General features: G+C 68.1%; 48 protein-coding genes (2 of these 48 cut by a window edge). 23 read left to right on the forward strand and 25 right to left on the reverse strand.

Features of this window, described 5'->3' with window-relative positions:
- On the forward strand, positions 1–645 hold the 3' portion of the coding sequence (locus AASM09_RS21925; protein WP_049429224.1) for a benzoate/H(+) symporter BenE family transporter. Its footprint begins 543 nt before the window's first position; the window shows 645 of its 1,188 coding nt (coding positions 544–1,188); its start codon lies off the left edge, out of view; the stop codon is at positions 643–645.
- 6 nt (positions 646–651) lie between these two features.
- Here the strand turns inward: AASM09_RS21925 and AASM09_RS21930 are convergent, their stop codons facing one another.
- The 5 genes from AASM09_RS21930 to egtB form a co-directional block, all read right to left on the reverse strand.
- Entirely contained in the window at positions 652–1,425 is a 774-nt protein-coding gene (locus tag AASM09_RS21930) for a DUF2628 domain-containing protein (protein WP_049429223.1), read from the reverse strand.
- Between the two features lie 50 nt (positions 1,426–1,475).
- Positions 1,476–2,342: a D-hexose-6-phosphate mutarotase gene (locus AASM09_RS21935; RefSeq protein WP_049429222.1), complete on the reverse strand. Its 867-nt coding sequence runs from the start codon at positions 2,340–2,342 to the stop codon at positions 1,476–1,478.
- Positions 2,343–2,382: 40 nt separating this feature from the next.
- Complete coding sequence (locus tag AASM09_RS21940; RefSeq protein ID WP_049429221.1) at positions 2,383–3,651, reverse strand: lytic murein transglycosylase; 1,269 nt, start codon at positions 3,649–3,651, stop codon at positions 2,383–2,385.
- 81 nt (positions 3,652–3,732) lie between these two features.
- Positions 3,733–4,707, reverse strand: coding sequence for an L-histidine N(alpha)-methyltransferase (gene egtD, locus AASM09_RS21945; protein WP_049429220.1), 975 nt, complete (start codon positions 4,705–4,707; stop codon positions 3,733–3,735).
- Entirely contained in the window at positions 4,704–5,975 is a 1,272-nt protein-coding gene (gene egtB, locus AASM09_RS21950; protein ID WP_049429228.1) for an ergothioneine biosynthesis protein EgtB, read from the reverse strand. The genes egtD and egtB overlap by 4 nt, the downstream gene beginning before the upstream one ends.
- Positions 5,976–6,125: 150 nt before the next feature.
- On the opposite strand from egtB, the gene AASM09_RS21955 reads away from it, so the two are divergent.
- Positions 6,126–7,406 (forward strand): GGDEF domain-containing protein, encoded by a 1,281-nt coding sequence (locus AASM09_RS21955; RefSeq protein ID WP_049429219.1) that lies wholly within the window; start codon positions 6,126–6,128, stop codon positions 7,404–7,406.
- A gap of 3 nt (positions 7,407–7,409) precedes the next feature.
- On the opposite strand, the gene AASM09_RS21960 is transcribed toward AASM09_RS21955, so the two are convergent.
- Entirely contained in the window at positions 7,410–7,802 is a 393-nt protein-coding gene (locus AASM09_RS21960) for a YchJ family protein (protein ID WP_049429218.1), read from the reverse strand.
- A gap of 102 nt (positions 7,803–7,904) precedes the next feature.
- Here AASM09_RS21960 and AASM09_RS21965 point away from each other — a divergent pair, with 102 nt between their 5' ends.
- A complete protein-coding gene (locus tag AASM09_RS21965; RefSeq protein WP_049429227.1) occupies positions 7,905–8,684 on the forward strand; it encodes a sulfite exporter TauE/SafE family protein in 780 nt (259 codons plus the stop codon).
- A 105-nt stretch (positions 8,685–8,789) separates the two neighbouring features.
- On the opposite strand, the gene AASM09_RS21970 is transcribed toward AASM09_RS21965, so the two are convergent.
- The 4 genes from AASM09_RS21970 to folE form a co-directional block, all read right to left on the reverse strand.
- A complete protein-coding gene (locus AASM09_RS21970) occupies positions 8,790–12,170 on the reverse strand; it encodes an ATP-binding protein (RefSeq protein ID WP_049429217.1) in 3,381 nt (1,126 codons plus the stop codon).
- A 16-nt stretch (positions 12,171–12,186) separates the two neighbouring features.
- Positions 12,187–12,888, reverse strand: coding sequence for a DUF4194 domain-containing protein (locus AASM09_RS21975; RefSeq protein WP_049429216.1), 702 nt, complete (start codon positions 12,886–12,888; stop codon positions 12,187–12,189).
- Positions 12,875–14,344 (reverse strand): DUF3375 domain-containing protein, encoded by a 1,470-nt coding sequence (locus AASM09_RS21980; RefSeq protein ID WP_049429215.1) that lies wholly within the window; start codon positions 14,342–14,344, stop codon positions 12,875–12,877. The genes AASM09_RS21975 and AASM09_RS21980 overlap by 14 nt, the downstream gene beginning before the upstream one ends.
- 112 nt (positions 14,345–14,456) lie before the next feature.
- Complete coding sequence (gene folE, locus AASM09_RS21985; protein ID WP_049429214.1) at positions 14,457–15,068, reverse strand: GTP cyclohydrolase I FolE; 612 nt, start codon at positions 15,066–15,068, stop codon at positions 14,457–14,459.
- Between the two features lie 690 nt (positions 15,069–15,758).
- Between folE and AASM09_RS21990 the strand changes: the two genes are divergently transcribed.
- The 6 genes from AASM09_RS21990 (at position 15,759) to AASM09_RS22015 (ending at position 21,431) form a co-directional block, all read left to right on the forward strand.
- The gene (locus AASM09_RS21990) at positions 15,759–16,214 is read left to right on the forward strand and encodes a MarR family winged helix-turn-helix transcriptional regulator (protein WP_008265191.1); all 456 of its coding nucleotides are present in this window, start codon (positions 15,759–15,761) and stop codon (positions 16,212–16,214) included.
- Between the two features lie 108 nt (positions 16,215–16,322).
- Positions 16,323–16,532 carry a DUF1656 domain-containing protein gene (locus tag AASM09_RS21995; protein WP_049429213.1) on the forward strand — a complete coding sequence of 70 codons (210 nt, stop codon included), beginning with the start codon at positions 16,323–16,325 and terminating at the stop codon, positions 16,530–16,532.
- Positions 16,529–17,446 (forward strand): efflux RND transporter periplasmic adaptor subunit, encoded by a 918-nt coding sequence (locus AASM09_RS22000; protein ID WP_049429212.1) that lies wholly within the window; start codon positions 16,529–16,531, stop codon positions 17,444–17,446. Before AASM09_RS21995 ends, AASM09_RS22000 begins: the two co-directional genes overlap by 4 nt.
- Entirely contained in the window at positions 17,443–18,903 is a 1,461-nt protein-coding gene (locus AASM09_RS22005; RefSeq protein ID WP_343368665.1) for an efflux transporter outer membrane subunit, read from the forward strand. Before AASM09_RS22000 ends, AASM09_RS22005 begins: the two co-directional genes overlap by 4 nt.
- Complete coding sequence (locus tag AASM09_RS22010; protein ID WP_049429210.1) at positions 18,900–20,939, forward strand: FUSC family protein; 2,040 nt, start codon at positions 18,900–18,902, stop codon at positions 20,937–20,939. Before AASM09_RS22005 ends, AASM09_RS22010 begins: the two co-directional genes overlap by 4 nt.
- A gap of 93 nt (positions 20,940–21,032) precedes the next feature.
- Positions 21,033–21,431, forward strand: coding sequence for a hypothetical protein (locus AASM09_RS22015; protein ID WP_049429209.1), 399 nt, complete (start codon positions 21,033–21,035; stop codon positions 21,429–21,431).
- A gap of 113 nt (positions 21,432–21,544) precedes the next feature.
- On the opposite strand, the gene recD is transcribed toward AASM09_RS22015, so the two are convergent.
- From recD to recC, 3 genes are read right to left on the reverse strand one after another with little or no spacing between them, the layout of a single operon-like run.
- Positions 21,545–23,425, reverse strand: a complete 1,881-nt coding sequence (gene recD / locus AASM09_RS22020) for an exodeoxyribonuclease V subunit alpha (RefSeq protein WP_049429208.1) — start codon at positions 23,423–23,425, stop codon at positions 21,545–21,547.
- Positions 23,422–27,102: an exodeoxyribonuclease V subunit beta gene (gene recB / locus AASM09_RS22025; protein WP_049429207.1), complete on the reverse strand. Its 3,681-nt coding sequence runs from the start codon at positions 27,100–27,102 to the stop codon at positions 23,422–23,424. The genes recD and recB overlap by 4 nt, the downstream gene beginning before the upstream one ends.
- Positions 27,099–30,446, reverse strand: a complete 3,348-nt coding sequence (gene recC, locus AASM09_RS22030) for an exodeoxyribonuclease V subunit gamma (protein ID WP_049429206.1) — start codon at positions 30,444–30,446, stop codon at positions 27,099–27,101. The genes recB and recC overlap by 4 nt, the downstream gene beginning before the upstream one ends.
- Before the next feature lie 189 nt (positions 30,447–30,635).
- On the opposite strand from recC, the gene AASM09_RS22035 reads away from it, so the two are divergent.
- Genes AASM09_RS22035 through AASM09_RS22060 form a run of 6 tightly spaced genes read left to right on the forward strand, consistent with a single transcriptional unit; the run spans position 30,636 to position 34,735 of the window.
- Positions 30,636–31,424: an ABC transporter ATP-binding protein gene (locus AASM09_RS22035; protein WP_049429226.1), complete on the forward strand. Its 789-nt coding sequence runs from the start codon at positions 30,636–30,638 to the stop codon at positions 31,422–31,424.
- The gene (locus AASM09_RS22040) at positions 31,424–32,173 is read left to right on the forward strand and encodes an MlaE family lipid ABC transporter permease subunit (protein WP_005414955.1); all 750 of its coding nucleotides are present in this window, start codon (positions 31,424–31,426) and stop codon (positions 32,171–32,173) included. Before AASM09_RS22035 ends, AASM09_RS22040 begins: the two co-directional genes overlap by 1 nt.
- A gap of 59 nt (positions 32,174–32,232) precedes the next feature.
- Positions 32,233–32,757, forward strand: a complete 525-nt coding sequence (gene mlaD / locus AASM09_RS22045; RefSeq protein ID WP_005411706.1) for an outer membrane lipid asymmetry maintenance protein MlaD — start codon at positions 32,233–32,235, stop codon at positions 32,755–32,757.
- Entirely contained in the window at positions 32,754–33,416 is a 663-nt protein-coding gene (locus AASM09_RS22050; RefSeq protein WP_049429205.1) for an MlaC/ttg2D family ABC transporter substrate-binding protein, read from the forward strand. Before mlaD ends, AASM09_RS22050 begins: the two co-directional genes overlap by 4 nt.
- Entirely contained in the window at positions 33,406–33,717 is a 312-nt protein-coding gene (locus AASM09_RS22055) for an STAS domain-containing protein (protein WP_049429204.1), read from the forward strand. Before AASM09_RS22050 ends, AASM09_RS22055 begins: the two co-directional genes overlap by 11 nt.
- Before the next feature lies 1 nt (position 33,718).
- On the forward strand, positions 33,719–34,735 hold the full coding sequence (locus AASM09_RS22060) for an MlaA family lipoprotein (RefSeq protein WP_049429203.1): 1,017 nt from the start codon (positions 33,719–33,721) through the stop codon (positions 34,733–34,735).
- Positions 34,736–34,841: 106 nt separating this feature from the next.
- Here AASM09_RS22060 and AASM09_RS22065 read toward each other — a convergent pair whose 3' ends face one another.
- The 3 genes from AASM09_RS22065 to rmuC all read right to left on the reverse strand — a co-directional run bounded on the left by AASM09_RS22065 (position 34,842) and on the right by rmuC (position 37,534).
- Positions 34,842–35,387: a glutathione peroxidase gene (locus tag AASM09_RS22065; protein WP_049429202.1), complete on the reverse strand. Its 546-nt coding sequence runs from the start codon at positions 35,385–35,387 to the stop codon at positions 34,842–34,844.
- Between the two features lie 126 nt (positions 35,388–35,513).
- Positions 35,514–35,912 carry a hypothetical protein gene (locus AASM09_RS22070; RefSeq protein WP_049429201.1) on the reverse strand — a complete coding sequence of 133 codons (399 nt, stop codon included), beginning with the start codon at positions 35,910–35,912 and terminating at the stop codon, positions 35,514–35,516.
- A gap of 71 nt (positions 35,913–35,983) precedes the next feature.
- Positions 35,984–37,534: a DNA recombination protein RmuC gene (gene rmuC, locus AASM09_RS22075; protein ID WP_049429200.1), complete on the reverse strand. Its 1,551-nt coding sequence runs from the start codon at positions 37,532–37,534 to the stop codon at positions 35,984–35,986.
- Between the two features lie 45 nt (positions 37,535–37,579).
- Between rmuC and AASM09_RS22080 the strand changes: the two genes are divergently transcribed.
- Positions 37,580–38,185 carry a glutathione S-transferase family protein gene (locus tag AASM09_RS22080; RefSeq protein ID WP_049429199.1) on the forward strand — a complete coding sequence of 202 codons (606 nt, stop codon included), beginning with the start codon at positions 37,580–37,582 and terminating at the stop codon, positions 38,183–38,185.
- A 161-nt stretch (positions 38,186–38,346) separates the two neighbouring features.
- Here the strand turns inward: AASM09_RS22080 and AASM09_RS22085 are convergent, their stop codons facing one another.
- Positions 38,347–39,354, reverse strand: coding sequence for a zinc-binding alcohol dehydrogenase family protein (locus AASM09_RS22085; protein ID WP_049429198.1), 1,008 nt, complete (start codon positions 39,352–39,354; stop codon positions 38,347–38,349).
- A 91-nt stretch (positions 39,355–39,445) separates the two neighbouring features.
- Here AASM09_RS22085 and AASM09_RS22090 point away from each other — a divergent pair, with 91 nt between their 5' ends.
- Positions 39,446–40,417, forward strand: a complete 972-nt coding sequence (locus AASM09_RS22090) for a LysR family transcriptional regulator (RefSeq protein ID WP_065428073.1) — start codon at positions 39,446–39,448, stop codon at positions 40,415–40,417.
- A gap of 14 nt (positions 40,418–40,431) precedes the next feature.
- Positions 40,432–41,061 carry a leucine efflux protein LeuE gene (gene leuE, locus AASM09_RS22095; protein WP_049429196.1) on the forward strand — a complete coding sequence of 210 codons (630 nt, stop codon included), beginning with the start codon at positions 40,432–40,434 and terminating at the stop codon, positions 41,059–41,061.
- A gap of 148 nt (positions 41,062–41,209) precedes the next feature.
- On the opposite strand, the gene AASM09_RS22100 is transcribed toward leuE, so the two are convergent.
- The gene (locus AASM09_RS22100; RefSeq protein ID WP_049429195.1) at positions 41,210–42,112 is read right to left on the reverse strand and encodes a LysR family transcriptional regulator; all 903 of its coding nucleotides are present in this window, start codon (positions 42,110–42,112) and stop codon (positions 41,210–41,212) included.
- Positions 42,113–42,209: 97 nt separating this feature from the next.
- Here AASM09_RS22100 and AASM09_RS22105 point away from each other — a divergent pair, with 97 nt between their 5' ends.
- From AASM09_RS22105 to AASM09_RS22115, 3 genes are all read left to right on the forward strand, one after another.
- Positions 42,210–43,295: an aldo/keto reductase gene (locus AASM09_RS22105; RefSeq protein WP_197619877.1), complete on the forward strand. Its 1,086-nt coding sequence runs from the start codon at positions 42,210–42,212 to the stop codon at positions 43,293–43,295.
- Between the two features lie 57 nt (positions 43,296–43,352).
- The gene (locus AASM09_RS22110) at positions 43,353–43,772 is read left to right on the forward strand and encodes a hypothetical protein (RefSeq protein WP_049429193.1); all 420 of its coding nucleotides are present in this window, start codon (positions 43,353–43,355) and stop codon (positions 43,770–43,772) included.
- A 158-nt stretch (positions 43,773–43,930) separates the two neighbouring features.
- Positions 43,931–45,358, forward strand: coding sequence for an amino acid permease (locus AASM09_RS22115; RefSeq protein ID WP_049429192.1), 1,428 nt, complete (start codon positions 43,931–43,933; stop codon positions 45,356–45,358).
- A gap of 126 nt (positions 45,359–45,484) precedes the next feature.
- Here AASM09_RS22115 and AASM09_RS22120 read toward each other — a convergent pair whose 3' ends face one another.
- Positions 45,485–46,720, reverse strand: coding sequence for a dipeptidase (locus AASM09_RS22120; RefSeq protein WP_049429191.1), 1,236 nt, complete (start codon positions 46,718–46,720; stop codon positions 45,485–45,487).
- Positions 46,721–46,858: 138 nt separating this feature from the next.
- The gene (locus tag AASM09_RS22125; protein ID WP_010487449.1) at positions 46,859–48,028 is read right to left on the reverse strand and encodes a class I SAM-dependent rRNA methyltransferase; all 1,170 of its coding nucleotides are present in this window, start codon (positions 48,026–48,028) and stop codon (positions 46,859–46,861) included.
- A gap of 320 nt (positions 48,029–48,348) precedes the next feature.
- Here AASM09_RS22125 and AASM09_RS22130 point away from each other — a divergent pair, with 320 nt between their 5' ends.
- Entirely contained in the window at positions 48,349–49,311 is a 963-nt protein-coding gene (locus AASM09_RS22130; protein WP_010487446.1) for a TerC family protein, read from the forward strand.
- 105 nt (positions 49,312–49,416) lie between these two features.
- A complete protein-coding gene (locus tag AASM09_RS22135) occupies positions 49,417–50,187 on the forward strand; it encodes a rhomboid family intramembrane serine protease (RefSeq protein WP_049429190.1) in 771 nt (256 codons plus the stop codon).
- 140 nt (positions 50,188–50,327) lie between these two features.
- Here AASM09_RS22135 and AASM09_RS22140 read toward each other — a convergent pair whose 3' ends face one another.
- From AASM09_RS22140 to rnpA, 5 genes are all read right to left on the reverse strand, one after another.
- Entirely contained in the window at positions 50,328–51,443 is a 1,116-nt protein-coding gene (locus AASM09_RS22140) for a glycerophosphodiester phosphodiesterase (RefSeq protein ID WP_100443733.1), read from the reverse strand.
- A gap of 137 nt (positions 51,444–51,580) precedes the next feature.
- Complete coding sequence (mnmE, locus tag AASM09_RS22145) at positions 51,581–52,930, reverse strand: tRNA uridine-5-carboxymethylaminomethyl(34) synthesis GTPase MnmE (protein ID WP_049429188.1); 1,350 nt, start codon at positions 52,928–52,930, stop codon at positions 51,581–51,583.
- A 3-nt stretch (positions 52,931–52,933) separates the two neighbouring features.
- The gene (locus tag AASM09_RS22150; RefSeq protein ID WP_049429187.1) at positions 52,934–55,606 is read right to left on the reverse strand and encodes a polysaccharide deacetylase family protein; all 2,673 of its coding nucleotides are present in this window, start codon (positions 55,604–55,606) and stop codon (positions 52,934–52,936) included.
- Between the two features lie 177 nt (positions 55,607–55,783).
- A complete protein-coding gene (gene yidC / locus AASM09_RS22155; RefSeq protein WP_049429186.1) occupies positions 55,784–57,499 on the reverse strand; it encodes a membrane protein insertase YidC in 1,716 nt (571 codons plus the stop codon).
- Positions 57,499–57,505 carry the end of a ribonuclease P protein component gene (gene rnpA / locus AASM09_RS22160; protein WP_080355007.1) on the reverse strand. Its footprint extends 488 nt past the window's final position, so only the last 7 of its 495 coding nucleotides appear in the window; its start codon lies beyond the right edge, outside the window; its stop codon occupies positions 57,499–57,501. Before rnpA ends, yidC begins: the two co-directional genes overlap by 1 nt.

The following is a 57,505-nucleotide window of genomic DNA, read 5'->3' on the forward strand; positions in this document are numbered from 1 at the left end:
CTGGTCGGTATCGCGGTCGCGGCCAGCCGCGGCCTGCTGCACGCACAGCAGGTGCAGCTGCAGCTGGCGGTACCGCAATGGGTGACCCCCTCCTTGTCCTGGACGGCGGTGGCCGGCATCGCCCTGCCCTTGTTCGTGGTCACCATGGCCTCGCAGAACATTCCGGGCGTGGCGGTGATGCGGGCGTCCGGCTACGACGCGCCGGTATCGCCGCTGATCGGCTGGATCGGTGTGGTCAATACGTTGCTGGCGCCCTTCGGTGCCTACGCGCTGAACCTGGCCGCGATCACGGCCGCGATCTGCATGGGCCGCGATGCGCATGAAGATCCGACACGGCGCTATACCGCCGCCATGGCCGCCGGGGCCTTCTATATCGTCATCGGGCTGTTCGGTGCAACGGTTGCCGCACTGTTTGCCGCCTTCCCGAAGGAGCTGGTGGCCTGCGTGGCCGGTATCGCGCTGTTCAGCACCATCGCCAACAGCCTGGCCAGTGCGCTGGCGGTAGAGCGGGACCGCGAGGCGGCACTGGTCACCTTCCTGGTCACCGCCTCCGGTGTCACGCTGGCCGGCATCGGCTCGGCGTTCTGGGGCCTGGTGGCCGGTGCGCTGTGCCTGCTGGTATTGCGGCCCCGCGGGGGTCGCTGATCCAGCCTATCCCGCCAGCACAGCACCAACCGTACCCACCGCCAGCATGATGACGATGGCCACCAGTGTGGCAACTACGCTGGTGCCACCACGCGCGGCCAGTTCGTTGCGCATGCGTGCTTCATCGCCCCCCGCCACGGCACGGGCGCGGGCGATCTGTCGCTGGCAATGGGCCAGGTACCAGCTGTTGCCGAACATGCCGGTGGTGATGCTGAGCGCAAAGGTGATGACCAGTGACAGGCCATCCGGCACATCCAGCAAGGTCTCCACCACGCTGATCAGCAGCAGCAGGCCAACCCAGAGCGCCGCGAGGCGGTACATCCTGCGGTACATCATCCACACCAGGCCGATCAGGAATGCCGGCCAGTGCCAGGTTCCGGCACCCGTGGCGATGCCTTGATCCAGGCGCCAGCGCTGTCGGTAGACCGGGAAGTTGCCGCCGACCACGCTGGCGTACAAGGCCATCTCGCCCTCCAGCCCGGCGGCCGCAGCCATCTCCGGTGCAGCGGCAGGCGCACGATACGGATCGGACGGGTCGCCGACACTTGGCGCAATGCCCTCAACCCCCGGTATCGCGTCGATATCCGGGGGCGGAGCCACCGCGATGGGTGTTGAGACCTGCTCCAGCTCCGCCAACGGCCGCCACGAGAGCATGCCTTCGCACCACACCAGCGTGCGTGCCGTAACCGTTCCTTCCTGCTGCAGCTGGCGAAGACCGGCCAGATCCACCGGTCCTTCGCTCTGCCTGCCGTTGGCGTACCACCATTGTGCTTCCTGCATGTTTTCCATCCTTGTTACCCACATCGACAAACTGAAACTGCTGCCAGCGCTTACAGCGTGGAACTGGCCAGGGTCTGCACCAGCTGATGGCGCGCGCCCGGCACAAGGGTCATCTGCCCAGGCCCGGCGTTGGCCACTTCCAGGCACACATAGTCGCGCCAGCCATCGCCGACATCCGCCATGTTTGCCGCCGCCTCGGCGCCCGGATTCCAGGCCACCAGGGTCTGGCTGCCTTCGCTGCGGATCTCGATCCGCCGTTGCAGCACCGGATCGCGCAGCACGTAATGGCCGCCGGCACCGTTGTAGATGCGATCACTGCGGCCCGGGTCACGCGGGTCGCGCAATGACCACGGCCCCTGCTGCAGGCGCAGCTGCGCGTAGTCCTCGTACTTGTCCAGGTACTGCAGGCCATCAAGGCCATCGACCTGGGCACGGAGCGCATCGCCCACGCGGAAGTAGCTGTGCAGGGCCTGGGTGAACGTCACCGGCGACGTTCCCGTGTTCTCGGTGATCAGCTGCTGGCGCAGCTGGCGGCCGATGCGCAGCTGCATCTGCAGGCGCAGGCCGGGATGGTCAGCCGTGGAGGGTGCCAGCCCCAGTTCCACGTCGCCGGCCTCATTCTGCCCGGCGTGCTGCAACTCCCAGCGCGCGGTTCGCACCAGGCCATGTGCGGGAGCATCAGCATCCTGCCCCTGGCGGCCGAACCACGGCCAGCACACCGGCACGCCACCGCGGATCGGCGTCGGCAGCTCCGCGCGTTGCGGCGACAGCCACAGCAGGTCCGGTTGCCCTTCGGGGATGAACGACAACAGCTGTCCACCGAACACGCTGATGACCGCCGTCGCGTTGGAGGTGCGCACGTGCCAGGCCTCCAGGCCGTGATACAGGCCGGTGCTGATGTCCGGATTCAACTGCATGCGATGACGCTCCTTGAAGACCGCGGCGATGATGTCGCGGTCAACGTGCCGCCGGCAAGGCCTTCTGCCCAGCGGGTGCGATGGCGGCGGCCTCTTCCTGCAGCGCGCGCAGGATGCGTTGTCCGGCGCGCCCATCCGCATTGGCCCATCCAAGGCGTTGCTGCTCGGCCTGGATCGCGCGACGCGTGGCGGTGCCGATCATGCCGTCGGCAGCGCCGATATCGTGGCCGCGGGACAGCAGCAGGGTCTGCAGCTGGCGGCGCTCATCACGGCCGATGCCGGGATCGTCGGTCGGCCAGGCCGTGGCCAGCCCGGTACCGCCGCGCAGCTGGTCGGCCAGCGTGGCGATCGCGAGCGCGTAGCTTTCGGCGGCGTTGTAGCTGTAAATCGCGTCGTAGTTGCGGAACACCAGCAGCGCTGGGCCCTTGCTGCCGGCCGGCAGCAGCAGGGCGGCACGCGCGTCGGCCGGGAGGTTGGCCGGGGCCAACGCACTGCCATCCAGCGCGGTCACGCCTTGCACGCGCCAGTCGGCCAAGGCCCGACGTTGGGTACGCCCCGCCTGGCTGGCATTGAAACCCGCGGGGATCCGCACTTCCATGCCCCACGGCTCGCCACTGCGCCAGCCGGCGCGCTTGAGGTAGTTGGCGGTGGAGGCCAGTGCATCGGGAATGCTGCCGACCAGATCGCGGCGACCATCGCCATCACCGTCCACGGCGATGCGTGCATAGGTGCTGGGCATGAACTGCGTGTGCCCGAAAGCACCGGCCCAGGAGCCGGTGAGCCCCTGCGCCTGCAGGTCGCCGCGGTCGATCAGCTTGAGCAGGGCCAGCAGCTCACCACGGAAGAAAGGCTGGCGGCGGCCGGCGCAGGACAGCGTAGCCAATGACTGCAGCAGCGGGCGCTTGCCGAACACGCGGCCGTAGTCGCTCTCCACGCCCCAGACCGCGACGATGGTGGCCGGATCGACGCCGTACTGGGCCGACACGCGATCGAGCAGGTCGCGGTGCTGCAGCAGCAGGGCGCGCCCATCGTCCACGCGCTGGCGATCGACCAGCGCGGCCAGGTAGTCCCAGATCGGCGTAGTGAATTCGGGCTGTGCATCGAGCAGGCCGAGCACGCTGGGGTCGGGTGTGAGGCCGGCGGTGATTTCATTGAAGCGGTCGGGACGGATTCCTTGTGTCGCAGCAGTGGCCTGCAGGCCCGACAGGCAGCGGCTGAACGCCGGATCGATGCCGGCGGCAGGGGCGGCAGGCGCTGTCGGCGCCGAGGCAAGCGCGGCCGCCAGGCCGAGCGTGGTCAGAATGGGCATGGCGTCCTCCGTGTTGCCGTTGCAGGGCCATCTTAGGCGCAGCGTCGCCATCGAACCTGAAGCGGCGCCGGCTGCCGGTGGCTATATGCCGCGCAACAGGCGCAGGCCATAGGCCGGGCTTTCAGCATCCCAGCGCCGCACGAGCTGCAGGCCCGCTGGCAGCAGAAGCGCTTCGAAGCTGTCGTCGGTGTACTTGTGGCTGTATTCGACGCGGATCGGTTCGTTGGCCTCGATATGGAAAGTGCGGCCATCCAGATGGACGTCCTGTGCGCGCTGGCTGACCAGATCGGTCTCAATGCGCAGCCGCGCTGTGCTGTAGCGGGCGCGGTGGCGGAAGCCGTCCAGGTCGAAGTCGCTGCCGATCTCGCGGTTGAGGCGGGCCAGCAGGTTGAGGGTGAACGCGGCGGTGACACCCTGTGCATCGTTGTAGGCCGCCTCGATCAGGGCCGGGTCCTTGTGCAGGTCGATGCCGACCAGGGCCAGGCCATCACGGCCCATGGTCTGGCGCATCGCGCGCAGCAACGCGATGGCATCCTCTTCGACGAAATTGCCCAACGTGGAACCGGGGAAGAACAGCAACCTCCGCGCGGGTTCGCGTTCGGGCATGGGAACGGCAACGGGACGGGTGAAGTCTGCACAGACCGGCAGCATCTCGACCTCGGGCAGCGCCGGGGCCAGATGGTCGATGCTGGACAGCAGGGCGGCACGCGAGATCTCGATGGGGGTATACGCCACCGGTTCACGCAGCGCGGCCAGCAGCAGTGCGGTCTTGCGGCCACTGCCACTGCCCAGCTCCACCACGTGCAGGTGCGGGCCGACGCTGCGGGCGATGTCCGGCAGTACCTGCGAAAGCAGGGCCAGCTCGGTGCGCGTGGGGTAATACTCGCGGGTCCGGGTGATCTGTTCGAACAGGCGCGAGCCACGTGCATCGTAGAAGTACTTGGACGGCAGCTGGCGCGGTGTGCGGGACAACCCGGCCACCACGTCAGAAAGGATCTGCTGGCGACCGGGCGTGAGATCGGTCAGCGCCTGCAGCGCGTCGTGCACCGTGCTCATGACAGATCCCGGGCCAGGCGCAGGCCGGAGAACTGCCAACGCGCCGGTGGCATGAAGAAGTTGCGGTAGCTGGCGCGCACATGGCCACGGGGCGTGGCACAGCTGCCGCCGCGCAGCACCCATTGGCCACACATGAATTTGCCGTTGTACTCGCCGAGGTTGCCGGCAAAGGGGCGGAAGCCCGGGTAGGCGCCGTAGGCGCTGTGGGTCCATTCCCAGACATCACCGAACAGCTGCCGCAGGCCGCTGCCCTGCCCCACCTGGGGATGCAGATGATCGTCATCAGCGAAGTGACCCCGCACCGGCTGAGACGCGGCCGCAGCCTCCCACTCGAACTCGCTGGGCAGGCGCGCTCCGGCCCAGCGGGCACAGGCGTCGGCCTCGAAGTAGCTGAGATGGCAGACCGGCGCGTGCGGATCCAGTTCGCGCCAGCCGCCCAAGGTGTATTCGCGCTGCAGGGTGTCATCCCAGTACAGCGGATGCTGCCAGTCTTCGGTTTCGCGCAGTGCCCAGCCTTCGCTGAGCCACCAGCGCGGTTCGCGGTAGCCGCCGGCGTCGATGAAGGCGCGGTACTCGGCGTTGCTGAGCGGGCGTTCGGCCAGGGCGTGGGCGGGCAGCAGCACGCGGTGCGGCGGCGATTCGTTGTCGTAGGCGAACACGGCGTGGTGCGGCCAAGAGGCGGCGCCGACGGTGACGATGCGTTCGGGCGATTCGATCCAGCCCTGGGCACTGGCAGCGCCGGGGGTGGTAGGCAGGTCCTCGCGGTAGGCCGGCTGCAGCGGATTGCACCAGAACGCGTGCTTGATGTCGGTGAGCAGCAGCTCCTGGTGCTGCTGTTCGTGCTGCAGGCCCAGCTGCAGGTGCTGCAGCGCCTGATCGTCGAGATCACCCGCGTCCAGCCGTGACTGTACCTGCGCATCGATCTGGCAGCGGTAGTCCTGCACCTGCTGCAGCGAGGGCCGTGACAGCAGCCCGCGCTGCGGCCGTGCATGCGCCGGGCCGATGCTCTTGTAGTAACTGTTGAACAGGTAATCCCAGCCAGGGTCATGCGCCGGTGCAGCCGGGAAGCCGGCCAGCACGAAACGTTCGAAGAACCAGGTGGTGTGGGCCAGGTGCCACTTGCTGGGGCTGGCATCGGCCATGCTCTGCAGCATGGCATCTTCGGCACTGAGGGGGGCCGCCAACTGCACGCTGCGGTCCCGCACACGTGCGTACTGGCGGGCGAGATCGCGCTGCGGGGCAGCGACGGCGGCGGCTACGCTGTCCATGCCGGCAGCATCGGCGCCGGCGGGTGAGTGCGACGTCATGGTTCGACGTCACTGCGTTCACAAGCGTGACCGCGCCGCACTCAAGAAGCCGGTGCGGGCGCCGCTAACGGCAATGCTGCGGCCGCGTCGTCACCGCGCTGGAATTCCTGCTTGCCCCTGCATCCGCTCCGCCAGCCTGCGCATTACCTGTTCGTGCTGCCCGCCGTGCTGGTTGCCGTGGTGCTGTGGGCAGCACTGGGCAACGAAGACGTGGCCAGTCCGGCCCAACGCATCCTGCCCTGGCTGCTGGCCTGCCTCGGCGCCGGCCTTGCCCTGCTCTACCACCAGGTGCGTACGCTCTGCCTGATGCTGGTGGTGGCCGTGATGTTCGCCCTGCTGCACCAGGACGTGGGTGGCTACCTGCGCAGCGGCCATGTCACGGCGCTGACACCGTTGCGCTTCCATGCCATTTCGGCCTGGTTGCCCTTGCTGTTCGCTGGCCTGGCGTTGTGGCCCGAGCGCGGCCGCCGCCGCCGCGACCTGCTGCTGCGGGGCGTTTCCAGTGGCACCGCGCTGATGATCTTCCTGCTGCTGGCCACGCAGCAACCGCGTGGCATGCACGATCTCCTGTCCAACCGCCACTGGAGCTGGATTCCGGCCGACTGGAACGCGCTGGCACAGCTGCCAGCCCTGCTGTTCCTGTTGGCAGCCGCCGCGCTGGGCTGGCAGGCCTGGCGGCATCCGCGCCCACTGCACACGGCGATGCTGCTGGCCCTGCTGTGCCTGTGGTGGATGCTGCCAAGGGTGTTCCTGCAGCCGGTGCTGCTACCGGCACTGGCCAGTGCGGCCCTGCTGCTGCTGCTGGGCGCGATGCTGCAGGAGTCGTTCCATATGGCCTTCCGCGATGAACTGACCGGCCTGCCGGGGCGCCGCGCATTCAATGAGACCCTGCAACGGGCGCGTGGCACCTACAGCATCGCGATGGTGGACGTGGACCACTTCAAATCGTTCAACGACACCCACGGCCACGACACCGGGGACGATGTGCTGCGCCTGGTGGCCTCGCGCCTGGGCCGGGTGGATGACGGTGGCCGGGCGTTCCGCTACGGCGGCGAGGAGTTCGCGGTGGTGTTCCTGGATCGTCCCGCAGCGGCCTGCGTGGATGCGGTCGAGGCACTGCGGCAGACCATCGAGGAAACCCGCATGCAGCTGCGCGACCGGAGCACCCGCAGCCGCGACGATGAGACGGGGCGCCAGCAGCGCGGGCGCGGCGGAAGCGGGCAGACGGTGCAGGTGACGGTGAGCATCGGGCTGGCGGACAGCCGCGTGGATGGGCGGCCGGCCGCAGTGATCAAGGCCGCCGACCTGGCGTTGTACGCAGCCAAGGACGGTGGCCGCAACCAGGTCCGCGCGCATGCCGGCCAGCGCGTGTTGGCGGTACGCGGCGGCTGAGGCTCACACAGCGTCGAGGTAGTACCAGCGGCCGTCGATGCGCAGGAAGCGGCTGTGCTCGGCCATCTTCACCGCGCTGCCGCCGCCCACGCGGTAGCGGGCGGTGAAGCGTACTTCGGCGCTGTCGGCACCGGTGACCGTGTGTTCGTGCACGGTCAGGCCCAGCCAGTGCGTACGCTGGCCCGGCGCATCGTCCAACGCCAGCTCGGCCGGGCGGGTATCCGGGTGCCAGCTCTGGCGCAGATAGTCCGCCAGCCCCCGCACATAGGCGCTGTAGCGCGATCGCATCAGGTGCTCGGCATCGGGTGCGGCCTCACCGGCATGGAAACGGCCACAGCAGGCGGCGTAATCGGCGGGAAGGCCGCAGGGACAGGGATCGGAGGGTTTTCGGCTCATGCGGGCATTGTCGCCGGGTTGTGCGGATTGATCCACGCGGGGCACGGGTCAGCCGGTGCGGGACAGGCGTATGCTGTCGCGCCCCCACATCGATTGATCGCCGTGCTGGAACTGGTTCCCCCTGAGTTGTGGTGGCTGGTGGTGATCGCCTTCATCGCCGGCCTGGTCGATGCCGCCGTCGGTGGCGGTGGGCTGGTGCAGCTACCCGGCCTGTTCACCGTGCTGCCGCAGCAGACGCCGGCGATGCTGTTCGGCACCAACAAGTTCAGTTCGATGTTCGGCACCGGTGCAGCCGCCTGGCGCTATGCGCGCAATGTGCGCTTCCCGTGGAAGCCGGTGTTGTTCGCGGCAGGCACAGCCTTCCTCTTTTCCTTCGCCGGCGCCACCGCGGTAAGCCTGCTGCCCAAGGACGCGGTGCGCCCACTGGTGCTGGTGCTGCTGATCGCGATGCTGGGCTACACGCTGTGGAAGAAGGATTTCGGCGCGCTGCACCGGCCGCAGGAGATCGGCCGCCGTGAACTGGCGATCGCGCTGGCCATCGGTGCAGCGATCGGCTTCTACGACGGCTTCTTCGGGCCGGGCACCGGCAGCTTCCTGATCTTCCTGTTCGTGCGCTTCTTCGGCCTGGATTTCCTGCGTGCTTCTGCGGCATCGAAGGTGGTGAACCTGGCGACGAATGTGGCGGCGATCTCGTTCTTCGTGCCGACCGGCAACATCCTGTGGTTGTTCGCGCTGCCGATGGCAGCGGTCAACATCATCGGTTCGGTGGTGGGCACGCGTCTGGCGCTGAAGGGCGGCACGCCGTTCATCCGCAAGCTGTTCGTGGGGCTGGTGGTGGTGCTGATCGCGCGGATGGCGTGGGATACGTTCCGCGGTTCTTGAGGGGCGTTATGACGTGGCAGGTGCCAACCTTGGTTGGCACGTTGTTTCAGGTCGCGAAGGGCAGCCGAGCATGGCTCGGCTCTACAGGTGGATTGCCCGAGGCGCTCAGGCCTCGGCTTCTTCCGGTTCGTTGGCCTGTTGGCGGCTGCGTTCGGGCAACCTCAGGCGCTTGCCCTCTTCGTCGTACTCGATCAGCAGCACGCCGGAGTCGTGGCGGCCGCTGATTTCGACGAAGCAGGCGCCGCCGATGAACGGTTCCAGCGTCATCACCGACTTCAGCGGGGTGGCGACCACCATCTGGAAGCCGAAGTTGTCGAAGATGTTCATCGCCAGCGCGGTGAACTCGTTGTCGGCCTTGTCGAAGGCCTCGTCGAGCACAACCGCGGCATAGCTGGGCAACTGGCTGTCGGCACCACCCAACTGGTAGCGCAGCGCGGCGGCCAGGCAGGTGGTGGCCAGCTTCTGGCGCTGGCCACCAGACTTGCCGGCGCCGCTTCGGTAGATCTCGACCTGCTGGCGCGTTTCCGCATCCAGCTCGACGCCGATGAACTCCACGTGCATGCGCACGTCCAGCACCAGCTCGCGCCAGCGCTTGTCCTCGCCTTCCTGCGAGCCGAGGCGGTTGACCAGCTGCCGCAGCACGGTGAACTGCGATTCGGCCAGCTCGCGCTGCTCGGTCTGCTGCTGCGACAGCACCTCGCGCAGCTGCAGGTGGAACTCACCCACCTCCGGCAGGCGGCGGTCGCTCAGTTCGATGGTCAGCAACGTGCCACGGTTGAACGGCACCTGTTCCAGGCTGGCGTTCACTTCGTCCAGGCGCTGGCCGATCGACTTGCGTGCCTCCGCGCTGTGGCGCTGCAGGGCCAGCAGGTTGTTCTTGCTCTGGTTCTGCAGCAGGTCGAAGAAGCGCTCTTCGTGCTGCGGCAGGCCATCGCGCTCCAGCCGTTCGAGGCGGGCGAGGAAGTCCTCGGCCGACGCCACCGACACGGTGAAGTCGCCCGATTCCTCCGGCCACTGCTGGATGAAGCGGCGGAAACAGCCGACCAGCTGGTTCTCGATGCGGTTGAGGTCCTGCTGCGAGGAGGACAGCTGCTCGTTCAGCGCGTTGCTGACCTGGCGCATGTGCGCTTCCAGCGTTTCCAGGCTGAGCGGGCCCTGCTCCTGCAGGCGCTCGGCCAGACCGGCTTCCTGCTCCTGGGCCAGGCTCGGCAGCACCAGCGCACGGCTCTGCTGGCGTGCGCGGTCGAGGCGATCGCGCTCCTTGACCAGCTGGCCACGCTCGACGCGGACGTCTTCATAGGTGCGGCGCGACTGTTCGATGTCCGCGCGCACCGCGTCGATCTGCTTGGCCAGCTTGGCCAGGTCGGCGTTGCCTTCGCGCAGGTCGCGCAGCGTCGCTTCGATATCGCTCAGGCGCTGCTGCGGGGCGGCGATATCGATCTCGTTCCAGCTGATGCTGACCAGCTCGTGACAGGCCAGGCGGCGTTCGTTGTCGCGGTCACGCTGGCCACGCAGGCGCGCGATGTCGGTCTCGCAGCCGGCGATGCGCTTGGCCAGTTCCTGCGCTTCACGCTCGAAGGCGCCGACCTTGTCGTGGTTGTTGAAGCCGAGGATCCAGCGACGGCGGTCGCCAACGGCGCTGCGGTCGTCCTTCTCGAAACGGTCGCCCGGATGCTTGACCTGGCCTTCGCGGGTGATGCCGCGGTCAACGTTGCGCAGCTGCCTGGCGTCCACGCACTCGTAGTCGAAGCGCTTGCCGAGTTCGCGGCGCAGCCAGCTTTCAAACACGTGCTCGCGCAGTTCCAGCTTGTGCAGCAGCGACTTCGCCGACGGCTCGCGGGCGAACGCATCGTCGTTGCGGCGCACGCGGTAATAGGTGAAGCGCATGCCCAGGTGGGTACGGTTCACCCACTCGGCGACGTCGTTGTAGTGCTTGTCATCGACCAGCAGCGACAATGCGAAGCCGCCCAGCACGCGCTCGATGGCCCCTTGCCAGCCCTGCTCTTCCGAGCGGACCTGGATCAGCTCGCCGACGAACGGCAGCGCCGCTTCGGCGATGCCGGTTTCCTCGGCCAGGCGCGCGCGCAGCTTCTGCATCGGCGCCGGGATGTTGGACGGCGTGCGCTGCATCGCTTCAAGTTCCGCGCGGACTTCACCGAAGCGGCGCTCGTCATCGCGCTTGCCGCCCAGGCGATCGCTGATCGCGTCGTCCAGTGCCGAAGAGGCACGCTGGCGGTCCTGCAGTTCGTTCTGCGCGCGCTCGACCAGCTCGGCGAAGCCGTGCGCGTCGTCCGGCAGTTCAGCCTGCAGCTGCTGCGCGGCCTGGCGTGCCTGCTCGCGCTTGGCCTGGCGGCGGTCGCGCTCGGCTTCGGCACGGCCCTGCTCGCGTTCCAGTTCCTCGATGCGCTCACCGCCCTGCTGGCGGCGCTGCAGTTCCAGCTCGGCCAGGCGCTCGGTGTGATTGTCGAGTGCGGCACGGCGCTGGGCTTCCTCGCCCAGCAGGCCACGGTCACGCACGTCCATCTCGCGCAGGCGCGCTTCGATCAGCGCCTGGCGGCGGCTTTCGCGGAAGCTGTCGACGCCGAGCTTCAGCGCTTCGTCGTCGCCACGCTGGCGGTGCATTTCCTTCAGGTCGTTGTAGTAGGCGCGTGCCGGCAGCAGGGTTTCCACCTGGCGGCGCGCGGTGACCACCGCCTGGTGCGCGCCATCAAGCTCGGCGAAGTCGCTGACCAGGCGCTCGGCGGCGTCGAAAGTCTTCGGCGTGTCGAGCATGAAGTCGCGCAGGAAGACGTTGAGGTCGCCCAGGTTCTTCGCCGACTGCGTCTTGTGCAGCAGGCGCAGCGCCATTTCGTTGTCGATGCCGAGCAGGTCGCGGAAGCGCTCGGCGTAGCCGGAGAAGGTGTCGAAGTGGTGCAGGTCGGACAGCTTCTGCTTGAGCTTGCGCAGGTCCAGGTCGAAGCCACCAAGATCCTTGGCGATGTCGAACGGGCGTTCGGCGATCATGTAGTGCTTGCGCACATCGCCGGCCGAGGTGCCGTTGCCGGAGATCCACAGCAGGCGCACCAGGCTGACCACACGGCCATCGCCGGCGCGGTATTCCAGCACCAGCGCGGTCCAGGTCGCGCCCTTGCGCAGGTACTGGGTGGCGATTTCGCCGGTGCCGCTGTCCTGCTGGTCGGCCCACGCGCCACGCACGTAGGACACCAGGTTGCGGTCGCGGCCACTGCGCTCGGCTTCACGCGCGGCGGCGTTGAAGTCGACGATGGCCGGCGGCGTCAGCAGCGCGGACATGGCATCGAGCAGGGTCGACTTGCCCGAGCCGGAACGGCCGACGAACAGGAAGCCACGCTCGGCGATCGGTACTTCGGTCAGGCCGTTGAACGTGCCCCAGTTGTGCACCTGCAGACGGCGCATGCGGAACTGCTGCAGGCGCGGGTCCGGCAGGCCTTCGTTGAACAGGGCGGGAGTGTGCTTGGAGATAGCCATGCGATGGTCGGGTCTCTCAGGCCTCGGCGGCCGGGGTTTCGCGCAGCTGGCGGTAGACCGCCGAGAGCTGGGACACGTCTTCGGCGGAGAACAGCAGCTTCAGCGCCGGCGAGACTTCGTGGCGGTCTTCCTGGCCGCTGAGGCGGGTCAGGATGTGGTTGTCCTTCATTTTCTGCACCGCCGAGGCGACGCGGCGGTTGAAGCCGGCGCGGTCGGTGGACAGGTTCTTTTCATAGATGGCCAGTGCTTCGGCCATCTCGGCATCGGCGACCACCGCGCGATTGCCGCGCGCATCGGCCTCGGCCAGCTGCTGGCGCAGGTACAGCAGCAGCACCGAGTCGATGAAGGTCAGCGGCGAGGTGCGCAGCAGCACAGGCGCGTCGACATCTTCGGTATCGGCCTGGCGGGTGAACGCCACGCCGCTGTCACGGTCGAGCACCAGTTCCAGGAACAGGTCCGCCAGCGACGAGCGGATGGCCGCTTCGCTGCGGATCAGCGCCGGCCACAGCTTGGCGTGGCGCAGCTGGTCGATGCTGGGACCGATCAGCAGCTGGCACAGCGCGCGGCGCGCATCCAGCGGCAGGCGCCCGGTATCGCCGAGGTAATACACGTCGTTGCCACGGCGGGGCTGCGCCACGGCCGTCACCGGCTCGGCCTCGTAGGCGTCTTCCGCCACGTCGGCCTGCGGTGCGTCGATGGGATCTTCATGCCAGCTCATGGCGTCTCTCCTGGGTGAACCAAACCAGCGGGATGCGGGCGCGACGGATCTGGCCGTCGCCGCCACGCCATTGCGCAAGCTCCTGCTCGCCGGCAACCACGTTGCCGAAGCGCGTGCCCAGCGACAGGTAGCCGATGACGCTGCCGAGGCCCTGCGGCGCTTCGCGCTGCGACAAAGCCTGGGCGATGCTGAGCCGCGGCTGTGCGTCGAGCAGGTCGTGCAGGTCCTGGCGCAGCGTACGGAAGTCGATTTCGGACGAAGCGACCAGGTCGCCGACGCTCTCCAGGCTGATTGCGGCCGCGTCGTTGTACTCGACATTGCCATCGACCTGGGCGCTGCGCGGATCGTGCAGCTTCCACTGCGACCACGAGCGCAGGCGGCTGGTGGTCAGCTGCAGGTCGCGGCCGATGCCGCGTTGTGCGGGGAATTCGTCACGCAGTGCCAGCGCTTCGGACTGCGCCTGCTTCAGCAGCTGGTTGAGGCGGCGCTGTTCCAGGTAGCCACGGCTCTGCACGAAGCCGCGCAGGCTGCGCGCGAAGTTCTGCAGCACATCGTGCACCTGGCCACCGCGCTCGAGCATGGTGCTGGTGAAGCTGCGCAGGAAGTTGCGTTCGTTGCGGTCCAGGCGGCGCGCGAATCCACGCGCCAGCACCGCTTCCAGCGCGGCATCGAGCTGGGCACTCTGTTCGGCGTCGTTGAGCAGGCGCCAGAAGGCCTGGAAACTCCGTCCGGCGTCACTTTCGCCGATGACATCCACACCTTCGAACAGCTGCGACAACACATCGCCGCGCTCGCCCTCGTCGTCGATGATGCGTTCGCGGAAATCGCGGTTGAGCTGCTCGAAGTCATCGCGCACACGGCGGAAGTCCTCGGTCAGCTCGTCGGCCAGGCCGATGATCTGGCGGGTGCGTTCCAGCGCGCGCTTGCCGTCCAGCGCAACCACGCGGCCAGTGCCGACCCGGGCGATTTCGGCATCGATGCGGTCGCGCTCGTCGTGCAGCGCGGACAGGCGCGCATCAGGATCGGCTTCGGTCTGCGCAGCCAGCGCCGAGAGCTGCTCAATGACCAGCGCCAGGCGGCTTTCGGTGGCGGCCACGCGCGCCTGCTCGAGGCCGTCCGCGAAGCGGATCGCCTGCAGTGCAGCAGTGGACAGCTCGTACTGCTCCTGGTCGGCGCCTTCGGGCAAACGGCGTTCCAGCCAGCCCTGGGCCAGCCAGTGCGCGATGTAGGCCTGGGCGGTACGCGGCAGCTCGCGCGAGAGTTCATCGCCGGCCAGCTGGTCCAGCGCGCGCTGCAGTCGCTCGTTCAGCACCGAGGACGGCAGCGTGCGCTCGCCGTCCATCAGCAGGCCCTGCAACAGGCCGATGATTTCCGGGGCGTGGTCGGCGGCAAGCAGCTTCCACTGGGGCTGTTCGCGCAGGTGGCGGTAACGGGCAATGCGTTCGCGATGCTTCATGCAGCGAAAGAAGTCTGTAGGGCTGACAGGGACGAGCCGCCATGCACGGCTGCCGCGTGGGCAGCCGTGGGCATGCCGGCCTGCAGGGGCCGGCGCGGTGCGGGCAAGCGGCTCAGCGCTTGCCGCCCACTTCGATGAAGCGCAGGAACTCGGCGCGGGTGCGCGCGTCGTCGCGGAAGCTGCCCAGCATCTTGGAGGTGACCATGCTGACGCCGCGCTTGTGGATGCCGCGGGTGGTCATGCATTCGTGGGCGCCTTCGACAACCACGCCGACGCCGATCGGCTGCAGCACATCCTGGATGCACTGGGCGATCTGCGCGGTCATCTTTTCCTGCACCTGGAAGCGGCGGGCGTAGGCTTCGACGACGCGGGCCAGCTTGCTGATGCCCACCACCTTGCCGGCCGGCAGGTAGCCGACGTGCACGCGGCCGATGATCGGCGCCATGTGGTGCTCGCAGTGGCTTTCGTACTCGATGTCACGCAGGACGATCAGTTCGTCGTAGCCGGCCACTTCCTCGAAGGTCCGCTCCATGTAGGCGCGCGGGTCGTCGCGGTAACCGCTGAACCAGTCGCCATAGGCTTCGGCGACGCGGCGGGGGGTATCCAGCAGGCCTTCACGGGACGGGTCCTCACCGGCCCAGCGCAGCAGGGTGCGCACGGCATCCTCGGCCTGCTCCTGGGTCACGTCGCCCTGCGGGGCGGCCTTTTCGTTGTTCTTGCTCATTGCGTACAGCGTCCCGAACGGGGGGCGAGCATCGTACCCGACCGGGGGGTGGGTCGTCCTGTTGGGACGGTTCATCGGGGGTCTCTTGCGGCGCCTCGTTGCTATCGGTTTGGAGGAGGAGAGGGGGCTGCGCAGGACACGCCGTAAACCCGTCCCTGGGGCTCGATGGCGCCATCCATGGCGCCAACGGTCCTGCGCAGCCCCCTCTCCCCCTCCCTGACGGTTTCCTGCGGGCGCGGCCGAACCGCCCGAAAGCGGGGTCGAAAGCTTGGGTTCATGGCTTCGGAAGCGCCGCGCGACTGCGCGACTGCTGTGGTGGGTGCGAACCCTTGGTCCGCACAGCGTTGGCTTCTGCCCCTGCCTTTAAAGAGCCAACCCACCGCGCTCGCGGGATGTGGGGTGGGTGGCGGAGGGCCGGGCGGGGCAGGGCCGTGAGGCGCATGGATGCGCCGATCGAGCTTACATGGGTGAGGGCGCTTTGCTTGCGAGGCATGCCTCGCAAGCGACCGAACGCCCGGCCGCCAGCGGCTGGGCCGGGCCCCGGAGGGGTACTTGCAGCGTGCCCTGCCCCGTCCGGCCCTCCGCCACCCCAGCCGATAGCCAGCAGGCGCAACGCTTTCCTCAACCCACCCACCCATTCAGCAAAAACCATTGATAGGAATGAAATTAGTAGTATCCTATCTATCTCTTATGGACCGACCCCTCGACGAGCGCACCGTGCTGCAGATGCAGCTCAGCTCCGGCCTGCTGTACGCAGGGCGGCAGTGGCAGCGCCTGGCCGACAGCCGGCTCGGCAGCTACGGCATCTCCACCGCCTGCACCATGCCGCTGCTGATGATCGGCCGCTCCGGCGGTGGCATCCGGCAGGTGGCGCTGGCCCAGCAGCTGGGCATGGAGGGTCCCTCCCTGGTGCGCCTGCTGGACAAGCTGTGCGCCAGCGACCTGGTCCGCCGCGAAAGCGATGCCAGCGACCGCCGCGCCAACCTGTTGTGGCTGACCGACGCCGGCCAGGCGCTGGTCAGCGAGCTGGAAGACCAGTTGATCGGCCTGCGCCAGGACGTGTTCGGCGAACTGTCCATGGATGAACTGCACGCCGTGCTGAAGGCATGGCGCCTGCTGGCCGAGGCCGCCGACCGCATCACGTAAGCGCGCTGCCCCCGAACACCGCCGCTGCCGTGCACACGCCAGCGGCTTTTGCCCGTTGCCGTTGTTCTGTTGTTCCTCCCCTCCCCCACTTGCCCCCGCCCCCTACCGATGCCCGGTGAATTCAGTCTCCACGGAGTGTTCGTCCCGACCCTGCTCGGGTTGATGGTGTTGGCCTACCTGGTCAACAGCGGTCTGCATGCGCTGCTGCAGCGTGCCGGTGCCTATCGCCATATATGGCACCCGCCACTGTTCAACCTGGCGCTGTACGGGATCGTGCTTGGCCTGCTGTTCCACCTCCTGCGTTGGATGCAATCGTGAACAAGATCGTGAAGAAAGCCCTTCCCGTACTGCTGACCAGCGCAGCGGTGATCGTCGCCCTGCTGGTGCTGCGCCAGCTGTGGGTCTATTACATGGATGAGCCGTGGACCCGCGACGCCCACGTCGGCGCCGATGTGGTGCAGGTCGCGCCGGACGTGTCCGGGCTGGTGGAAACAGTTGACGTGGCCGACAACCAGGCGGTGAAGAAGGGCGACCTGCTGTTCGTGGTCGACCGCGCGCGCTACCGCATCGCGCTGGAGCAGGCGCGGGCCAGCCTGGCCGAGCGCCAGGCCTCGGTAGCGCAGCTGCGCCGCGAGATCGGTCGCGACCGCAGCCTGCAGGACCTGGTCGCCGCCGAGGATGCCGAAGTGCGCCGCGCCAAGCTGCAGGCTGCACAGGCGGCGCTGGCCACCGCACAGGCCGCGGTCGACCTGGCCGAGCTCAACCTGGGCCGTACCGAGGTGCGCGCGCCGGCCGATGGCCGGGTCAACGACCGCACGATGCGCGTAGGCGACTATGTGGTGGCCGGCAAGCCGGTGCTGGCGTTGCTGGATACCGGCTCGTTCCGCATTGATGGCTATTTCGAGGAAACCCGACTGCGCGGCGTGGCGCCGGGGCAGACGGTGGACATCCGGCTGATGGGTGAATCGACGCCGCTGCGCGGCCATGTGGAAAGCATCGCCGCCGGTATCGAGGACCGCTACCGCAGCAACGGCAGCACCCTGTTGCCGAACGTGACGCCGGCCTTCGACTGGGTGCGGCTGGCGCAGCGCATCCCGGTGCGCATCGCCATCGACGAAGTGCCCAAGGGCGTTGAGCTGATTGCCGGGCGTACCGCCACGGTGACCGTGCAGACCAACAGCACGAAGCACGCAGACAAGGCCGGCGCCGCGCCGACACAGGCGGGCCTGTGAACGCCACCCTGCCCCGTCTCGGCCTGATTGTCGCGCTGGCCAGCCTGGCCGCGTGCAGGACCGTTGGCCCGGACTATGCATTGCCGGAAGGCTCGGCGTTCAAGCGCCCCGAAGCCAATGCTGCCTTCATCGATACACAGAACCCGCACGTGGCCGCCAACCAGGCGCTGCCCGACCGCTGGTGGTCGTTGTACAACGACCCGGTGCTGGACGGGCTGATCACCCAGGCGCTGCGTGACAACGTGGAACTGAAGGCCGCCGATGCGCACCTGCGCCGCGCCGCCGCCGTGTACGAACAGGCGCTGGACGCCGGTGGCTTCGAGTACGAGGCCGAGGCCGGCGTCAGCCGCGCGCAGCTGTCGGCCGAATCGTTCCTGCAGGAGCACGAGCTGCCGGTGATCAACCTGGCCGATGGCAAGTTCGCGGTCAGCTACCAGTTCGATCTGTTCGGCAAGCTCAAGCGCGGCGCCGAAGCGGCGCGTGCCGACGAGCAGTCGGTGGCGGCGGCACGCGATCTGGCCCAGGTCAGCGTGGTCGCGCAGGTGGCCGACAGTTACCTGGAAATCTGCCACGCCAACCACGAGCTGCACGTGGCCGAACATTCGCTGCAGCTGCAGCAACGCAGCCGCACGGTCACCGAGCGCCTGATCGCGGCTGGCCGTGGCACGCCGCCGGAGCTGGCCCGCGCCAATGCCCAGGTGGCACTGCTGGAAGCTGCACTGCCGCCACTGCGCGCGCAGCGCTCGGCGGCCGCCTATTCGCTGGCCGCGTTGCTGGGCCAGACCCCGGGCCAGCTGCCGGCCGGCGTGATCGACTGCGCGCACGCGCCCAGCCTGGCGCAGCCGCTTCCGGTCGGTGATGGCCGTGCGCTGCTGCAGCGTCGCCCCGACATCCGCCAGGCCGAACGCAAGCTGGCCTCGGCCACCGCGCGCATTGGCGTGGCCACCGCCGAGCTGTATCCGGACATCCGTCTGGGTGCCTCGGTGGGCGCCGCCGGCCTGCTGGAAGACTTCGGTACGCCGATGACCCAGCAGTGGTCGATCGGCCCGCTGATCTCGTGGACGCTGCCGTCGTCGGGCACGCACGCGCGCATCCACGCTGCCGAAGCCGGCGCCGACGCCGCGCTGGCCGAGTTCGACCACACCGTGCTGCAGGCGCTGCGGGAGACCCAGACCGCGCTGGACCGCTATGCGCAGGACCTGCGCCGCCTGCAGTCGCTGCGCACCGCACAGGAGCAGGCCGCGCTGGCCGCCGAGCAGAACCGCCGGCTGTACCAGGGCGGCCGCACGCCCTACCTGTCCAGCCTGGATGCCGACCGCAGTCTGGCCACCAGCGACGCCACCCTGGCCGCCGCCGAAGCGCAGGTCTCGCGCGACCAGATCCATCTGTTCCTGGTGCTGGGTGGCGGCTGGCAGGCAAGCCGGCCACCGCACAGGCCTCGGCGAAGTAAGCCATGAACGCGCTGACCGACCGCCAGGCGTGGCTGTTCTCGATCAAGACCTACCTGGCCGCGGTGGCCGCGCTGTACATCGCCATGGCCGGCAACCTGTCGCGCCCGTACTGGGCGATGGGCACGGTGTACATCGTCAGCCAGCCGCTGCTGGGCCCGACCCGCGCCAAGGGCGTATACCGCATCGTCGGCACGCTGGTAGCCGGCCTGGCCACCCTGCTGGTGCTGCCAGCACTGGTGGAAACGCCGCTGGTGCTGAGCGCAGCGATGTCGATCTGGCTGGCCGGTTGCCTGTTCATGGCCCTGCTCAACCGCGGCCCGCGCGGCTACGCATTCCTGCTGGCCGGCTACACCACCGCCTTCATCGGCTTCCCCGCAGTGACCTCGCCGGAAACCATCTTCGACACGGTGGTGGCGCGCAGCGAGGAGATCATCCTCGGCACGGTGGTGGCGGTGCTGTTTGCCTCGCTGCTGTTCCCGGCCTCGGTGCGCCCGATGCTGCGCGCGCGCATCGGCAACTGGATGGAGGACGCCGCACAGTGGTGCCGGCAGATTCTTGAACGCGGTCGCGCACATGCGCCGCGCAACCGGCTGGCCGCCGACCTGGTGCAGTTCGAGGCGCTGATCGAATTCCTGCGCCGCGATGATCCACGCCATGCCGGGTCGGCGGTGTCGATGGAGCGCCTGCGCGAGCGCATGCTGCTGCTGTTGCCGGTGCTGTCCTCGATCGCCGACCGCCTGAGCGCGCTGCGCAGCGACGGCCAGGCGTTGCCCGAAGGCCTGCCGGCGTTGATCGACGACATCCACGACTGGCTGGACGGGCCGACCAATGCCAGCGAGTACGCTCGCCTGCGTGCGCGCATCAGTGCGCTGAAGCCGCAGGTGGACCGCGACCTGCAGCACCTGCAGCTGGCCAGCCTGCTGCTGCGCCTGGAGGAACTGGTGGACCTGTGGCAGGACTGCCGCACCCTGCAGCACGCGATCGACCACGGCACCGCGCCGCTGGACCGCGCGCATTACCGCATCCGCACCGAGCGCGTGGCCGCCGACAAGCACGTCGACTACGGCATGGCGCTGTTCTCCGCGCTCAGCGCCGGCGTGGCACTGATGAGCTACTGCGTGCTGTGGATCGCACTGGGATGGGAAGGCGGAGGCAACGGCGCGATGATGGCCGCGGTGACCGCCGCGTTCTTCGCCGCGCAGGACGATCCGGCACCGAGCATGGTGTCGTTCCTGGTGTGGGCGATGGTGGCCTCGGTAGTGGCCGGCGTGTACCTGTTCGGCGTGTTCCCGGCGGTACACGACTTCGGCCTGCTGGCATTGGTACTGGCGGTGGTGTTCCTGCCACTGGGCCTGATGCTGCACCACCCGAAGAGCGCGCTGTTCGCGCTGCCGCTGACAGTGAACCTGGCTGCGCTGCTGAGCTTGCAGAACACCTACAGCGCCAACATCCAGACCTTCCTCAACTCGTCCATCGCGATGTTCATCGGCATTGGCTTTGCGGTGGTGATGACCCGTCTGTTCCGTTCGGTGGGTGCCGAGTGGACCGCGCGCCGGCTGGTGAGGCAGGGCTGGACCACGCTGGCCGAAGCCGCCGAGGGTCGTGGCCAGCAGGACCGCCAGCGCTTCGCCGCACGCATGCTCGACCTGCTGGGCCTGCTCGCACCACGCCTGGCGGCAACGCCGGAAGGCAGCGACATCGCCTCGGTGGACATGCTCAACGAGGCACGCATCGGCCTGAACATCCTGCAGCTGCGCCGCGCCCGGCTGGAGCTGCCCGAGCGCAGCCGCGAGGCGGTCGAGCACATCCTGGAGGACATCGCCGCGCACTACCGGCAGCAGATTGCCGCGCGCAAACCGATGGTGGCGGCCGAGGCGCTGCGCGAGCGGTTGGATACCTCGCTGGGCCGGGTCGGCAGCGTGGGCGCCTGCAAGGCCCGCGACGAAGCGCTGATGGGTCTGATCGGCCTGCGCTTCGCACTGTTTCCCGAGGCGAAGGCGTTGGCGCCGGGCTTGGCAATGGACACGGCGACGCAGCCGTAGCGCGCTACCCTCTGTGTCCACAGACTCCGCTCCGGGGTCGGATCCTTCGCCCCAGGCGAAGGCTCTGACCCCCGCTCTGCACAGGAAGCTCCAATGAGTTACGACATGATGGTGTTCGAGGCCAGCGCGGCCCCACGCGAGGCGGCGGCCTTCATCGCCTGGTTCGAGAAGCAGACGCAGTGGAACGAGCGCCACGAGTACGACGACCCGGTAGTCAGCAGCCCGGCGCTGCAGGCGTGGTTCGCGGAGATGGCGCAGGAATTTCCGCCGCTGGACGGACCACTCAGCAACGACGATGACGATCGTGACGAAGTGACCGAGTACAGCATCGGCCGGCAGGTGATCTACGGTGCGTTCGCCTACTCGGTGGCCGAGCGCGCGCACGGCCGTGTGCAGGACCTGGCCGAGAAGCACGGCGTGGGGTTCTTCGATGTGAGTGCCGATGAAGCGGCGATCGTGTTCCCCGATGGCCTGGTGCTGATCGCGGAATGACGCCGGGTCGGATCCCTCCCGAAGGGAGGGCTCTGACCCGGGCAAGCAAACAGGCGTGTCTCGGGCGCCGGGGTCAGAGCCCGTTCCCGTTGGGAACGGGATCCGACCCCGGTTCAGAACAACTGGCCCTGCACCGCTGGCTGTTCGATGGGCGCCGGTGCTTCGATCACGTCTTCCGCACCCAGCCGCCAGGCCAGGCCACCCAACCGGCTGGCGTGGCGCTTCAACGCCGCCTGCAGCACGTCGGCGCCGCCGGCCACATGCAGCACCTGGCGGGCACGGGTCAGGCCGGTGTAGACCAGTTCGCGCGACAGCACGCGGCTGTCCTGGCGTGGCATCTGCAACCACACTTCGTCGAACTCCGAACCCTGTGCCTTGTGTACGGTCATCGCGAACGCGCTTTCGTGCGCGGGCAACGCGGCCGGGTGGAAGGCGCGCGGCTGCTCGACGGTGTCGCCGGGGAACCAGGCCACCATCGCGCCGCTGCCGTCGCGCAGGCAGATGCCGATATCGCCGTTGAACAGGCGGTGCCGGTAGCTGTTCTCGGTCACCAGCAGCAGGCGGCCCTGGAAGTAGCCCGGGGTGTTGCCGGCCAGCAGCTGCTCGATGCGGCTGTTGAGCCCACGCGCGCCCTGCGGGCCTTCGCGCAATGCGGTCAGCACGCGCAAGCGGCCGGCCTGCTGCAGGGCAAGCGCTGGATCGGCCACGTCGGCCAACGCACGCCAATGGCCCAGCAGGTGCTCGCGTTGGCCACGCAATGGATCGGCTTCGCCTTCGTGGAAATGTACGCCTGCCAGCGACCCACCACGCAGCAGCTGCAATGCGGTGCTGCTGTCGCCTTCACGCACGGCATGCGCCAGCGATGCCAGGTCCAGCGCATCACTCTGCCGGTAACCGCGCAGCAGCTGCACGCGACGGCCGGCGAAGGCGCGTGGCGTGGCCTGTGGCTGCAGCGTCGCCGGCGCCAGCAGGCCATGCAGCGCCTGCGCATCGTCGGCGCGGGTGCCGATGCCATCGCCGCTGGCACGCAGGATCGCACTGAGTACGTCGCCGGCTTCCACCGACGGCAACTGGTCCGGGTCGCCGAGCAGGATCAACCGGGTGCCGCTGGCGATCGCATCGACCAGCTTGGCCATCATCGGCAGATCGATCATCGACGCTTCGTCGACCACCACCACGTCCACCGGCAACGGGTTGTCGGCGTGGTGGCGGAAGCGCGGCGAATCGGGAATCACGCCAAGCAGGCGATGCAGGGTGGTGCCGGTACTGGGCAGTGCCGCGCACAGTGCCGGGTCCACGCCGTCCTCCTGCAGGCGCTGCACGGCCAGCCGCAGGCTCTCGGCCATGCGTTCGGCGGCGCGCCCGGTGGGTGCGGCCAAGGCCACCTCGGGCAGCGGCTGCCCGGCCTGCCGGGCCTGCGCTGCCAACAGCAGCAGCAGGCGCGCGATGGTGGTGGTCTTGCCGGTACCGGGGCCGCCGGTCACCAGCGCCAGCGGATGGCGCAGGGTCACGCCGGCGGCGCGGGCCTGATGATCTTCGCTGTCCAACGCCCGCGGGAACAGGCGCGCGAACAGCGGTGCCAGTGCGGCCATGTCCGGCGCCGGCAGTGGATGCCGGCCGATGCGCTGCAACCCGGCCGCCAGCTGGCGTTCGTACTCGCGATATCGGCGCAGGTAGAGCAGGCCGTTTTCCAGCACCAGCGGCGCGTCCTCGGCGATGGCGTCGAACTGCTTGGGTGTCGCTACCCAAGGGGATGCGCGCAGCTGGGCCAGCCAGTCCTGCGCATCCGGCCATTCCGGTACGCCTTCCAGCAGGCGCTGCGGCTGCGCCGGATCGAAGCCGGCGTGGCCCTGCGACACTGCCAGCGAGGCCAGCGCCGCCGCCAGCGCCACGCTCTCGGGCGTGTCGTCGCGCAGCCGCATCAGGCTGGTCGCCAACGCATGGTCGAGGGTGCGCAGCTGGCCTTTCTTGTGCAGTTCCTTCAACAGGCTCATGCGCTGGCTCCACGCGCACGCGCCGCCAGTTCGGCCTGGGCCTGCTCGCCACCGGCGAACAGCGCGTCCAGTGCATCCACCAGCGCCAGCGGGAAGCGGTCCACATGCACGCCGTTGCCAGCGCCATCCAGCCCGCGGCAGAACAGGTAGCGGATGCCACCCATGTCGCGCTCGTAGTCGTAGGCTGCCCCCAGGCGGAAGCGCAGCCAGCGATGCAGGGCCACGGTGTAGATCAGTGCCTGCAGGTCATATTCGCTGTGGCGCATGGCGATGGCCAGCAGGTCCGGGCTGTAGCCGGGCAGGCGGTTGGACTTGTAGTCGAGCACGTACCAGCGCCCATCGCGCACGTAGGTCAAGTCGATCATGCCGGTCATCAGGCCTTCCAACCGGCGGCGCTGGCCGAAGCCTCGGCGACTGCTGGAAACGCCATGCGCGTGCAGTACCTGCAGCAGCGCCGGCACGGTGGTCGGTTCGATGGCGAAGTGGAAGTCGATTTCCGCGCGGCGCTCGCCCTCGGCCAGGCTGCACAGGGCGCCGCCTTCGGGCAGCGGTACGGTCAGCGTGTGGCCAACCAACGGCACCAGCACCGCCACGCCATCGTCCAGATCGACATCGGCATAGCCTTCGTCGTGCAGCGCCTTGCGCAGCACCTCGGCTTGCCCCTCGGGCGCTTCCAGGCCCGGTTGCCAATCCGCCCATGCAGCGAAGTCGACGTTCTCCATCGCCTCATGCAGCACGTTGCCGAAGCGGCTGCCCATGAAACGCGGATCAAGCGGCGCGCTGTCTGCGGCGGCCGCGGCGGGTTCCGGCAGGGCCGGTTCCAGCGGCAGTTCCGGGCCAGCCGGTTCGTCGGCCGCCGGTGCTGGCAGTTCGGTGGCGGCCGCTTCGATATCGTCGCCGGCGCCAGCATCGGCATGGGCCAGCTGGGTGAAGCTGTACACCCACCAGTCATGCGGCACGCGCCGGGTCAGCGCACGCACGGCCGGCAGGTCACCTTCCACTTCGGCCGCCAGCTGCGGCAGCGCGGCCGGCGCCTCGCTGTCGTCGACATACACATCAGCATGTGTGCGCAGCACCTGCAGGTCACCCAGCAGCGGCGCCAGCCGCGTCCTGCCGAGCCCAGCCAGATCGCCCACGGCGATCCACAGCGCGTGCTCGGCACGGGTCAGGCCCACATACAACAGGCGTGCATCTTCGGCACGCTGCTCGCGTTCGCGCTGCGCGGTGGCCGCTTCCCAGGCCTCGTCCTTGTCGAGCTTCCAGTGCAGCTGGCGCTGGCCGCCCACATACACCGTGCAGTGCGACGCGGTGTTCGGCGCCCCGCCGTCGATGCCGATGAAGGGCAGGAACACCAGCGGATACTCCAGGCCCTTGCTCTTGTGCAGGGTGATGATCTGCACACGACGCGCGTCCGATTCCAGGCGCAGCAGCTGCTGCTCGTCATCCTGGTCGGCATTGGCCATCTGTCCCTGCAGCCAGTCCAGCAGGCCATGCATGCCCAGCGCCTGCGCGGAGGCTTCCTGCAGTAGTTCGCCCAACTGCAGGTAGTTGGTCAGGCGGCGCTCGCCATCGATCAGCGCCAGCAGGCGCTCGCCTTGTGCAGCACAGATTTCGGCGATCACCGCGAACGGGCCACCACGCTGCCAGCGTTCGCGCCAGTGCAGCAGCTGTGCCTGGAACCCGCGTTGCAGGTCGCCCTCGCGTTCCATCGCGGCGATCGCGCTGGCCTGCTGGCCGAGCAGTACGGTGGCCAGTGCCGCACGCAGGCGGCCTTCATCGGCCGGTTGCAGCAGGGCCAGCAGCAGCGCACGAAGATCGCGCGCTTCAGGGGTGGCAAACAGGCTCTGCTTGCCGGCCGCCACCGCCGGAATGCCCACCGCGGCCAGCGCGCGCTGTACCAGGGTGGCCTCGCGATGCGAACGCACCAGCACCGCGATGTCGCCCGGCTGCACCGGTCGCCCACGCAGCACGGCGTTGCCGGCACGCGCAGCAACCAGGGTCTGGTGGATCGCTGCCACACAGGCCTGGGTGGCGGCATCGCGCGAGGCATCGGCGCTCATCGCCTTGTCGCCGCCACTGCGCAGCACGCGCAGGGTCAGCGCGACGGCGGCACGACCATCGCGCAGGTAATCCTCGTCAACCCGCACGCCGCCGGGCCGCACCGGCTCGAACTGGATGTCGCGTTCGAGGAAAGCGTCTTCGCCGCCGTTGTCATACAACGCCTGCAGCGCACGCAGCACGGCCGGTCGCGAGCGGAAGTTCTGGTCCAGCACCGGTGCCTTCTGCGCCACCTGCTTGGCCTTCAGGTAGGTGTGGATATCACCGCCGCGGAAGCCATAGATCGCCTGCTTGGGGTCACCGATCAGGAACAGCGCCGGCGCCAGGCCGAGTTCGCGCACCTCCGGCGAATTGCCGAACACGGTGTGGAAGATGCCCCATTGGCGGTCGTCGGTATCCTGGAACTCATCGACCAGCGCGATGCGGTACTGCGCGCGCAGCTGCTTCACCAGTGCCAGCCGCTGCGGGCCTTCCAGCGCCAACGCCACGCCATCGATCAGATCGTCGTAGGTCTGCACCCGGCGAGTGCGCTTCAGTGCCTGCAGCCGCTGCGTGGCGTCGGCGCGAAGCGCGTGCAGGAAATTCAACGCGGTGGCACGCAGCCAGGCATCGCGTTCGGCCAGCAACGCGACATAGCGCGCCAACGGCGCCTGCAACGGCGACGATGGCGTGCGCTCGGCGAACTTCTTGTTGGTCTTGGCGGCCAGTGCCTCGGGCAGCAGCGCTGGCAGGCGCTCATTGGCCAGCAGCTCGCGCGGGTCGGCGCGCTCGGCCCAGGCCAGCAGCTGCCGGCCCAGCGGGTGCAGCCACCCCAGCTTGTAGGACACGCCGTTGATCCACTTGTTGTCGACCGCATCGCAGAGGTCGATGAAGAACTGCTCGCCATGCGCGCGCACGCTTGCGGACAGTGCTTCCGCCGCGCTCTGCAGGGCCGGATGCGGATCGGCCAACGCCACCGGCTGCGGCAACGGATGCAGCGGCGGTGCGGCCAGCAGCGCGCGCAGATCGGCGGCCAGCGCGTCCGGGGTGGACCACAGCCAGGTCAGCGGTTCCAGCGTGGCCGGGTCGTTGGCATGCACACGCCACAGGTCGGCCGCCAGCTCCTCCAGCAGCTCACGGTCACTGGCCAGCAGTTCCGGCGGGTCGAAGGTGTGGCCGCTCTCCAGCGCATGCTCGCGCAGCACGCGGGTGCAGAAGCCGTGGATGGTGAAGATGGAGGCCAGGTCGATCTCGTCCGCGGCCACCTGCAGGCGCCGCTTCAGTGCGGTGGCACTCTCGGAGCCGCCCTGCAGATGGCGCTGCAGGACTTCGCGGGTCAGGCATACATCCGGCGCTTCACCCTCGGCCGGTTCCAGATCGACCAGGCGTGCCGCCAGCGCCAGGCGCTCGCGGATGCGCTTGCGCAGTTCCTGGGTGGCAGCGTCGGTGAAGGTCACTGCCAGGATCTGGCCGATGCGCAGGCCCTGCTCCACCACCAGGCGGGTGAACAGCGTGGCCAGGGTGAAGGTCTTGCCGGTGCCGGCGCTGGCTTCGATCAGTCGAATGCCATCCAGCGGCAGGGCCAGGTAGGGATCGCGGCTGAGGAGCTCGATGCCGTCCCCGATGATCACGGTGCTCATGCGCTGCCCTCCTGGCGTGATTCCGTGCCGAGGGTGCGGCCTTCGCGCACCGCGCTGAAGACCACCTGGCTGTTGCGCAGCAGGTCGGCATAGCTGGCATCGGTGGCGAATGGGTCGGCACCGCGCAGCAGCAGCTGCCAGGCGTCGCTGCTGGATTCACCCCAGGTGCGGTCGCTGCCGTGCCACTGCTTCCAGCCTTCGCTGCGCTGTTTTTCTGCCGGCGCGTTGTACAGCACCCAGCCGGTGTACGGGGCAAAGCGCAGCGGCTCACGCAGGCCACGCTGGCGCAGCTGCAGCAGTGCACGCAGCGCCGCGCGTGCGGCGGGAACGCTCAGCGCCGGTACGACATGCGGGCCCGGCCCGGCATCGCCGCCATCATGGAACTGCACCAGCGGCAAGGCATCACCGGCGGCATTGGCCAGCAGCCAGTCCAGGCCATGGCGGATCACCGCGTTGCCGTTGAGGGTGCCGGCGCGCAGGCGCACCAGGCCCTCGGGATGCCGATCGGCCACGCGGCCGTGCAGGCGCACCCCGTCGATTTCCACTTCGTAGCGACGGCTTTCCAGTGGTTCGCCCTGCATCCAGCCCAGCAGCGCACTGGCATACGGGCGGGTTTTCAGCTGCTCCACCTCGAACTGGCGCTCGCCCAATGGACCCGACGGCAGCAGTCCACGCGCGCGCAGGCGCGGGTACAACGGCTCGGTATCGCCGCTGAGCGTGGCACGTACCACCGCCGCCTGCACGCTGCGCTTCTCCGGCCCCCGCGAAGACAGCACCAGCGGTTCCAGGTCATCCACCTCCTCGACCTCGTCAGCCAGGCGCAGGCCCAGTGACTGTGCGAGAAACTGCCCGGCCGGGTCGCACAGGAAGCGACGCAGGGTATCGAGCGAGACCTCCTCTTCCACCGCATCGTCGAGCGGCGGTGGCAACGGTGCATCGAACCACGGCTGCAGGCCTCCACGCTGGCCGGTGAGGCGACCGGCAGCGGGATGCCACTGGCGGCGATAGCTGAAGCGGCGCGGGTCGCCATCGCCGAACGCGCCTGGCGAAAACGGCTGCAGTGCGTGGCGCACGGTGAAGTCGCGGGTGGCCACAGCCGGATCGAGGTGATACGCCGCAGCCGCATCGATCAGTTCGCTGACCAGCACCGACGGCTCACGCACGCTGCCATCGCGCGGATCAGCACCGAGGTAGCTGAGATAGAACACCTCCTGCGCGGCGGCGAACAGCTGCAGGAACAGGAAGCGATCGTCCTCGCGGGTGGAGCGGTCGCCCGGCCGGCGGCGCGGCGTATCCAGCTCCGCAGTGAGCTGGTTGAGACCGGCGGCCGGGTCACGGCGCGGGAAATCGCCATCGTTGAGGCCCAGCACGCAGATCACCCGGAACGGCAGCAGGCGCATCGGCACCATGCGGCCGAAGCTGATGCCACCGGTCAGCAGCGGTGCGCGCGTATCGGCCTCGCCCAGCGCGCCGGCGAAGTGCGAACGCACCACCTCCGGCGGCACGCCGTCTTCGAAACCGGCCTTGGCGGCGTCTTCAGCGAACTGGTTGAGCAGCTTGCGCAGGCGCTCAAGGGCACGCTGGCTGTTGGGCGAGCTGGGCGCGGTTGGCAGCAGTGCATCCAGCAGCGACAGCAGGCGCTGCCGCCACTGCGCGGGCGTCAGCAGTTCGCCGAGGCGTCGCTGATACACCGCCAGCACACGCAGCAGGCGCAGCAGACGGTCCAAGGCGTCCAACGCGCCGCCTTCCAGTTCGATCCACGGCGCCACGCCGGCCAGATCGGCCTCGCTGCCGGTGGCATGGCCGAGTACCAGGCGATCCAGTGCGAACTGCCAGGTATAGGCATCGTCGGCTGGCGCCTGATGCTGGTTGCGGTGCTTCGCATCCAGGCCCCAGCGCGCACCGGCCTGTTGCAGCCAGCCGTGCAGGCGGTCGAAGTCCACTGCTTCCAGCCCGGCCGCTTCGGCCAACGGCGCGCTGGCCAGCAGGTCCAGCACTTCGTTCAGGCCAAAACGCGAGACCGGCAGGCCCAGCAGGTGCACGAACACATCGGCCAGCGGCTCGCCGGCCAGCGGGCTGCTGTCGGCCAGCGCATACGGAATGTGCTCCTCGTCGCCCCCCCGGCCTCCGAATACCGCTTCCAGATACGGCACGTAGGGATCGATGTCCGGCGCCAGCACCGCGATCTCGCGTGCCTGCAGCGGTGGGTCGAAACGTGGGTCCTGCAGCAGGCTGCGCAGCTGGTCGTGCAGCACCTGCAGCTCGCGCAGGCGGGTATGGCAGGCATGCACCTGCAGGCTGGGATCGTCGCTGCGCAGAGCCTCGCGCAGCGCGCCCGAGGGCAGCGCACGGCGGTGGAACAGATCGCGCTGGAGGCGATGCAGCAGGCTGTCGGACAGTCCACCTTCGTCCAGGGTTGGCCGGGTGTCTTCCTCCGGATCGGAATAGGCGGCGATCTCGCCGGCCGGGTGCACCACCTCGTAGCTGCCCAGCACCGCCATGAAATCGCGGCCGGCCGCCCCCCAGGCTTCCAACAGGCGGTTCTCGCCGGCGGCCTCGCCGAACGGGTCCGGTGCGCCGCTGCGCAATCGCTCGGCCAGCGTCTGCAGGTCGCCCCAGTACGACTGCACCGGGGTGGGCATGTAGAAATGCAGTTCGCCCACCCGCGCCTGGGTGGCCATCACCCGCAGCACATCGGGCGAGATGTTGAGCGTCGCGAACGCAGACATGCGCGGCGGCAGCCCCTGCGGCAGCGGCTTGCCGGCGCCTTCGAAGCGGTCCAGGTACTCCTGGATGCGACGTGCACGGTAATCATGACCGTGGGTGATGGTGCGCCACAGGATCGCCTGCGGGTCGGCCGGATCGGCACCGGCTGCCCAGCGCAGCAGCCAGTCGCGGCGCCACGCCTGGTACTTCTCGAATACCGAGGCCAGCTCGCCCGCCAGCGCCCACGGCTTCAATGCGTCACCGCCGGCAAGATAGGACCGCAGCGCGCGCATCGGTGGCTGCGCCAGCAACGCCGGGTCGCGCAGCGCCTGGTACAGCTTCCAGTGCAGGCCGGCCGCGTCCAGGTCGTCCTGCTCGCCGCTGACATTGGCCTTCAGCGCGCGGGCCACGAACTCGCCCGGGGTGAGGAATTCGAGGTTGGCAGCGACACCGAATTCGGCGGCCAGTGTCGCTTGCAGCCAGCGGCGCATCGCGACCTGCGGGATCAGCACCACTTCCGGCGCCAGCAACGGCTGGCTCGGCACCGGCGCGCGCACGTTGCGCGCCAGCAGCGCGGCCAGCACGTCCAGGGAATTGGAATGGTAGAGGCGGAAATCGCTGCCTGGGTCACTCATCATGCACAGTGTGCAGGACGGCAGGCAGTATTCAATGGTCGGTCCATCGACGGTACGGATTGTTCCGGGCTGCCGGCCGATTGTCCCGGCCTGCGCCAAGCCCTGCCGTGCAACAATACTGGACCGTCCAGTCTGCTTATGTTCAGCCGGCTGGCCCGATCCTTCGATGTCTAAAAAACGTTAATGGTGCCCATGTCGGCTTCCGCCTCCAGTCTGGTGCAGTTGTCCAACGTCCGCATCGACCGGAGCGGACGCACGATCCTGCGCGACGTGTCGCTGCAGGTGCCCAAGGGCAGCATCACTGCCGTGCTCGGCCCGTCCGGCAGTGGCAAGTCGACCCTGCTGGCGGCACTGACCGGCGAGCTGCGACCGGTCGCCGGTGAGGTCACCCTGTTCGGCAAGCCGATCCCGCACGACAGCAGCGCGCTGCTGGAGATGCGCAAGAGCGTGGGCGTGCTGCTGCAGGGCAATGGCCTGCTGACCGACCTCACCGTGGCCGAAAACGTCGCACTGCCGCTGCGCACGCATACCCGCCTGCCGGCCGCCGTGCTGCGCCGGCTGGTGGAGATGAAGCTGCATGCGGTGGGCCTGCTGGCCGCCGCCGATGCGTGGCCGCGCGAACTGTCCGGCGGCATGGCACGCCGCGTGGCGCTGGCCCGTGCGCTGGCGCTGGACCCGCCGCTGATGATCTACGACGAGCCGCTGACCGGGCTGGACCCGATCGCCTCCGGGGTGATCATGAGCCTGATCCAGCGCCTCAACCACAGCCTGGGCCTGACCAGCATCATCGTCAGCCATCACGTGCACGAGACCCTGCCGATCTGCGACCAGGTGATCGCCATCGCCAATGGCGGCATCGTGTTCCAGGGATCGCCCGAGGCACTGGAGTCCAGCCAGGATCCGCTGCTGCGGCAGTTCCTGCATGGCCAGCCCGATGGCCCCATCCCGTTCGATGCCGCGCCGCGCGCGAGGGTTGCCTGATGCCGTTCGTTCAAGCCACCCGTTCGCTGGGCCGCGCCGGCCTGTTCTCGCTGACCGTGCTGCGCGGTTCGCTGCCGACCCGTGACTTCCTGGCCGAACTGACCCGCGAGATCTACAAGATCGGCGCGCGCTCGCTGCCCATCATCGCCGTCGGTGGCGCCTTCGTCGGCCTGGTGCTGACCCTGCAGGGCTACCGCACGTTGACCACCTTTGGCGCGGCCGACGCGCTGTCGACCCTGCTCGGCCTGTCGCTGTACCGCGAGCTGGCGCCGGTGCTGACCGCGCTGCTGTTCATCGGCCGCGCCGGCAGTTCGATCGCCGCCGAGCTGGGCCTGATGCGCGCCACCGACCAGATCAAGGCGCTGGAGCTGATGGCCATCGACCCGGTGGCCAAGGCCGTGGCACCACGCTTCTGGGCGGCGGTGCTGACCGTGCCGCTGCTGACCGGCATCTTCTGCTCGCTGGCGATCAGTGCCAGCTACTTCGAGGCCGTGCACGTGCTGGGCCTGGACAATGGCGTGTTCTGGTCGGCGCTGCGCAACAGCGTCGATTTCTGGGATGACTTCGGCGTGGCGATGCTGAAGTCGGCGATCTTCGGCGGCACCGCCGCCCTGGTCGCCGCCTACGTTGGCTTCCACGCCGAGCCGACCATCGAGGGCACCTCGGTGGCGACCACCCGTGCGGTGGTCAACGCCTCGCTGCTGGTGCTGATGTTCAACTTCGTGCTGTCGGCAATGTTGTTCACCTAACCCCTCCACCGGCGGTGCGCTGGCGCGCGCGGCCACCACGACTTGATCAGGTAATCCACATGGCCATCCGCGGTCCCAGACTCGAATTCTCCGTCGGCGCTTTCCTGCTGCTGGCCCTGGCCTCGCTGATGGTGCTGGCCGTGGCTTCGACCAACCAGCGCTGGAGCTGGGGCAGCCAGGGCTACGAACTGAAGGCGCGATTCTCCCAGGTCGGCCAGCTGCGCAAGCAGGCGCCGGTGAAGATCGGCGGCGTCACCGTCGGCCAGGTCGCCTCGATCGACCTGGACCCGGTGAAGTTCGAGTCCATCGTGACCCTGCGCATGGACAGCAAGGTCAAGGACCTGCCGGCGGATACCTCGGCCGGCATCTTCACCAGTGGTTTGCTCGGCGAGAGCTATATCGGTCTGCAGCCGGGCGGTGATCCGGACGTGCTGAAGGCCGGCGACGAGATTGTCTTCACCCAGCCGGCGGTTGACCTGATCCAGCTGGTCGGCAAGTACATGTTCAGTGGTGGTGCCGGTGGCGGCGCTGCTCAGAAGCCCAACGATGGCGCGCAGGCGCCTGCAACGGAACCGCAACCATGAAGATGAAACTGATCCCGGCCCTGCTCGCCTCGGCGCTGCTGGCGGCTACTCCGTTCCTCGCCCAGGCCCAGGCCGCCGCTCCCGCCGCTGCCGCGACGCAGGGCCAGGCCGGCAAGGTGGTGATCGATGCCAGCACGCGCATCCTCACCACCCTGCAGCAGCGCAGGAGCGAGTTCGGCAGCAACCCGGCCAGCCTGCGCAACTACATCGACAGCGAACTGAACCGCACCTTCGACCGCGACTATGCCGCGCGCCTGGTGCTGGGCCCGCACGCACGCGGTGCCTCGGATGCCGACATCAAGCTGTTCGCCGATGCCATGGCCGACAGCCTGATGCAGCGCTATGGTTCGACCCTGCTCAACATCCAGGGCAAGCCGAGCTTCCGCCTGAAGGGTGAAAGCCCGCTGCCGGGCAACCGCGGCGTGCGCGTGAGCACCGAGCTGGTGCGTGCCGGCAGCGAGCCGACCCCGGTCGAGTACTGGATGCGCAACGTGAACGGCCAGTGGAAGATCTTCGACGTCAACATCGAAGGCATCTCCTACGTGCAGACGTTCCGCAACCAGTTCGACACCCCGCTGCGCCAGAAGGGCATCAAGCAGGTGGCCAGCGAACTGCACAGCGGCAGCATGCAGGCCGGGCCCGCGGGCAATGGCAAGTAACGCACTGGCACTGCTGGAAGGCGACACCCTGCGCCTGCGCGGGGTGCTCGACCGCGCCGCAGTGATCGCGCTGTGGCCGCAGCTGCAGGCCCTGCCGGCAAAGCTGGCACGGCTTGAGCTGAGCGAGGTCGAGCGCGTGGACAGCGCCGGCCTGGCCCTGCTGGCCGAGCTCGCGGCACGTGCGCGCAAGGCCGGCCACCCGCTGGTGATCACCGGCGCGCCGGCTGGCTACAACGAATTGAGCGCGGCCTATCGGCTGTCGCCCAACCTGGATTTCAACGCTACTTCTGCTGCGAGCTGACATGAACGTCGTGCGCACCCTCCCCCTGATCGTCCTGGCCACCGCCCTCACCGCCTGTGCCGGCAAGCCCGCGCGCAGCGATGCCCCCGCGGCCAGCACCCTGGTTCCGGCCAGTACCTCCACCTCACCCGCCGCCGCGGCCACCGATGCAGGCACGGCTGACGCTGCACCGGTCGCACCCGTGGCCAATCCGCCGGCTGCTGTCGCATCGTCGCCGGCTGCGCCGACCGACAGCGGCGACAGCAGTGCAGCGAAGACCGCCACAGCCGCCACGCCCGGTGGCGATGACGACTTCGATGCCCTCTATGGCGGTGCCGGCAACACCACCAATGCGGCGGCCTACGACCCGTGGGAACCGTTCAACCGCAAGGTGCACAAGTTCAACAACGCGGTCGACCGCGGCGTCGCGCGTCCGCTGGCCACCGCCTATACCCACGTGGTGCCGCGCTTCGCCCGCACCGGCGTCAGCAACTTCTTCAGCAACCTGCGCGCGCCGGTGACCATCACCAACCAGCTGCTGCAGGGCCGTGGTGCCGATGCCTGGGACAGCCTGGGCCGCTTCCTGATGAACAGCACGCTGGGCATTGGCGGCCTGTTCGATCCGGCCAGCAAGGCGATGGTGCCGCGTCGCAATGAAGACTTCGGCCAGACCCTGGGCGTGTGGGGCTGGCGTCGCTCGCGCTACGTGGAACTGCCGTTCTTCGGCCCGCGTACCGTGCGCGATGTGTTCGGCCTGGCCGGCGACATCCCGCTGTCGCCGATCCGCCGCATCGAAGAGGACAAGGTCCGCATCGGCCTGCAGGGCCTGCAGCTGGTCGACACCCGCGCGCAGCTGCTGGCGATCGACGACCTGCGTGATACCGCCGTGGACGAGTACTCGCTGGTGCGCGATGCGTGGATGCAGCGCCGCAACTACCAGATCGAGAACGATCTGCGCAGCAAGCGCGAGCGTGGCCACGACGACGCCAATTCGCCGATCCCGGTCGATGCAATGCCGATGCCGCAGTGGACCCACTGAGTCCTTTCAGCAGCGCATGAAAAACCCCGCCTCGGCGGGGTTTTTCTTTGGCGCTTCGGGGTGGGTCGGAGCCCTTTCCCGTGGAAAGGGATCCGGCCCCGGCCGATCAGGCCGCCAGGGCGGCCTCGATGGCTTCGCGCAGGCGCGCGTCATCGGCCGCCACGTCCGGAGCAAAGCGCGCGAGGACCTTGCCGTCGCGGCCAACCAGGAACTTCTCGAAGTTCCACAGCACCGCCGGTGCTGCGTGGATCGGGATCTCCTTGCTGGCCAGGCGCTCGCGCAACGGACCTTCACCGATCGACTGCGGCTGAGCGGCGATCAGCTGCTGGTACAGCGGGTGGGTGTCGTCACCGGCCACGCTGATCTTGGAGAACATCGGGAAGCTGACGTCGTAGGTGAGCTGGCAGAACTGCTGGATTTCCGCCTCGCTGCCCGGCTCCTGGCCGAGGAAGTTGTTGGCGGGGAAGCCCAGCACTTCCAGGCCCTGCGCGTGCTTTTCCGCATACAGCGCCTGCAGGCCTTCGTATTGCGGGGTCAGGCCGCACTTGGAGGCGACGTTGACCAGCAGCAGCACCTTGCCCTGGTAGTCGGCAAGCGAGGACGGCTGGCCGTCGATGGTGGTGAGGGAAATGTCCTGGATCGGGGTGCTCACGCGGGGGCTCCGGCTACGGCGGGGAATGGCCCACCAGCATAGCGCCGCGCACGCGGTTGTAGAGCCGGGCCCACGCTCGGCTGATGCCACAGCAGCCGAGCGTGGGCTCGGCTCTACAGGCAGGATTCAATCCACGCAGATCGTGCCCTGCGCCTTGCCGTCCTCGATGCGCTGGCGGCAGCCGAAGTTCTGGCTGGCATCGCGCTGGCAGGTACCGGTGGCGACGCTGCCAGCGGCCACCTCGCCGCTGGCCAGGCATTGGCCCGTGCAGTCGCTCTTGCGACTGCAGGCCTTGCCGGCATCGGCGTAGGGAATCACGCACTGCTCGCGCTGCAGCCGGCCCAGCCGCTGCAGGGTGCCACCGGCCGCCTGGCAGTCGACGTCGCGTGCCTCCTGGTAGGCCTCGGCGGCTTCGGGGCTGGCCGCAGTGCCGGTCTGCGCCGCCACGTCCACGGCCGGCGGCGCACTGCTGCAGGCGGCAAGCAGTGCGGTCAAGACAAGGCTGGAGCAGAGGCGCAGGCGCATGGCGGTACCTGATCGAAGCGGACAGGCCGCCAGCATACGCATCGGCGATGCAGGCGGCGTGTCAGCGTGGCTCAGGCCTCGTCGCCGTCGTTGCCTTCGTCCTCGCCGGCCCCATCGCCCTCGGCCAGATCACCCAGCAGCGACTGCGCCTGTTCGGACGCCAACGATTCCACGCCACGCAGGCGTCGTTCGATGGTGCGCGTCTTGCGGCTGGCCTCGCCGATGCTGCGGCCGACCGTGGTGATCTGCTTCTCGGCCTTTTCCAGGATGCCGGCGAACTTGCCGAACTCACTCTTCACCGCACCCAGCAGGCTCCACACTTCGCTGGAGCGCTGCTCGATGGCCAACGTTCGGAAGCCCATCTGCAAGCTGTTGAGCAGGGCAGTGACGGTGGTCGGCCCGGCCACCACCACGCGATGCTCGCGCTGCAACAGGTCGACCAGGCCCGGGCGCCGGATCACTTCGGCGTACAGGCCTTCGGTGGGCAGGAACATCACCGCGAAATCGGTGGTGTGCGGCGGCGCGATGTACTTGTCGCAGATCGACTTGGCCTGCACGCGCACCGCGCGCTCCAGCTGGATGCCCTGCAGGCGCACGCCCTCTGCGTCCCCCTGGTCCTGCGCATCCAGCAGCCGTTCGTAGTCCTCGCGCGGGAACTTGGAGTCGATCGGCAGCCACACGGGCGTGTCATCGCTGCTGCGCCCCGGCAGGCGTACGGCAATGTCGACCATTTCACCGCTGTCCGGCCGCACCTTCACCGCACGTGCGTACTGCTCCTGGGTGAGCGTCTGCTCGAGGATGTTCTCCAGCTGCACTTCACCCCAGCTGCCACGGTTCTTGACGTTGGTCAGCACACGCTTGAGATCGCCGACGCCGGTGGCCAGCTGCTGCATCTCGCCGAGGCCACGCTGCACCTGCTCCAGTCGCTCGGACACCAGCTTGAAAGAGTTGCCCAGGCGCGTTTCCAGCGTCGACTGCAGCTTCTCGTCCACCGTGTGGCGCATCTGCTCCAGCTTCTGTGCGTTGTCGTTCTGCAGCGCGCGCAACTGTTCTTCCAGCGTGGCGCGCATTTCGGCAATGCGCTGTTCGTTGCGCTGGGTCAGTTCCTGCAGGCGCAGGCCCAGGCTTTCGGTCAGGCGCTGCTGCGACTGCGCACCTTCCTCACGGCCCTTGCGCGCATCGTCCACCAATGTCTGCCGCAGCGCGCCAAGCTGGGTGTCGGTGCGCCCGGTGAGCTCCTGCAGCTGCTGGCCGAACGCGTGGATGCGCGCTTCCTGCTGCTGGCCGAAGGTTTCCAGCTGGCCGCGCAGTTCCTGCAGGCGCTGTCCCATCAACGCGGCGCCGCGCTGCTGGCTGTCGGCGGCTTCGGCGCGCGCCTTGCGGGCGTCTTCGCCCAAGGCTTCGCGCAGCAGGTCCAGGCGCTGGTCGGTGCGGGTGGAGAGGTCGGTCAGCGCGCGGGCAAAACCATCGAGCTGTTCGCGCAGTTCGCTGCGCCCGGCGCGTGCCTCCTCGCGCACCGCCTGTTCCAGGCGGTCATGCGGTGGACGGCGCAGCAGGGCGACCAGCTGCAGGATGAGCACGGCCAATAGAAGGCCGCCGATGAGCAGATATTCGGTTTGCATGGCACAAGTGTAGGCTGGCGGAGTCTCAGCTGCTGCGCCGGAACCATGCTCGCTCTGTACGGAAAGCCAACCTCCATCAATGTGCGCAAGGTGCTGTGGCTGTGCGCGGGGCTGGATCTGCCCCTGCACCACGAGCCTGCGCCACCGGCAGACCTGGTGGCCACACTGAATCCGAACCGGCAGGTACCGGTGCTGCGCGATGGCGACTTCGTGCTGTGGGAGTCCAACAGCATCTGCCGGTACCTGGCCGTGCTCGCCGGCCGTGACGACCTGCTGCCTGCTGCGGCGCAGGCCCGTGCGCGGGTGGAGCAGTGGATGGACTGGCAGGCCAGCGACCTCAACAGTGCCTGGCGCCACGTGTTCATGGCGCGGGTACGGCAACACCCGGACTACCCGGATGACGCCCGCGCCGAGGCCAGCCTGGCGCAGTGGAACCGGCTGATGGGGGTGCTTGATGCACAGCTGGCCGCCACCGATGGCTACGTGGCGGGCAGCACCTTCACCCTCGCTGATGTCGTGCTGGGGCTGTCGACCCAGCGCTGGCGCAGCACACCGGGCCACAAGCCCGTGCTGTCACACCTCGCGGCGTGGTTCGAACGCCTGCGCCAGCAACCGGGCTTCACCGCCCATGTCGACAACGGCGTAGCCTGAGGGGAGGTGCCGGTCGCTGTTGGCAGGTGTCGACCTGGGTCGACACGGTGGATCCATGCCATTCGTGGATGAATCTCTGTAGAGCCGAGCCCATGCTCGGCTGAGCGGCGTGCGCTGACGGCAGCCGAGCGTGGGCTCGGCTCTACAGGAAAAACCGGGCCTTACCAGCCTTCCAGCACGATCTTGCCCTTGGCGCGGTGGCTTTCCAGCAGCGCGTGCGCGCGCCGCAGGTTGGCCGCGTCGATGCGCCCGAAGTGCTCACCGAGCGTGGTCTGCAGCACGCCTGCATCGATCAGCTCGGCCACCCGGTTCAACAGCTCATGCTGGCGCTGCATGTCCGCGGTCCTGTACAGCGGGCGGGTGAACATCGATTCCCAGTGCAGCGACAGCGCCTTGCGCTTGAGCGCCATCACATCCACCTGGCCCGGGTCATCGATCAGGCCGAACTGGCCCTGCGGCGCCAGCAGTTCGACGATCTGCGCGTAGTGCTGGTCGGAATGGGTCAGGCTGGCCACATGCTGCACCTCGCTGATGCCCAGCCGTGCCAGGCCTTCGGCCAGCGGCTGGCTGTGGTCGATCACGTGGTGCGCGCCCATCGCATACACCCAGTCCTGGGTGTCCGGGCGCGATGCGGTGCCAATCACCGTCAGTTTCGTCAGCTTCCGCGCCAGCTGCACCAGGATCGAGCCGACGCCACCGGCGGCACCGATCACCAGCAGGGTCTGGCCCTCGCCACCACCCTCGGGAATACGCAGGCGGTCGAACAGCAGCTCCCAGGCGGTGATCGCAGTCAGCGGCAATGCCGCGGCGGCCGCATCACCGAGGCTGGCCGGCTTGCGACCGACGCTGCGCTCGTCCACCAGCTGGTATTCGGCATTGCTGCCCGGCCGGTCGATCACGCCGGCGTAGTAGACCGCATCGCCGGGCTGGAACAGGGTCACTTCGCTGCCCACGGCGTCGACGATGCCGACCGCATCCCAGCCCAGCACGCGCGGGCCATCGGTGGCCACGCCGCGGCGGACCTTGGTGTCGACCGGGTTCACCGCCACCGCGCGCACCGCCACCCGCAGGTCGCGGGGGCCAGGCTGCGGCAGTTCCAGTTCGATGTCGATCAGGGCCCGGGCGTCGTCGATCGGCAGGCCGGCGTGGGTGTAGGCAATGGCGCGCATGGCAGCGGTCCAGTGGGGAAGGAGTGGACAGGTTGCGCCGCGCAAGGCCGCTCAGAAAGGCGCAGAATCGGGCAGCACTTTCACTCTGGCAATGAAGATGATCCGCTTCGACGATCTGCAGTTGTTCGTCCGCACGGCCGCACTGGGCAGCTTCTCGCAGGCCGCGCGCGAGGCCGACCTGTTGCCCGGCCAGGTCGCTGCCGCCGTGGCGCGGCTGGAGCGCGAACTGGACCTGCGCCTGTTCGTGCGCACCACCCGCAGCCTGCGCCTGACCGGTGAGGGCGCGCTGTACCTGCCGTATGCGCAGGAGGTGCTGGCTACCCTGCGCGAAGGTCGGGCCCGCGTGCAGGGCGAGGACGCCGAACTGCACGGCACGCTGCAGCTGTCGGCGCCATCGGACTTCGGTCGCAACCTGCTGCTGCCGTGGCTGACCGCGTTCCGAGCCGCCCATCCACGGCTGCGCCTGCACCTGCAGCTGTCCGATGAGGTAGCTGACGTGTTCCGCGATCCGGTCGATGTGGCAATCCGCATCGGCCACTTCGACGACGCCAACTACGTGGCCCTGCCCCTGCTCGAAGGCAACCGCCGTGTACTCGCGGCTTCGCCCGATTACCTGCGGCGACGGGGCACGCCCGTGCGCCTGGACGAACTGCGCGAGCACGATTGCCTGGTCTACCAGCTCAGTGGCCGCGCCTACGATCGCTGGTCGTTCGAGGTCGACGGGCGCCGCACCGTGATCCCGGTGCGCGGCCCGCTGGTCTGCGACGACGCCGACGTGGTGCGGCGCTGGGCGGTGGCCGGCGAAGGCATCACCTACAAATCCTGGCTGGACCTGCGCGAAGACGTGCTGGCCGGCCGCCTGCAGCTGCTGCTCGATGGCGTTGGCAGCCACATTCCGCTGCAGCTGGTGTGCCCGCATCGCAAGCAGTTCTCGCCGGCGGTGCGGCAGCTGCACGCGCAGCTGCGCCAGCACCTGCAACCGCTGCTGTCTGGCATGCCCGATGGACTCACCAGCCCCCTGTCGCCCGCCCCGGTGCTGGCCGACAATGACGGCCCTCCGTAAAAGAGAACACCGCCATGCCGTGGATGGGCATCCAGGACCTGTGGACGTTTCTGGTCGCCGTGCTGGTGTTCCTCGCCCTGCCCGGCCCCGGCACCTTCACCCTGCTGACCGCCACCGGCCGAGGCGGCGTGCGCGGTGGCTACACGGCACTGGCCGGCCTGCTGGTCGGTGACCAGATCCTGATGTGGCTGGCGCTGGCCGGCGTGGCTGCGCTGCTCAAAGCCAATCCGCTGGTGTTCCATGCCGTGCAGTACCTGGGTGCGGCCTACCTGGTGTGGGTGGGCATCAGCCTGCTGCGCACGCCCAGGCACGAGGGCGGCGACGCCGGTCCGATCCGCATGCAGCCCGGCCGCTACTTCCAGCAGGCGATCCTGGTCAGCCTGCTCAACCCGAAGGCAATCCTGTTCTACATGGCCTTCCTGCCGTTGTTCATCGATCCCAAGGCACACCAGGGCATCGCCACCTTCGCCGCGCTGGCCGGCATCATCCTGGTGGTCAGCATCGCCTACTGCTCGATGCTGATCGGGGTCGGCAACCTGGCCCGCCGCCGGTTGATCCAGCATCCGCGCATCAGCGATGCGCTGCGCCGGGTGGCCGGCCTGTTCCTGGTGGGGTTCGGCATCCGGCTGGGGTTGAACGGCTGATACCGCCGTCGAGCAGGCTCTGACGCCGCGTCGACCAACCAAGGTTGGCCTCTACCAGAGCGCGGGATCCGGTAGTCGCCGGCCTTGGTGGCGCTGGCGCCACCGGCGTTCATGGTCCCAGAGGCCGTCTGCCAACCAGGGTTGTCCTCTACCGGCCGTGCATTTCGGCACGCAGATGGTCGATGAACACCCGCAGTTTCGGTGCCATGTGCTCGCGTGCCGGGTAGTACAGATGAAAGCCGGCAAAGGGCGGCTGCCAGTCGTCCAGCACCGCCTGCAGGCGCCCGGCCACCAGATCATCGGCTACCAGCGAGGCGAACCCCTGTGCCATGCCCAGCCCGGCCAGCACGGCGGCGTAGGCCAGTTCGGCATCGTTGAACACCAGGCGGCCGGTCACGTCCACCTCCAGATCGTGGCCATCCCGGCTGAACTCCCACGGCATCAACCGGCCATTGGCACGACGGTGGACGATGCACGGATACCCCTGCAGATCATGCGGGCTGGCCGGGATGCCATGCCGCGCGAAGTAATCCGGCGTGGCCACCACCACCTGTCGCTCCGGCGGCCCGATCGGCACCGCGATCATGCCGCGCGCCAGTGATTCACCCAGGCGGATGCCAGCATCGAAGCCCTCAGCCACCAGATCGGTCAGCGCCGGCTCGACGCACAGTTCCACCTCCACCTGCGGGTAGCGCGCCAGGAACGCAGGCAGTGTGGGCAGCACCCGGCGCTCGGCAACGATGCGTGGCAGGGTGATGCGCAGCTTCCCGGCCGGGACCGCGCGCACGCTGTCGAGATCGGCGAACGCCGATTCGATCTGTGCCAGCCCGCCGCGTACATGTGCGAGGAAGCGCGCACCGTGTTCGGTCAGGCCAACCCGGCGCGTCGTCCGCTGCAGCAGGCGCACGCCCATCCGCGCTTCCAGCGCGCGCACGCTCTGCGACAGCGCCGAGGTGGAGACCCCCAGCGCATCGGCGGCGCGGGTAAAGCTGGCATGGTCGGCGACGTGGACGAAGGCAACCACCGCCGACAACGGTGCGGAGGGATCCATTGTGAAGCCACTCTTCATGGTGAGTCCGGTTCCTTCCAGTTTATCCACAGGATCGGGCGACGGATGCTGTGGCTCCCGGCGGTGCAGCCGCCTTCCTGTGAGAGAGCCCCACATGTCGCTGGACCACTACCGCCTGCTTGGCCGCTCCGGCCTTCGCGTCAGCCCGTTGGCACTGGGTACGATGACCTTCGGTGCCGACTGGGGCTGGGGCGCGGACGAAGCCGAGGCCCGCCGCATCTTCGACAGCTACGTCGAACGCGGCGGCAATTTCATCGATACCGCGAACAACTACACCAATGGCAGCGCCGAGACCCTGCTCGGACGCTTCGCCCAGGGCCAGCGCGACCGGCTGGTGATCGCCAGCAAGTACACGCTGGCCACCGTACCCGGCGACCCGAACAATGCCGGCAACCACCGCAAGAGCATGCTGCGCTCGGTGGAGGACAGCCTGCGCCGGCTGGGTACCGACTACCTGGACCTGCTGTACCTGCATGCCTGGGACGACACCACCGGCGTGGACGAGGTGATGCGCGGCTTCGACGACCTGGTCCGCAGCGGCAAGGTGCTCTACGCCGGCATCTCGGACACGCCGGCCTGGCAGATCGCGCGCATGCAGACCCTGGCCGACCTGCGCGGCTGGGCACCGTTGGTGGCGCTGCAGATCGAGTACAGCCTGATCCAGCGCAGCGTCGAGCACGAACTGCTGCCGATGGCCGATACGCTTGGGTTGGGCGTGGTGGCGTGGTCGCCGCTGGGCAGTGGCGTGCTGACCGGCAAATACAGCGCCGCCGACCTGGCCCAGGGCGATGCCCTCGATGCCTCACCGGGTGGCTCACGCCGCAATGTCGCCCTGATCAATGGTGCATTGACCCCACGTTCGCTGCAGATTGCCGAGGAAGTCGGGTTGATCGCCGCCGCTCTTTCGCATTCGCCTGCGCAGGTGGCACTGGCCTGGTTGCTGCAGCGCCCCGGTACCGGCGCGCTGCCGATCATCGGCGCCCGTACCCTTGCGCAGTTCGAGCACAACCTGGCCGCGCTGCAACTGGTGCTGCCGGCCGATGCCCTGGCTCGTCTTGATGCGATCAGTGCGGTGGCGCCTTCGTTCCCACACGATTTCCTGCAGATGCCATTGCCAAGAATGCTGATGAGCGGCGGCACCCGTCTGCGCGCCCGCGGGCGCTGAGGCCCTGGCAGGGAGGGCGCGCTATGCTGGCCTTCCCTGCCGAATGGACGCGCGTGGATGGCCCGGTTGGCTCGCTGTACCCTGCCCTTGCTGCTGCTCGCCGGCACCGCCTCTGGCACCACCGTGCAGGACCATCGCTGCCTGACCGGTGGTCGCAATGACAGCATCCACCTGGAATGGCGCTGGCTGGAGGACGGCCAGTCCGACGTGCGCTACGCGGGCCACCGCGATCGCCTGCCGCTGCGCCGGGTTTCGATGGAGACCACGGTGCTGGCCGAAGATCGCCCCTACCAGTTCGACAGCGTCTGGGAAGAGCATGTCGATGGCCGCCTCAACGGCCGTTACCTGCTGAGCACGCAGGGTGCCCTGGTGCTGGATCTGCGCTACGAACGCGCCCGCGACGGCCGCAGCACCACCTTCCACGACGACCCCGAAGCCTGGCAGGAAGACGGCTGCCACTGGCCCAGCCCCCCCTGAGGCGGTACCGGGCTTACGGCCCTTTATGCCGATTCCGGCAGCCTGCTCGCGGTGCAGCGCGCGGCGTGTCGGGTATGACCCGCGTCAGTGGTAATGCTGCGCTGCGTTCGGTCACACTCGGGGACTTGTCGTTCTTAGTCACCCCTTCCGAGGCCTGCATGTCCCTGTTCCGGCGCAAGTCCCTAGATTCCGTCACCGTCCACGAAGCCGGCAGGCGCCTGATCCCGACGCTCAGCTGGCCGCACCTGATCGCGCTGGGCATCGGCGCCATCGTCGGTACCGGCATCTACACGCTGATCGGCGTTGGTGCCAACCTGGCCGGCCCGGCCGTTCTGATCTCCTTCGCGATTGCCGGTGCGGTCTGCGCCTGCGCGGCACTGTCCTACGCCGAACTGTCGACGATGATGCCGGCCGCCGGCAGTGCCTACACCTACAGCTACAGCGCGCTGGGCGAGGTATTCGCCTGGGTGGTGGGCTGGAGCCTGATCCTGGAGTACTCGCTGGTGGTGAGTACGGTGGCGGTGGGCTGGTCCGGCTACTTCGTCGGCTTCCTCGAATGGGTCCACACCCAGTTCGGCTGGAACGTGCACCTGCCGGCCTGGCTGGCCGCCGGCCCGCACGTGGAAGGCGGCATGATCAACCTGCCGGCGATCATCATCACCTGGCTGGTAGCCGGTATGCTGATGGCCGGCACCAAGGAAAGCGCCACCCTCAACGCCATCCTGGTGGTGTTCAAGCTGATCGCGCTGGCCATCTTCGTGGCGGTGGCCCTGCCCGCCTTCGACAGCAACAACCTGCAGCCGTTCATGCCGTACGGCTTCGCCAAGTCGATGGGCCCCGATGGCGTCGAGCACGGCGTGATGGCGGCAGCGGCAATCATCTTCTTCGCCTTCTACGGCTTCGATGCGATCTCCACTGCTGCGGAGGAAACCAAGAACCCGGGCCGCGACCTTTCGATCGGCATCATCGGTTCGATGATCGGTTGCACCATCGTCTACGTGCTGGTCGCGCTCGCCGCCGTTGGTGCGATGAGCTACGCCGTGTTCGGCCACAGTGCCGAGCCGCTGGCGCTGATCATGCGCCAGCTCGGCCATCCGACCGCGGCAATGGTGATCGGCGTGATCGCGATCATCGCGCTGCCGACCGTGCTGCTGGCCTTCCTGTACGGCCAGAGCCGCATCTTCTTCGTGATGAGCCGCGATGGCCTGCTGCCGCGTGGCCTGTCCAAGGTCAACGCCCGCACCGGCACACCGGTGGCGACCACGCTGTTTACCGCCGTGGTGGTGTCGGCGCTGGCCGGCGTGGCGCGCCTGGACGAGATCGCGGCACTGGCCAACGCCGGCACCCTGGCCGCGTTCACCGCGGTGGGCATCTGCCTGGTGGTGCTGCGCCTGCGCGAACCCGACCGTGCGCGTACCTTCCGCACGCCGCTGGCCTTCGTGGTCGGTCCGCTGGCCGCGCTCGGCTGCATCTACCTGTTCATCAGCCTGCCGCACACCACCCAGCTGTACTTCCTGGTGTGGAACGTGGTCGGCCTGGTGCTGTACTTGCTGTACAGCCGCCGCCACGCGTTGATCGCGAAGTAAGGAGGCCGCCGGGCATGGCCCGGCGCTCCTCTGTAGAGTCGAGCCATGCTCGGCTCACGGGGTGCCTATCGAAAGCAGTCGAGCATGGCTCGACTCTACAAAGGCGCAGTCGAGCGCCGCTCGACTCTACGGAGCAGCGGCGTACTCCTGCGCCTGGCGCATCACCCGCAGCAGGTTGCCGCCCCAGATGCCGGCAATCTGCTGCTCGGTATAGCCCTTGCGCAGCAGCCACGCGGTGATCTTCGGCAGCTGGCTGACATCGGGCAGATCGCTCAGGCCACCGCCGCCATCCCAGTCCAGGCCGATGCCCACATGTTCCGGGCCGACCACCTTGAGGATGTGCTCGAAGTGGGCGAAGAAGTCGTCCAGGCTGGCATGGCGCACCGGGTGCTCATGGTCCAGCGCCTGTTCGGCGTTGAGCAGAGCCACACCCTGCTCGATGCCCATGCCTTCCCAGCCGCCCAGCTGCTTGCTGAGCGCTTCTTCGGCCTGCTTGCGCTCGGGCGTCTTCGCGGTGTCGATCAGGTAACCGCCATAGGCATTCACCTGGATCACGCCACCGGCCTTGGCCAGCTTGCGCAGGCGCGCATCGTCGAGGTTGCGCGGGTGGTTGTAGATCGCCTTGGCCGAGCTGTGCGAGAGCACGAACGGCACCTGCATCATCGCCAGCAGGTCATCGAACACCGCGTCCGACGCATGCGACTGGTCGATCACGATGCCCAGCTTCACCGCTTGCCGCACCAGGTCCTTGCCGGCCGGGCTCAGGCCTTTCCATTCCGCGCCCTTGGGGTCGGTGGCCGAATCGGCGAACTCGTTGTTGGCGAAATGCACGGTGCTGAGCAGGCGCAGGCCGGCGCGGTGGTAGAACGAGAGCAGGCTCGGGTCAGCCACCAGCGGGCTGGCATTTTCCATGCTGATGTAGACCACGCGCTTGCCGGCGGCCTTGATCCGCGCCGCGTCATCGGCGGTCAATGCCAGCGCGAAACGCTCGGGATTGGCGGCCAGCATTTCGCGGATCTCCAGCAGCCGCTGCAGGCCGTGGTCACGCTCGGCCAGATGGGCGGCGGCGGTGCGGTCGCCCTGGTCGGTGTAGATCGCCCAGAAACCGCCGTCCAGCGCGCCTTCGACCATGCGCGGGTAGTCCACCTGCGAGAGCGCGTTGCGGTCGTGGCGCTGTTCGATGTCGAAGCCGGCGCGGCCGAAATTGGCCGGCGTATCCAGATGGCTGTCGAGGGTGACCAGGCGTTGCTGCAGGGCCTTGGCCCGCGCCAGCTCCTGCGCGCTGAACTCGATGGCATGGGCGGACAGCGGCGCACTCAGCGCCAGGGCAAGCACAACGGACAGACGACGCAACGATGGCATGGGCTCTCACCGGCATTGGGAAGAGCCCGACCATAGCGCTGCGGCCGCGCATTGGGTAGCGCCGGGCCACGCCCGGCGGATCTTGAGGCTGTCAGGCAGATCAGCCGAGCATGGGCTCGGCTCTACAGCGTCCCGCGGTCAATCCACCACGCGGCAGAACACGGCCTTCAGGTAACGCGATTCCTGCACGTGGGCCATGAACGGATGGTCCGGACCGGCGCCAGCCACCTTCAGGATCTGGATCGTGCGGCCGGAGAAATAGGCCGCGCGGCGCAGCATGTCGAGGAACTGGTCCTCGGCCACCAGGCCGGTGCAGGAGAACGTGGCGAACAGGCCGCCCGGCTTCACCACGCCCAGCGCCAGCTTGTTCATGTCCAGGTACTTCTTCAGCGCAGTGATCACCTGGTCGCGGTCGCGGGTCATCTTCGCCGGGTCCAGGATCACCACGTCGTACTGCTCGCCACGGTTGGCGGCATCGCGCAGCCACGGGAAGATGTCGGACTGCACGAACTTCGGGCGCACGTTGTTCAGGCGCGAATTGCCCTTGGCGATCTGGATGACGTCTTCATCGATGTCGATGCCGACCACTTCCGAAGCGCCACGCGCCGCCGCATACACGGCGAAACCGCCGGTGTTGCAGCACAGGTCCAGCACGCTCTTGCCTTCCACCTGCTGGCTCAGCCACTCGCGGTTCTCGCGCTGGTCGGCGAAGAAGCCGGTCTTGTGCGCACCGGCCGGGTCGGCGCGGAACTTGATGCCGTACTCGGTGATCACCGACGCTTCGGTGGTGGTGTTGCCGTGGAAGTCGAAACTTTCCTGCTTCTGCACGTGCTCGTCGGCGAAGCTGTGGAAGCGGCAACCCGGGAACTGCTCGCGCAGGGCGTCGTAGATCCACTCGCGGTGGCGGAACATGCCGGCGGCGAAGAACTCGACCACCACCAGGTCGCCGTAGCGGTCGACCACCAGGCCGGACAGGCCGTCGCCTTCGCTGTGCACCACGCGCCAGGCGTCGGACACCGCGTCCAGCTTCAGCACCTCACGGCGCAGCGACACCGCTTGGGCGATCTTGCGCGAGAACCAGCCGGCATCGACCGGCACGTTCTGATCGGTTTCGAGGATGCGCACGGCGATGCGCGAGTGCCCGTTGTAGAACCCGCGGCCAATGAACTCACCATCGATGCCGACCACGTCGACGATGGAACCGGGCTTGGGCCGGACGGTCGGCTTCTCGACCAGTTTCTGGAAGATCCACGGGTGGCTGGAACGCCACGCATTCTTGAGGCGGACAATCGGAAGGGGGGTATTCATCCACCTATTGTAAACCGGCCGCCGGGGTCGGATCCCCGCAGGGGCTCTGACTCCATTGGGGTTCCCGCCCCGCCCGGGCCCCATTTGACGGCAGCCCGCCCAGACGGCAGAATCGGCGCCAGAAGGGGAGTAGCTCCCAGACGTTGTCGCCGTCATTTCGAGCCCGCAGGCTCCGGTGCAACGGCAGTTCCAGCCGACTGGGACTGCGAGCGAGACCTTCGCCGTACTGGCGAAGCTCTGTCCCTGGATCCCCCTCCCGATCCTCCGTTGCAGATCCTCGCCGTCCGGCCTGGCATTCATCTTTCCAACGGACATTCCCAATGCAGACGATCGGTAACGTGTGGTTGTGGGGCGGCTTCGCAGCGGTGGTGGTCATCGCCCTGCTGGTCGACCTCGTGTTGATGCGCCATGGTGGACCGCACAAGGTCACCTTCAAGGAGGCCCTGTGGTGGTCGATCGGCTGGGTCGCGCTGGCCCTGCTGTTCAACGCCGGCCTCTGGTACTACCTGAATGAGACCGCCGGCCAGGTCGTGGCCAACAAGGTCGGCCTCGAATTCCTGACCGGTTACCTGGTCGAGAAGGCGCTGGCGGTCGACAACATCTTTGTCTTCCTGATGATCATGAGCTACTTCGCGGTGCCGGAGGAGCAGCGCCAGAAGGTGCTGATCATCGGCATCCTGGGTGCGATCGTGCTGCGTACGATCATGATCTTCGCTGGCAGCGTGCTGATCAGCCAGTTCCATTGGCTGCTCTACGTGTTCGGCGCCTTCCTGCTGTTCACCGGCTGGAAGATGTGGTTCGCCGCCGGCCAGGAGCCTGATCTGGAAACCAATCCCGCGCTGCGCTGGATGCGCAAGCACCTGCGCCTGCTGCCGGACTACGCCGGCAACGCACTGAGCGTGAAGCGCGACGGCGTGCGCTGGTTCACCCCGCTGTTTGCCGTGCTGATCCTGATCGCGGTCACCGACGTGATCTTCGCCGTGGACAGCATCCCGGCGATCTTCGCGATCACCACCGACCCGTTCATCGTGCTCACCTCCAACGTGTTTGCAGTGCTGGGCCTGCGCGCGATGTTCTTCCTGCTGGCCGGCATGGCCGACCGCTTCCACCTGCTGCCGTACGGGCTGGCACTGGTGCTGGGCTTCATCGGCATCAAGATGATGATCATCGACCTGTTCAAGATCCCGACCCCGGTGTCGCTGGGCGTGGTGGCGGTGATCATCGCCGCCACCGTGGTGCTGAGCCTGAAGTACCCGCCGAAGGAAGGCGAAGGCCAGGCCTGAGCCTGACCGTTGAACGGCGCGGCCGGTGGGATTGTCCCGCCGGCCGTTTCCACTCTCCCGCTGCGGTGGCCTTGGTTTCGCGCCACTCACCGCCATTGCTGGGGTATGGACAACAACGCGCCCCTGCCCGCCGGCGACGTACCGGCCCCTCGCAATGACCGCTCGCGCATCCTGCGGGCGTTCAATGTCAGCCTGGCCGCCGTGCTGATGCTGGTGGCCGTGTTCGCCCTGCAGGGCACCTTCGACTGGCGGCCCTGGGCCGTGGCGCCACTGGAAGCGAAGGGCCTGCTCGGCCTCATCGGTGGCCCGATGCTGCATGCCTCGGTCGAGCATATCGCCGCCAACAGCATCGCCATCCTGATCCTGGGCACCCTGGCCGGCAGCGTGTATCCGAAAGCCACCGTACGCGCGCTGCCCCTGCTATGGCTGGGCTCGGGCCTCGGTGCGTGGATGCTGGGCAACCCCGGCAGCGTGCACCTGGGCGCCAGTGGCGTGACCCATGGCCTGATGTTCCTGCTGGCCAGCCTGGGCCTGCTGCGCCGCGACCGCGCGGCAATCGCCACCGGCCTGATCGGCATGCTGTTCTACGGCGGCATGCTGATGACCGTCCTGCCGCACGCCGACGGCGTGTCCTGGCAGTCGCACATGGGCGGCGCCTTCGCCGGCATCATCGCCGCGCTGCTGTTCCGCAACGCCGACCCGCTGCCGCCGCGCCAGCGCTACAGCTGGGAAGACGAGGAGGACGAGGTCGAGCCGCTGGCCGACGACGAGCTGGAGCCGCCGTCACCGCAGCGCGTGCCGGTGCTGTGGCAGCCGCGCGAAGGACAGGACTACGTGGTGATTCCGTTCCGCCGCCCGGACGAGCCGCGCGGTTGATCGGTGACGGGGTCGGATCCCCGAAGGGGCTCTGACCCCATCCGGCATCTTCATGACCCGGTAGTGGCCGACCTTGGTCGGCGCTCCTGCTGCATGCCAACCAAGGTTGGCAACTACCAGAGCACGCGGACCAGCGCGGGTCAGTCCGCCGCGCTACCCGCCGCGCCCATTCCATCCACCGCCTGCCGGCCCAGCGCCGGGTCATCGGTGAAGAACGCATCGATGCCGGTGGCCAGGTAGGCACGCATTTCGGCGATCGATCCCTCGGCATTGCGCGCGTTGTCGGCGCCCTTGCGCAGGTTGCTGGCCTGGAAATGGTTCTCCGGGCGGAAGGTATACGGGATCACCATCAGCCCCACCGCATGCGCATCGCGCACCAGCGAAGTCGGCGTGCCCAGTGCACCCTTGGCATCCAGCGGAATGATCGAGCGCAACTCCGGACCGATGCTGTCGGCGTAGCCGGCGATGTCCTTCAGCCCGGCCGGGGTCATCATCTGCGCGTAGGTCAGCTTTCCACCAGCCTTGGCGATGTCGGCCGGCTGGGTATCGCCCTTCCACAGCAGCTGCAGCAGGCGGATGTTGCTGCCACGCGGGATCTTGCCGCGCAGGTAACGCAGGTTGGCGATCTCGAACGACTGGATGGTGACCGGGCCGACGTTGGTATAGGCGTTGCCGCGCAGCGCGGCCAGCAGCTTGTCTTCCATCGGCAGGCCGATCGACTGGAAGTAGGTCGGGTGCTTGATCTCCGGCACCAGGCCGATGCCGCGGTTGGCGCGCCCGGCCTGCTGGACCAGGAAGGCCAGGATCTCGTCCAGGCTGGCGATGCGGAACTGGCCGTCGTAGGCGGTGCTGCGCAGCTCCGGCAGGCGCTCCCGCGCGTACAGGGTCTTCAGCTCGGCCAGGGTGAAGTCTTCGGTGAACCAGCCATCGACCTTCTGCCCATCGATGACCTTGCTGGTGCGGCGACTGGCGAACTCGGGATGCGAGGCCACGTCGGTAGTGCCGCTGATCTCGTTCTCGTGGCGGGCCACCATCACCCCGTCCCTGGTCATCACCAGGTCCGGCTCGATGTAGTCGGCGCCGTCGGCGATGGCCTGGGCGTAGGCCGCCAGGGTGTGCTCGGGCAGCAGCGCGCTTGCGCCGCGATGGCCGTAGACCGACACCTTGGGCGCGGCCGGGGTGGAGGATTCAGCACTCATGGCCACCGATGGTGCCACGGCCAGCGACAACAGCAACGCACAACCCCACGACTTCACTGCGACTTCCCCAAGCGGTATGTGATGGGCGTCAGTATGAGGCGGCAATGTGACAGGCGGGGGAAGCGTGCACCTGTAGAGCCGAGCCCATGCTCGGCTGACGGGTAGAACCGCCGAGCATGGGCTCGGCTCTACAGTTACTTCCCGATGCAGAAACTGGAGAAGATCCGTCCCAACAGGTCATCGGCGCTCATCTGCCCGGTGATCTCGCCCAGCGCGTCATGCGCCAGGCGCAGCTCCTCGGCGGCCAGTTCCAGGTGTTCGTGCGCCAGCTCGCCATCGGCGCGCTGTGCGTGTTCCTGTGCGCGTTCGATCGCATCCACGTGGCGTGTGCGTGCGGAGAACTCACCGTCCACCTGCTCCCCTGCCCCGGCAGAGGCAATCGAGCGCAGACGCGCATGCAGGTCCTCCAGGCCGGCACCAGTCGCGGCCGAAACGAACACGCGGTCCGGGTCATCCAGCGCCGGCAACGCTTCCAGCAGGTCCGACTTGTTGTGGATGTAGACCCTGTGCGGCACCGCCGCTACGGCATCACCCAGCGCGGCCTCACCGGCCGCCGGATCGCGCGCGTCCAGGACGATCAACGCCAGATCGGTACGCTCGATCTCCACGTGGGCGCGGCGCATGCCTTCGCGTTCGATGGCGTCACCGCCGTCGCGCAGGCCGGCGGTGTCGACCAGGGTCAGCTCCAGGCCGTCCAGGCGGATGGTCTCGCGCAGGGTGTCGCGGGTGGTACCGGCGATGTCGGTGACGATGGCGCGCTCGCTACCGGCCAGCGCGTTGAGCAGTGAACTCTTGCCCGCATTCGGCGGACCGATCAGCACCGCGTGCAGGCCATCGCGGAGGCGACGGCCGCGTTCGGCATCGCGGCGCAGAATGGCCAGATCGCTGCGCGCCTGTTCCAGCCCACGCCGCACCTGCGCGCCACCGAGGGTATCCAGCGGTTCGTCAGCGAAGTCGATGGCCGCTTCCACATGGATGCGCAGCAGCACAAGCTGTTCGACCACGGCCTCGATGCGGCGCGAGAACACGCCATCCAGCGAGCGGCGTGCCGCGCGCGCGGCGCGGTTGTCACCGGCGGCGATCAGGTCGGCGATGGCCTCGGCCTGGGCCAGATCGAGCTTGCCGTTGAGGAAGGCGCGTTCGCTGAACTCGCCCGGCCGCGCCTGGCGGGCGCCCAGTGCGATGCAGCGCGCGACCAGTTGCTGCAGCAGCACCGGACTACCGTGGCCCTGCAGTTCCACCACTTCCTCGCCGGTGAAGCTGTTCGGCGCCGGGAACCACAGCACGATGCCATCGTCGATGACCTCGCCGTCGGCATCGCGCAGGCGCGCGTAGTGCGCATGGCGCGGCCGCAGCGCGGGCGCGCCCAGCGCGTTGGCGATCACCGCGGCGCGCGGGCCGGACAGGCGCAGCAGGCCGACACCGCCGGCGCCCGGCGCACTGGCAATCGCCACGATGGTGTCGGTGCGGATCGCGTCGTTCATGGCTCAGAGCTTCTCCAGCTGCGCGCGCGCCTGCGCCGCACCGCTGCCCTGTGGCTGCAGCGCCAGGTAAGTGGTGTAGGCCTGCTTCGCCTTGGGCTTGTCGCCCGCGTTGAAGTAGGCATCGCCCAGATTCAGATAGGCCACGGCGCGCGAGGGATCGATGTTCAGCGTGTTCTCCAGCCAGCGTGCGGCTTCAGCGTAGCGCTGCTGGCGGTAATAGACGAAGCCGAGGTTGTTGGCAGCCTGGGCAAAGTCCGGGCGAAGCTTCAGCGCCTCGGTGAACTGCGCCACCGCCTCGTCGTACTGCTTCTCGCGGTACAGCAGCAGGCCGCGGTCATTGGCCTGCTGCGCGCGCTGGCGATCCGATGCCGGGCCCGCAGTGGGCACCACCAGCTTGGCTTTGCCGCCCTGCAGGTCAGCCACGGTCACCGGTGCCTGGCTGCCCTTGGCTTCGCTGGCGGCTTCAACCTTGTTGTTCAGTGCGATCGCGTCGGCGGTCAGCTGGCGCGTATCGGCGTTGAGGAATTCCTGGCTGTCCGGCACCTGGAACACGAACTCGCCGCCCTGGGAACCGGGCAGGCTGCCGAACGCCGGCGTCTGGTGCGAAACGGCCGAGACGGCCGGCGCCACGTAGGCGGCCAGTTCGGTACCCGTGATCAGGCCATCGCCGTTGAGGTCGCCCTTGCCGGCCAGCGCCTGCAGCAGTACCCACGTAAACACCGAATGGCCATTGGGGCCGGCGTCGGCCACCTGCTGGTCGGCACCGCCGGCGGTCAGCATCTGGCGCGCGCTGCGGCGTGCGTTCTCGCGCAGGAACGACGACGACGAAGGGCCGCCACGGGTCAGGCCCAGGCCGCTGTAGCAGGCATCCATCACGAACATCACATGCTTGGCCTGCATGCTCTCGGCGATGTTCTGGATGTCGGTCATCGCGATGGCGTCGGTAGCGAATTCCTTCGGGTCCGAATCAACCGGGATGATGTAGCCGAGGTCGCGCCCGGAGGCGAGCTGGCGGGTAGCACCATGGCCGGCGAAGAACACGAACACACGGTCGTTCTTTCCGGTGCGGTCATCGGCCAGGCGGTCGTGGAAGGCGGCCAGGATGTTGTTGCGGGTGGCCTGCTCGTTCTTCAGCACGATCACCTGCGAGGACGGGAAGCCGAACTGTCCGGTCAATGTGTCGGCCACTGCCTGCGCGTCATGGCTGGCGTACTCCAGCTTCGGCCACTTGGCGTAGTTGTCGATGCCGACCACGATCGCCCACGACTTCTCGTAGCCGGTGGTGACGGTGGCGGCACCGGTGTCGCCCTTGCGCGCGCGCGCAACGGTGAAGTCGCGGCCGTTCCAGCCTGCGAACTGGTAGCCATCGGCAATCAGGCGGTCGAGGATCTGCGGCAGCGCCTTCACCGCACGATCGTGGATGTCGTGGAACAGGATGATGCCGCGCTGTTCCTTGTTCACCTGGTCGAGCACGCGCTGCACGATCGACTCCGGCACCGGATCGGCCCAGTCCATCGAGTCGATGTTCCACATGATCGATTTCAGCCCGGCCTCGTTGAGCAGCTGCAGGCCTTCGGCGTTGCGCGCGCCATAAGGGAAGCGGAACAGCGGTGCACGCTTGCTGTCGACGTCCTTCAGCAGCGTGTCGGTGTCCAGCACCTGCTGGCGCAGCGCATCACCGGTGGTGCGCGAGAGCTGGGCGTGGGTCAGGCTGTGGTTGCCCACCGCATAGCCCTCTTCCATCAGGTTGCGACTGATCTTCGCCATCGGGCCGAGACTGACCTTGCCATCGGCTTCCACCTTGCCCAGGTTGCGGCCCACTTCGAAGAACACGCCCGGCACGTCGTAACGCTTGAGGATGGCCACCACTTCATCGGTGTAGGCCTTGTGCGGGCCATCGTCGAAGGTCAGCACCACGGTCTTTGCGGGCAGGTCGCGGCCGAAGATCTCGCGGTCGCTGTCCTTCATCGACATCGGATACGGCTCGATCACGCCATAATCGCGCAGGATCGCTTCGCGGCTGTAGTCCTTGTGCAGGTGGGCGATGTAGTCCTCCCACTTCTCGCGCTTGAGCTCGATGGCACGGGTGCGCTCGAAGCGGCTGAAGATGCGGGTCAGTTCCTGGTTGTAGTTGCGTTCGATCTCATCGAGCGCTTCCAGGTCCTCGCCGATGCGCTGGTGCAGCTTCACCGCCGGCAGCGAAGAGTCGGTGCCAACGCGCTCATGCAGATCGCGCAGCACTTCGCGGAAAGCCAGGCGGTCGGCGTCGAACAGTTCCGGCGCCGACTCGATGTAGTCCAGCACGGTGCCGAGGGTGGCGAAGCGCTGAGGGCTGGAACCACGCAGCAGCGCATCGAACTGTGCGGCGATCGCCGTGCGCTGTTCCAGCCCATCGTGGAACAGCTGCTGGCCCACGCGCGTGGAGGTGCCGCGGTCGGCGGCCGACTGCTGTTCCTCGTCAGCCAGCAGCACGATGATCCGACGGTACCCGTCGAGCTGCTTCTGCAACGCAGCCAGCAACGGTGCGGCGGTCGGATCGGCGGCCGCCGCCGCCTGCGCGCTGGGCTGGGTGAGGGTGGTCGCCGGTGCCTTCGCGGCCTTGTCACCGCAGCTGGCAACGACCAGTGTGAGCAGCAGCGAAGGCAGGAACAGGCGGAACGACGACGCACGCGGCATGGCGGACTCGGAAGTGGGAGGAACGGTGTGCGGGGAATTCTAACGCCGCATGCGAAAAGCCCGCCTTGCGGCGGGCTTCTCGCGTCGATCGGGGCGGTAGAGTCGACTGTTAGTCGACTGCTCGTCCGCCAGTCGACTAACAGTCGACTCTACAAAGCAGGTGACCTGCGGTCGGGATTACTTCTTCTTGACCGGGGCCGGGGCGGTGGTGGCCGGGACCGGCTCGCCGCCATGGCGCTTGGTCATCCACCACTGCTGCAGCAGGCCCAAGCCACCGTTCACCACCCAGTACAGCACCAGGCCGGACGGCATGAAGGCCATCATGACGCCGAACACCAGCGGCATGAACTGCATCATCTTCTGCTGCATCGGGTCCATGCCCGGTGCCGGCGTCAGCTTCTGGGTGAACCACATCACCGCCACGTTGATGACCGGCAGGATGAAGTACGGGTCGCGTGCGGTCAGGTCCTGGATCCAGCCCAGCCACGGCGCCTGGCGCAGTTCGACCGACTCGACCAGCACCCAGTACAAAGCGAAGAAGATCGGCATCTGGATGAGGATCGGCAGGCAGCCGCCCATCGGATTGATCTTTTCCTTCTTGTACAGCTCCATCATCGCGGTCTGGAACTTCTGGCGGTCATCGCCATAGCGTTCCTTCAGCTGCGCGATGCGCGGCTGGAAGCGACGCATCTTGGCGCCGCTCTTGTACTGCACGGCCGACAGCGGGTACAGCACCAGCTTCAGCAGCACCACCAGGCCGACAATCGCCCAGCCCCAGTTGCCGACCAGCTTGTGCACCTGGTTCAGCACCCAGAACAGGCCCTGGCCGATCACCGCCATCATCGAGAAGCGGCTGTAGTCGACCACGCGGTCCAGGCCCGGCACGTCTTCCTTGGCGATCAGGTTGACCAGCTTCGGGCCGACCCACAGGCGGGCTTCGGTACTGGTGGACTGGCCCGGGGCCACGGTGAAGGCCGGGCCACGCGCCTCGATCAGGTCACGACCGGCCACCTGCGACAGCACGTAGTGCGCGGTCTGGTCCTTCTGCGGGATCCAGGCGGTGAAGAAGTGGTGCTGCAGCATCGCCAGCCAGCCGCCGGTGATGTTCTGGTTCAGCGTGCCGTCTTCCAGGTAGTCCTTGAACGCACGACGCTGGTACTTCTTGTCGTTGTCGTACCAGGTGGCACCGTTGAAGCTGAACGAATCCGGGTTGGTCATGCTCCGCGACAGGATGGTCGGGGTGCGGTCCAGGGTGCGGTAGACGTAGCCGTTCCACGGCGCGGCGCCGGCATTGCTGACTTCGTCCTTGAATCGCACGGCGTACTCGTTGCGCGAGACGGTCAGGGTGCGCTTGATGGTCACGCCGTTGTCGGCGGTCCACACGAACGGGATCTGCAGCTCGTTCTGGCCCTTGGCCAGCACGAAGTCCTTGGTGTCACCGACCAGCTTGAAGCCATCGGCGCCCGGCACCGGGGTGTTCTTGTCTTCGCTGGCCCAGCCACTGATCGCGCTGTACGGATGCGCGGGGTCTTCGGTCAGCAGGCGGACCGGCGGGCTGCCCTCGTCCTTGGTCTGCGGGAACTGCAGCAGCTCGGCGTCCAGCACGCGGCCGCCGTCCAGCACCAGGCGCAGCACGTCGGTGGTGACGGTCACGCGCTGGCTGGCCGGGGTGGCGCTGGCCTGGGCCTGCACGGCCGCCTGGCCCGGTGCGCCCGGCACCTGGGCGCTGGGGATGGCGCCCGGGGTCGCGCCCGGAACACTCTGTGCGGCGGTCGGGGCCGACGTGGTCGTCGGTGCCGGGGTCGGGGCAGCCTTTTCACGGCTCCACTCCATCCACAGCAGCACGGCCACCATCAGCCAGGCAAAAATGAGGAATACGCGGGTCTGGTTCATCAGCGG

The sequence above is a fragment of the Stenotrophomonas maltophilia genome, from assembly GCF_039555535.1.
Lineage (GTDB): Bacteria > Pseudomonadota > Gammaproteobacteria > Xanthomonadales > Xanthomonadaceae > Stenotrophomonas > Stenotrophomonas maltophilia_Q.

Coding starts and splice junctions, on each gene's coding strand:
- AASM09_RS21930 (WP_049429223.1), bottom strand. CDS start 1,425: ATGCAGGAAGCACAATGGTGGTACGCCAACGGCAGGCAGAGCGAAGGA.
- AASM09_RS21935 (WP_049429222.1), bottom strand. CDS start 2,342: ATGCAGTTGAATCCGGACATCAGCACCGGCCTGTATCACGGCCTGGAG.
- AASM09_RS21940 (WP_049429221.1), bottom strand. CDS start 3,651: ATGCCCATTCTGACCACGCTCGGCCTGGCGGCCGCGCTTGCCTCGGCG.
- egtD (WP_049429220.1), bottom strand. CDS start 4,707: ATGAGCACGGTGCACGACGCGCTGCAGGCGCTGACCGATCTCACGCCC.
- egtB (WP_049429228.1), bottom strand. CDS start 5,975: ATGGACAGCGTAGCCGCCGCCGTCGCTGCCCCGCAGCGCGATCTCGCC.
- AASM09_RS21960 (WP_049429218.1), bottom strand. CDS start 7,802: ATGAGCCGAAAACCCTCCGATCCCTGTCCCTGCGGCCTTCCCGCCGAT.
- AASM09_RS21970 (WP_049429217.1), bottom strand. CDS start 12,170: ATGGCTATCTCCAAGCACACTCCCGCCCTGTTCAACGAAGGCCTGCCG.
- AASM09_RS21975 (WP_049429216.1), bottom strand. CDS start 12,888: ATGAGCTGGCATGAAGATCCCATCGACGCACCGCAGGCCGACGTGGCG.
- AASM09_RS21980 (WP_049429215.1), bottom strand. CDS start 14,344: ATGAAGCATCGCGAACGCATTGCCCGTTACCGCCACCTGCGCGAACAG.
- folE (WP_049429214.1), bottom strand. CDS start 15,068: ATGAGCAAGAACAACGAAAAGGCCGCCCCGCAGGGCGACGTGACCCAG.
- AASM09_RS21990 (WP_008265191.1), top strand. CDS start 15,759: ATGGACCGACCCCTCGACGAGCGCACCGTGCTGCAGATGCAGCTCAGC.
- AASM09_RS21995 (WP_049429213.1), top strand. CDS start 16,323: ATGCCCGGTGAATTCAGTCTCCACGGAGTGTTCGTCCCGACCCTGCTC.
- AASM09_RS22010 (WP_049429210.1), top strand. CDS start 18,900: ATGAACGCGCTGACCGACCGCCAGGCGTGGCTGTTCTCGATCAAGACC.
- AASM09_RS22015 (WP_049429209.1), top strand. CDS start 21,033: ATGAGTTACGACATGATGGTGTTCGAGGCCAGCGCGGCCCCACGCGAG.
- recD (WP_049429208.1), bottom strand. CDS start 23,425: ATGAGCCTGTTGAAGGAACTGCACAAGAAAGGCCAGCTGCGCACCCTC.
- recB (WP_049429207.1), bottom strand. CDS start 27,102: ATGAGCACCGTGATCATCGGGGACGGCATCGAGCTCCTCAGCCGCGAT.
- recC (WP_049429206.1), bottom strand. CDS start 30,446: ATGATGAGTGACCCAGGCAGCGATTTCCGCCTCTACCATTCCAATTCC.
- AASM09_RS22035 (WP_049429226.1), top strand. CDS start 30,636: ATGTCGGCTTCCGCCTCCAGTCTGGTGCAGTTGTCCAACGTCCGCATC.
- AASM09_RS22040 (WP_005414955.1), top strand. CDS start 31,424: ATGCCGTTCGTTCAAGCCACCCGTTCGCTGGGCCGCGCCGGCCTGTTC.
- mlaD (WP_005411706.1), top strand. CDS start 32,233: ATGGCCATCCGCGGTCCCAGACTCGAATTCTCCGTCGGCGCTTTCCTG.
- AASM09_RS22050 (WP_049429205.1), top strand. CDS start 32,754: ATGAAGATGAAACTGATCCCGGCCCTGCTCGCCTCGGCGCTGCTGGCG.
- AASM09_RS22055 (WP_049429204.1), top strand. CDS start 33,406: ATGGCAAGTAACGCACTGGCACTGCTGGAAGGCGACACCCTGCGCCTG.
- AASM09_RS22060 (WP_049429203.1), top strand. CDS start 33,719: ATGAACGTCGTGCGCACCCTCCCCCTGATCGTCCTGGCCACCGCCCTC.
- AASM09_RS22070 (WP_049429201.1), bottom strand. CDS start 35,912: ATGCGCCTGCGCCTCTGCTCCAGCCTTGTCTTGACCGCACTGCTTGCC.
- rmuC (WP_049429200.1), bottom strand. CDS start 37,534: ATGCAAACCGAATATCTGCTCATCGGCGGCCTTCTATTGGCCGTGCTC.
- AASM09_RS22080 (WP_049429199.1), top strand. CDS start 37,580: ATGCTCGCTCTGTACGGAAAGCCAACCTCCATCAATGTGCGCAAGGTG.
- AASM09_RS22085 (WP_049429198.1), bottom strand. CDS start 39,354: ATGCGCGCCATTGCCTACACCCACGCCGGCCTGCCGATCGACGACGCC.
- AASM09_RS22090 (WP_065428073.1), top strand. CDS start 39,446: ATGAAGATGATCCGCTTCGACGATCTGCAGTTGTTCGTCCGCACGGCC.
- leuE (WP_049429196.1), top strand. CDS start 40,432: ATGCCGTGGATGGGCATCCAGGACCTGTGGACGTTTCTGGTCGCCGTG.
- AASM09_RS22100 (WP_049429195.1), bottom strand. CDS start 42,112: ATGGATCCCTCCGCACCGTTGTCGGCGGTGGTTGCCTTCGTCCACGTC.
- AASM09_RS22110 (WP_049429193.1), top strand. CDS start 43,353: ATGGCCCGGTTGGCTCGCTGTACCCTGCCCTTGCTGCTGCTCGCCGGC.
- AASM09_RS22115 (WP_049429192.1), top strand. CDS start 43,931: ATGTCCCTGTTCCGGCGCAAGTCCCTAGATTCCGTCACCGTCCACGAA.
- AASM09_RS22120 (WP_049429191.1), bottom strand. CDS start 46,720: ATGCCATCGTTGCGTCGTCTGTCCGTTGTGCTTGCCCTGGCGCTGAGT.
- AASM09_RS22125 (WP_010487449.1), bottom strand. CDS start 48,028: ATGAATACCCCCCTTCCGATTGTCCGCCTCAAGAATGCGTGGCGTTCC.
- AASM09_RS22130 (WP_010487446.1), top strand. CDS start 48,349: ATGCAGACGATCGGTAACGTGTGGTTGTGGGGCGGCTTCGCAGCGGTG.
- AASM09_RS22135 (WP_049429190.1), top strand. CDS start 49,417: ATGGACAACAACGCGCCCCTGCCCGCCGGCGACGTACCGGCCCCTCGC.
- mnmE (WP_049429188.1), bottom strand. CDS start 52,930: ATGAACGACGCGATCCGCACCGACACCATCGTGGCGATTGCCAGTGCG.
- AASM09_RS22150 (WP_049429187.1), bottom strand. CDS start 55,606: ATGCCGCGTGCGTCGTCGTTCCGCCTGTTCCTGCCTTCGCTGCTGCTC.
- yidC (WP_049429186.1), bottom strand. CDS start 57,499: ATGAACCAGACCCGCGTATTCCTCATTTTTGCCTGGCTGATGGTGGCC.